Source organism: Micromonospora sp. NPDC023644, from assembly GCF_040640115.1.
GTDB lineage: Bacteria > Actinomycetota > Actinomycetes > Mycobacteriales > Micromonosporaceae > Micromonospora.
On the sequence record NZ_JBFABA010000035.1, the window covers coordinates 1 to 54,609 of the forward strand.

Below are 54,609 nucleotides of genomic sequence, written 5' to 3' on the forward strand. Positions count from 1 at the left end.
CGGCATCGCACACCTCCACAACATCATCCTCGCCGGGTGACACCAGCACCGTTGCCGGGCAACACCTTCACCGAGTTACGAGACGTCCTTTAGGCGAAGGGTCAGGATGCCATCATCGAGCAAATCGGTTCGACCACCGCTCACCGCTTCAATGCCGCCTCGATCCGCTCGTTCATCCGGCTGCGATCCCCGTCGAGGCACTTCGATCAAGGGGCCTCGCAAGCGCGGCCCGCCCGCCGCGCTCGGCCTGCTGGCGGCCTCCGGCCGGCGCGGTGAACTGCATCTCCTGGTTGGACTGGCAGGGTGAAACCGGTCGCGCTTCGTGGGTGACGAGGTGTCGGGACATGCCGTCCGTAGCATCGACCCGGTGGTTTCCCAGATGGATGCAAACGACGGTGATATCGGCTCGGCCCTGCCGGTGCCGGCTGCGGGTTCCCGCGATGCGTTTCGCGTGGAGTTCGTCCCGACTAGCCAGGACGGTCGGTTCGGTGAGTTCCAGCTCTACGTGGGTGGCGTCCCGATCGGGGATGGCAGCACAACTGCCTGGTACCCGCACTACATGGATTTCTGCCGCCTGTGCAGCTTGGCGGAGCAGCCTGGCATACGGGAACGGGGGCCGTTGCACCTTGGCGACACCTTCGATCACCTGAACATGTACGTGGAGATGACCGAGATCGACGTGGTGTTCACTTTCACCACCCGCCCCGGCTTGGAGTGGGGTGAGCCACCGCCGTGGGCGCCACCGGTGGGCGTATGGATGCGGCTGAGCGTTGCCCGCTTGGAGTTCATCCGCATCTGGCGTCAGGCCGAGCCGCAGTTCCGCTCTCTCACGGCAGGACGGTAGCCGGGACTTCGTCAGTACGTCGGGCTTCCCTCAGAGCGCAGCGAATAATGATCACCGGGCGAGTCGTCCTCATCCGGGCACCGAGACGGTTATCAGCGTGGCGGTCCTTCTTGCCGTGACGATCGCGGGGTGGTCGGCCACCGTCGTGGCCGGGGCGGTCGGCTGCCGCGCCGCTTCGCGGCTTGCCACCGAGTACCTGGGACCAGGCGCACGGCAAGCCGCCGACACGGCAAGCCGCCCCCGGCCTCCGGGCCGGGGGCGGTAAGCCGTACGCCGCCGGGCAGCCGCGCGCCCACTGCGCAGCCGTGCCTTGGTGCGGGTGGCCCATGACGACGTTGGTCGGCAGCCACTGCTACTCCGCAAGCTCCGGGTGGTGCCCGTGGTCGAAGGCTCTTCGCTCGGCTTCGGAGAGGAGTCCGTCTACCTCTGCTTCGTTCCGCTCCACGAAGTCGGCAAAGGCCCCAAGGGTCAAGATCATGGCGTAAGTCTTGGTCCGAACCGAGAGGTCTCCGATCGCAACGTCCTCACCCATCTCGGAGCGGATGAGGGCCTCGGTCTCCGGCCAAGGCAGTTCCGGGCCGAATGCGCGCCGCATGGCAGATACGAGGAGTTCAAGGTCTTTGAGCCCGTGGTTGGGCTCGAAGAGTCGGGCCACCGCGATTTGGAAGGCGGCGATCATGACATGGGCGGAGCCGAGCGAGCTGAACTCTGGGAACCTTGCCGTGAGTGGTTCGCTCTCCGATGACTGGCGCAGCATGCTCTCCCGTAGGAACCTGCCCATGAGCGTGCGGGGCATCTGGGGCGAGATTGGTGAATCCACCGGCTGGGACTTGCGGTACCTACGCCTGGCCACGGCTAGTGTCTCCCTCCTCATTCCGTCGATCAGTCTGGCAGCAGAGGGCAGGCATGGCGTGAGCCATCATCCCGAGGCCGTCATGGCCATCCATGGCCAGTGACTGTGGCGGGCAGCGGTCATGTGCGGGCACGAGGGGCAGCTGTCCCGGCCGCAGGCGTCGCGGGATCAGGGCTTGGTTGAGCGCGCTCTTCCAAACTGCGGGTTGCCGAAAGACGACCGCACGCACGCCGTCCGGTCGGCCGCCGGGAGAGACTTGTCCGGTGACGACCGCCGAGCCGCCGGACGTAGTGACAGAGAAGGCCGTCTTGCAGCTCCTGCACCTGGCCTTCCTGGAGATTAGGTTCCACACGGCTCCGGTGGACGACGAGTCGCTGGAGACCTTGCTGAAGCGGCGTGATCAAGCGCGCATCGATGCGGCTGGCCCACCGTGGGCGGCCTCTTGTATCGCGGGGACACGCGCCTGAACGGCCAGGCTGGGACGTTCGTGTCCGGCGCCAGCGAAGCGATCCGCGATCAACAGCTTGCTCGCCGGTCGGCTGCCTGCGGGGCTTACGCCGTCCGGGAGGTCGCCGGTGGGGCGGGGACAGCCGCTACCGGATGTGGCACCGGGAGGGCGAGCAGCACGACCACCCCGGCGAGGCAGTAGGCCGCGCCTTGAGCGGCCAGGACCGGCAGGATGCCGATTCGTCCACCGAGGGTGCCCGCCGCGATCGTGCCGAGCAGCATCGCCGCACCGTTCGCGGCGGCCATCGCCCCGAAGATCCGCCCGCGGTGGCTGTCGGTCGTCGCGTTCTGGAAGACGGTCATGCCGCCGGCGGTCAGGAACGCGGCCGGCAGCCCCACGAGCGCGATGAGCACCGGTGCGGGCCAGAGCGCGAGTGTGGTCAGCGGGTACAGGAACAGCACCAGGTCCAGCACGCCGAAGGCGAGCGCGCCCCAGCCGAACATCGCACGGGGCGCGAAGTGGTGCCCGACCAGCGTCGCGGTGAGGCCTCCCACGATGCCGCCGACCGCCTGGGCCGCCATGATGATGCCGAAGGCGCGGGCGTCGCCGTCCAGCACGTCGCGGACGAACGGCGCCATCAGCGTACCCATGATCGCTTCGCCTACGCCGGTGATGACGGTGAACGCCAGGAAGACCCGCAGGGTCCGGCTGGCAAGCCCGATGCGCATGCCTTCAGCCCATTCCCGCAGCACGTGGGAACGCCTCGCCGTCGAGCCGGATCGGCGCCGGGTGGGAATCAGCCGCAGCAGCCCGGCCGCCAGCGCGAAGGTCGCCATGTCCACGAGGCCCAGCAGGGTGATGCCGCCGACCGCCGCGATCAACCCGCCGAGCGCGGCGCCGATGAGACGGGCGACGTCGCGGGCCTGGCCGTTGAGCGAGTTGACCGTGACGAGGTGTTCGGGCGCCACCAGGGACGGCACGAGCGCGGCCTCGGCGGAGGTGAAGAACAGCGCGAGACAGCCTTGCGCCGCGATCACCAGATAGACCAGCCACACCTGGCCCGCATGCTGCACGGCGAGCAGCGGCAGCAGGGCCACGACCATCAGCAGGTTGGTGCCGACCATCGTGAGGCGTCGGTCCCACCGGTCGGCGTAGACGCCCGCGACGGATCCGAGCGCGATCCGCGGAAGCAGCGAGGCCAGGACCGAGCCTGCCGATGCGAGGGTGGAGCCGGTCAGGACGTAGACCTGGTAGGCGAGCCCGGTCCGCAGGATCCAGTCACCGGTGAGTGAGATCAGGTTCGCGGCGAGGAGCAGCCGCAGGTCCCGGTTGCCGGCGAGGATCCTCCAGAGCCGGCGCACGTCATCCGCCCGACGGCGTCGGACGCAGCGGCGCGGCCACGAGGGTCAGATTCACCGGTACGGCGTCGGCAGGCCGTCTGCCCGGGTCGCCAGCCGGCCGCCGGGCGGCCAGCGGCGCCACGAGTTCGTCCCACCGCTGTTTGAGTTCGGCGAACTCCTCGACCGTGAGGTAGAGCAGGCTCTGCGAGACTCCCGCGTGGTCGCCCCAACGGGGATCCTCGTCGGCGCGGCGCTGCTGCCACTCCTCGAGTTGGGCGGTGGCCTGTTCGACGAGGTGGCGCTCGAGCAACTCGACCGGTTCCCAGGCCTCGGCCGAACCGTCCGCCGCCTCGAACCGGTGCGAGACGGCGGTGATCCGCCAGGGCCGCTCCCGGTTGTCGCCGGCGTCGGCGTGTTCCACGAAGCCGTACTTGGCGAGATGCCGCAGGTGGTGCGAGGCGAGCGCCTGGCTGACGCCGAGTTGCCGGGCCGCCTCCGCAGCGGTCAGCGATCCCTCGCGACCGACGAGAGCGCAGAGCTTGAGGCGTAGGGGATGGGCCAGTGCCCGCAGCGCGAGCGGATCACTGACGACCCGCCGGCTTCCGTCGGATTCCAAGGACATGCTTGGGATGTTGGCGCAGCCGTGGGCGTACGTCAAGCAGATGCTTGGAATATCGACCGCGCGGGCCGGCGAGCGCAGAACGGCGGCCGGGAGCAGACACGCCCGACCGGCGTGCCGAGCGATGCGGGCCGCGGGGGACGAGGTCGTGGAGGGTGAGGGCCGCCAGCGTGAGCGACGGCGGTCCGGCCACCAGAGCCGTCAAGGTGGCGGCGGCGCCTGGCCGGGTGGGATGCGCGGAGGACGCCGGCTTCCCGGTGCCGACCGGGTGGTCGCCCGGTCGGACCGGCGGTACGGCGAGCCGCCCGGCCTGGTCCTGGCCGCCCGGCGGTACGGGATGGGCGGCACCGACCGGGCCGGTCGTGGCGTCAGTCCTGGCCCCAAACCAGGCAGAACGGGTGCCCCACCGGGTCGGCATAGACGCGGAAACCGCTGCTGCGGCCCCCGCCGCCCCGCAACAGGGTGGCGCCCAGCCGGAGCACCGCCTGCTCGGCCTCCTGGATGTCGTCCACCTCCACGTCGAGGTGGGCCTGCTGCGGCCGGGTCGGATCCGGCCACTGTGGCGGCCGGTAGTCGTCGACGCCCTGGAAGCAGAGGCGGGGGTGCCCGTCCGGGCCCTTCAACGTCACCCAGTGTCCGTCGCTGTCGGCCCACTCCAGGCCGGTGAGTTCGACGTAGAACTCCGCCAGCTTCTCGGCGTCCGGGCAGTCCAGCACCACCGAGTGCAGTCGACCGATCATCCGACCTCTCCCGTCATCGTGATGGCGCGACGACCGGTGCCCCCGGTCACCGTGCCAGTGAAGGTACCCGCCGACGGTCGTGGCGTGGCTGAGGGCGCGCAAGGGCGGCCGGGTCCCGACGGGCCACCCGGAGCGGCAGCGCCACCAGACGCTCCGGCGCCACGGGTGGCGCCTACCGACCGACCCGGGGCGCCGGTATTGACCTCAAGCTCGGTTGAGGATGTCGGATGGTGGCATGCGTGCGATCCGACTTCACGAGTTCGGTCCCCCCGGCAACCTGGTGCTCGGCGACCTGCCGGACCTGACACCCGACCCGGGCCAGGTCCGGATCGCCGTGTCGGCCAGCGGCGTGCACCTGCTCGACACGATCCTGCGGCGGGGCGAGGCGGGCGGCCCGTTCGCGCTGCCCGACCTGCCCACCATCCCCGGCCGGGAGGTCGCCGGCGTCGTCGACGAGCTGGGCGAGGGCGTGGACGAGTCGTGGCGCGGCAAGCGGGTCGTCGCGCACCTGGGCATGGTGCCGGGCGGGTACGCCGAGCAGGCGGTCACCGCCGTCGGGTCGCTGTACGTCGTACCGCCGGAGCTGACCGACGCCGAGGCGGTGGCCGCGGTCGGCACGGGCCGGACGGCCCTCGGGATCCTCGACCTGGAACCGCCGGCGGCGGACGACGTCGTCTTCGTGCCGTCGGCGGCCGGCGGGGTCGGCTGGCTGCTGGCGCAGGCCGCGCGGACGACCGGCGCCACCGTGGTGGCGGCGGCGCGCGGCGTCGACCGGACGGCGAAGCTGCGCGAGCTGGGCGCGGACCTGGTGGTGGACTACGGCCGCCCGGACTGGGCCGACCGGGTGCGGGAGCGGGTCGGCGGCCTGAGCCTGGTGTACGACGGGGTGGGCGGCGCGGTGGGCCGGGCCGCCCTGGAGCTGACGGGGCCGGGCGGCCGGTTCATGATGTTCGGCTGGTCGGCGGGGGAGGCGACCCGGATCGACACCGGCGACGTCATCGACCGGGGGCTGACCGTGGGCTGGCTGGGGCAGCGGATGCGGGCCCTGCCCGGCGGCATCCCGGCGCTGGCCGGCCGGTCGTTGGAGCTGGCCGGGCGGGGCTGGTGGCGGCCGCTGGTCTCGACCTACCCGCTGGCCGACGCCGCGACCGCGCACGCCGACCTGGAGGGACGCCGGGCGCTGGGCAAGGTCGTGCTGACCGTCGCGCGTTGACGCGGGCGGCGGTACGGGGCCTCAGTCGACCGGCCGTCCCGGAACCGCTCGGCGTGGGCGGCGGCGATGACGTCGTAGGACGCCCGGGTGTCACGCGGATGGTCCGGTCCACTCACGACCCGGCACGTTACCGGCCCTCGGCGCCTGCCAGGGGCGGAGCCGGTCCGTCGTCGGATGTAACGAGATTCGTGTGCAATACGCTGCGCCCTGCGCTCCGCGCAGGATCCCGTCGGCGGGAATAGGCTCGTGCTCATCGACGGCCGGCACCAGCGGCGGCCATCGCGTACCTGGGGTCGGACGCGGATCGAGGGGGCGCGTCCGGCGCCCGGTTCCACGTCTCGCCCCGCGCGGGAGGCCGCCGCCGTCGCGCGTCACCGGTCCGGGCCGCCCCCGTCGCGGCCCGGACCCGTCAGCTCCCCGGAAGCTGCTCGGCCTTCGTGACCACCCGGTCGATCAGGCCGTACTCGCGGGCCTCCTCGGCGGTGAACCACCGGTCGCGGTCCCAGTCCCGCTGGATCTCCTCCAGGGTGCGCCCGCTGTGCCGGGCGATCAGCTCCTGCATGGTCCGCTTCACGTGCAGCATGTTCTCCGCCTGGATGGTGATGTCCGCGGCGGTGCCGCCCATCCCGCCGGACGGCTGGTGCATCATGATCCGCGAGTGGGGCAGCGCGTAACGCTTGCCGGCCGTGCCCGCGCAGAGCAGGAACTGCCCCATCGAGCCGGCGAAGCCGAGCGCCACCGTGGCCACGTCGTTGCGGACGAAGCGCATCGTGTCGTAGACGGCCATGCCCGCGCTCACCGAGCCGCCCGGCGAGTTGATGTAGAGCACGATGTCCCGCTCCGGGTCCTCGGCGGCGAGCAGCAGCATCTGGGCGCAGATCTGGTTCGCCGAGGCGTCGGTCACCTCCGTGCCGAGGAAGATGATCCGCTCCCTCAGCAGCCGATCGAACACCTGGTCGCCGAAGGAGGGCTGCCCACCGTCCAACATCCGCACGTCGAGACCGATCATCGAGTCCGCCCTTTCGGCAGTGCCGGCGGGCGACCGGAGGACGCCCGGGGGACCGGCGCCTCCAGCCTGCGCGGAACAGGGCGCGTGGAGCCAACGATTCTGCCGGCGGCAGATCAGCCGACGGCAGAACCGGCCGGCCTAGACGAGGGTCGATGTGCGCGCGCCCGCCCGGGCCCGCCCGCAGGCCAGCGCGACGCGGGTACGCGGGCCGGGGCGACCGCCCCCTGCGGAGGCGGACCGCCCGACCCGGAGGGTCGGACCGCCCGTGCGCGGCCCCAGGTGGAGCAGCGGGCCGCCGGTCCGGGGACCGACCCGCACTGCCGGGGCGGCGGCGTCGGGGCGGCCGACCTCCGCCCGCTCCAGCCGGGCCAGGCCGGCCCGGGGCGCGGCCGGGATGCGCGGCTCGACCCGGCGCAGGTCGTCGCGCGCCTCCTCCAACAGGTCGGACAGGTGGATGCCGAGCGCCCGGCAGATCGCCGCGAGCACCTCCGAGGAGGCCTCCTTGCGGCCGCGTTCGACCTCGGACAGGTAGGGCACCGACACTCCGGCGGCCTCGGCCACCTCGCGCAGCGTGCGGCCCTGCCGCAGCCGCAGGCGGCGCAGCACCCCGCCGATCACTCGTCGCAGCAACGACATGCGGGCCTCGCTCTCGGGCTCGTCGTCCGGGGGACACCCCCATCATGCCCGCTGTCGGCCGCGCCGGGTGGCCCGTCCGGCCGCGCGTCGTCGTACCCCCGGGTCGACGACCCCGCCGTGCGAGATCCGCGCAGGCCGCTATGTTGTGGTCGTGCAGGCGACGACAGGGCCGGGGCGGGCCCTCACGTGATCCACTTTCCCGCGCAGCGACGGGGCCCCCTGAGCGCGCTGAGTCTCCGGCTGGCCGCCGCCCTCGGGCTGGTCTTCGCCACCGTCGCCGTGGTCTACCTCGACCGGGACGGCTACCGCGACGTCAACGAGGACGCCCTGACCCTCCTCGACTGCTTCTACTACGCGGTGGTCACCCTCTCGACCACCGGCTACGGGGACATCACCCCGGTCAGCCAGACCGCCCGGCTGATCAACGTCGTCTACATCACGCCGGCCCGGGTGATCTTCCTTATCATCCTGGTCGGCACCACCCTGGAAGTGCTGACCGAGCAGTACCGCACCGGGCGTCGCCTGTCGCGGTGGAGGAGAGCCGTGAAGGACCACGTCATCATCTGCGGCTACGGCACGAAGGGCCGCAGCGCGGTCTCCGCCCTGCTGGAGAACGGGCTGGACAAGTCCCGGATCGTGGTGGTGGAGCGCAGCGGTCCGGCGCTGCGGCAGGCCACCTCGGCCGGCCTGGTGGCGATCGAGGGCTCGGCGACCCGCTCGTCGGTGCTCAACGAGGCGCACGTACGCAACGCCAAGGCGGTGATCATCGCGACCGACAGCGACGACGCCTCGGTCCTGGTGGCGTTGACCGTCCGGCAGCTCACCGCCGGGCAGGTGCGGATCATCGCCGCCGCCCGGGAGGCGGAGAACGCCCCGCTGCTCAAGCAGAGCGGCGCCCACCACGTGATCGTCTCCTCGGCCACCGCCGGCCGGCTGCTGGGCCTGTCCACCTCGGCCCCGCCGCTGATCGACGTGGTGGAGGACCTGCTCACCCCCGGCCAGGGCATGGCGCTGGCGATGCGCTCCGCCGAGCGGTCCGAGGTGGGCCGCTCCCCCCGGGAGCTGGAGTCGCTGGTCATCGCGCTGGTCCGGCGGGGCAAGGTGGTCACCCTGGCCGACAAGGCCGGCGCGGTCATCGAGACCGGCGACATGCTGGTGCACGTGCGCGACGACCGGCCCCAGGCGACCGCCACGCACTGACCCACGCCTGCGACGCAGGGCCCGTCACCGGTCGGTGACGGGCCCTGCCGCGTACTCGAATCGTTGCGGGTGCCGTGCGGACGTCCCGCCGCCGGGCGGGTCGCGTCGGCGCCGGTCGGTCAGAGGATGGTCCAGGTGTCCCCACTGGCGAGGAGGCCGGCGAGCTGCTGCTCCGGGGTCTCGGTGACCTTGGCCTTCGCCTCGGCGAGCTGCCCCTGCACCACGCTGTCGTACGACGGCCGGTCCACCGAGCGGAACACGCCGATCGGGGTGTTCCGCAGGTCCAGGCCGGGCAGCCGGGACAGCGCGAAGGCGTACGCCGGGTCGGTGACCGTCGCGTCGTGCACGACGATCTCCCCCGGGCTGACCGACGCGGTCTCCCGGACCTCCAGGCCGAACCCGCCGGGCGGGTGCACGACGCAGAACTGCCCGTCCTTGCCGAACGTGATCGGCTGCCCGTGCTCCAGCCGGATCAGGAAGTCGTCTCGGGTGGCCGGCTCCTTGAGCTGGTCGAACGCGCCGTCGTTGAAGATGTTGCAGTTCTGGTAGATCTCCACGAACGCCGAGCCCTGGTGCTCCGCCGCGGCCCGCAGCACCGACTGGAGGTGCTTGCGGTCGGAGTCGATGGTGCGGCCCACGAAGGTGGCCTCGGCCCCGAGGGCGAGCGACAGCGGGTTGAACGGCGCGTCGGCCGAGCCGGCCGGCGTCGACTTCGTGACCTTCCCGACCTCGGAGGTCGGCGAGTACTGCCCCTTGGTCAGGCCGTAGATCCGGTTGTTGAACAGCAGGATCTTCAGGTTGACGTTGCGGCGCAGCGCGTGGATCAGGTGGTTGCCGCCGATGGAGAGCGCGTCGCCGTCACCGGTGACCACCCAGACCGACAGGTCGGGCCGGGAGGCCGACAGGCCGGTGGCGATCGCCGGGGCGCGGCCGTGGATCGAGTGCATCCCGTAGGTGTTCATGTAGTACGGGAAGCGGGAGGAGCAGCCGATGCCGGAGACGAAGACGATCCGCTCGCGCGGGATGTTCAGCTCCGGCATGAACTGCTGGATCGCGGCGAGGATCGCGTAGTCGCCGCAGCCGGGGCACCAGCGCACCTCCTGGTCGGACTTGAAGTCCTTGGCGGTGAGCTTGAGGGCGATGGGCTCAGACATTCTTCAGGACCTCTTCCAGCATCGTCTCCAGCTCGGCGGCGGTGAACGGCAGGCCGCGGACCTGGTTGTAGCCGATCGCGTCGACCAGGTACTTCCCCCGGATCACGTGGGCGAGCTGGCCGAGGTTCATCTCGGGGATGACCACGCGGTCGTAGGAGCGCAGCACCGCGCCGAGGTTGGCCGGCATCGGGGCGAGGTGCCGCAGGTGCGCCTGCGCGATGGCGTGGCCGCGCTGGCGCAGGCCCCGGCACGCCGCGCCGATCGGCCCGTACGTGGAGCCCCAGCCGAGCACCAGCACCCGGGCGTCGCCCTCGGGGTCCTCGACCTCGACGTCCGGCACCGGGATCGTCTCGATCCGGGCCGCCCGGGTGCGCACCATGAAGTCGTGGTTCGCCGGGTCGTACGAGATGTCGCCCGTCTTGTCGGCCTTCTCCAGGCCGCCGATGCGGTGCTCCAGTCCGGCGGTGCCCGGGACGGCCCACGGCCGGGCCAGGGTCTCCGGGTCGCGCAGGTAGGGCAGGAACGTGGTGCCGTCGTCGCCGTTGGGCTTCGTGGCGAACTCGACCCGCAGGTCGGGCAGCGACTCGACGTCGGGCAGCAGCCACGGCTCGGAGCCGTTGGCGACGTAGTTGTCGGAGAGCAGGATGACCGGCGTGCGGTAGGTCAGCGCGATCCGGGCCGCCTCGATGGCCGCGTGGAAGCAGTCCGCCGGCGACTTCGGCGCGATCACCGCGACCGGGGCCTCGCCGTGGCGGCCGTAGAGCGCCATGTTGAGGTCGGCCTGCTCGGTCTTGGTGGGCATGCCCGTGGAGGGACCGGCCCGCTGCACGTCGACGATGACCAGCGGCAGCTCCAGCGCCACCGCGAGGGAGATCGTCTCGCTCTTGAGCGCCACGCCCGGGCCGCTGGTGGTGGTGACGCCGAGCGAGCCGCCGTACGACGCGCCCAGCGCCGCGCCGACCGCGGCGATCTCGTCCTCGGCCTGCATGGTGAGCACGCCGAAGCGCTTGTGCTTGCTCAGCTCGTGCAGGATGTCCGAGGCCGGGGTGATCGGGTAGGCGCCCAGGAAGACCGGCAGCCCGGAGCGGACGCCGGCGGCCACCAGGCCGAGCGAGAGGGCCGCGTTGCCGGTGATGTTGCGGTAGGTGCCCGGCCGCATCTTCGCCGGCTTGACCTCGTAGCGGACCGCGAAGTCCTCGGTGGTCTCGCCGAAGTTCCAGCCGGCCCGGAACGCCGCGACGTTGGCCGCGACCAGCTCGGGGCGGGCCGCGAACTTGCGCTCCAGGAAGCGCAACGTCGACTCGTACGGCCGGTTGTACATCCAGGAGAGCAGGCCGAGGGCGAACATGTTCTTGGCCCGCTCGGCGTCCTTCTTGGACACCGCCTGCTCGGCGAGCGCGCCGACCGTCATCGAGGTCAGCGCCACCGGGTGCACCACGTAGCCGGCGAGCGAGTCGTCCTCGAGCGGGTTCGACTGGTAGCCGACCTTGGCCAGGTTGCGCTTGGTGAACTCGTCGGTGTTGACGATGATGTCCGCGCCCCGCGGCAGGTCGGCGAGGTTCGCCTTGAGCGCCGCCGGGTTCATCGCCACCAGCACGTTCGGCGAGTCGCCGGGGGTCAGGATGTCGTAGTCGGCGAAGTGCACCTGGAAGCTCGACACGCCCGGCAGGGTGCCGGCGGGAGCCCGGATCTCCGCCGGGAAGTTCGGCAACGTGGAGATGTCGTTGCCCAGCTGCGCGGTCTCCGAGGTGAACCGGTCGCCGGTGAGCTGCATGCCGTCGCCGGAGTCACCGGCGAACCGGATGACCACCCGGTCCAGTTGACGGATCTGCTTGGTCACGCCTGCACCTCGCTTCGCTGGGCGCGGTCGCGCGGGCGGCTGAACGTGATGGTGACCTCGCCTTGCCCGGCCACGTGACCTCCTTGACGCACCGCTGCACCAGACCCGCCGAGGCGGGCCCGGTCCGCTGTAGTTACCTCACCTGAGAGCCTACGTCGAATCGCCGCCCCAACCTTCTCGGAGGCCGCCCTGTGGGATGCGATACAGCGAGATTCCACCCCGATTTGAGGTGTTTCCATCCGGCCGCCGTAATCCAGATCACCGGTCGCGGGGGTGGGCGGGCCGCCGGTTGGGGCGGACCGGCGGCGCGGGGCCGCCCGGGTCACTCCGTCGGCGCCGCGGACGGCCCGGTCACCGGGGCGGTCATCCGTCGCCGCAGCGAGGTGGTCGCCAGCGCGAGGGCGAACACCACCAGCAACGTGGAGATCACGATCAGGAGGATCGCCGTCCGCCGGACCGAGCCGTCTCCGCCGCCGTCGCTGACGGCGGGGGCCCCGGCGGCCAGTACGCCCTGCGACCCGGTCGGCGCGGGCGGCGAGGCCACCGGCGTCGCCAGCGCGGCGGCCGAGGTGATCCGGAAGCTCATCTGCACCTGCCGGGTCGGGCCGCTGCGCGGGTCGAGCTGCCCGAGCACCGCGCCGGCCAGCGGGGCCTGCCGCTGGGCCTCGGGCGTCGCGGACACCGGCAGCCGCAGCTGCGCGGTCCGGCCGGCGGCGAGGGTGCCCAACGCGCAGCGCGTACGGGCGGGACTGACGGTGGTGCAGCCGGACGGGGGCGTCGGCACGGTCACCCCGGCGGGCAGGACCACCTCGATGCGGCCCTCCGCGTCCACCCGGCCGGTGTTGCCCAGGCGCACCTCGAGCCCGCTCGAGCCGCCGCTGATGTCGAAGGAGACCGCGTCGGCGGCCAGCCTGATCCCCGGCACCGGCGGACCGGGCGGGAAGAGCACCGCGAACCCCTCGTCGTCGCCCACCACGCCGGGCACGCCGGGCGCGGTCGCGGTGACCCGGACGGAGCCGCTGAGCGGCATCCGCTTCCAGGCGTCGCCGTCGACGCGTACGCGGAGCAGGGTGCTGAACCGGGCGCCGGGCGCGCTCGCCCACTCGCCGCAGCGGTGCTCCCCGCCGCCGGCCGGGGCGCAGCCCCCGGTGCCGGCGTCGCTCAGCCCGGCCGGGAGCGTGTAGGCCAGCCGGATCCGGGCGGGCGTGGCGCCGGTGTTCGTGACGGTCACCCGCAGCGTGGTCACCGTGCTCGGCGCGTTCCAGTAGGCGGCGGTCAGGGTGACGTCGTCGGTCGTGACGCTGACCCCGGCCGCTGGCGCCGGCGGGGTGGAGGCGGGCGCGGAGGGCCGCACGGGCGGCACCGACGGCGCCGGGGGCGGTGCGGCGGTGGTCGGCGCGGCGGTGGTCGGCGCCGGCTGCTCCGGGGCCGTCGTCGTCGGGGCCGGCTCGGTCGTCGCGACCGGTGGCGTGGTCTCCGGCGGCGGGGCCGTGGTCGAGGGCGCCTCGGTGGGCACCGGTTCCGTCTCCGTCGGATCCGCCGTCGGCGTGTCCCCGCCCGGCTCCCCGGCCGGCTCGGTCGCGGGGGAGCCGACGCGGGCGGCGGTCGGGGCGGCGGTGGCCCAGCCCGGCCCCGCGGTGACGGTCAGCCCGACCGCGAGGCCGATCGCCAGCAGGGGCAGGGCGCGTCGGTCACGCGCCCGCCGGCCGGGCCGTACGTCCACGCGAGCCATCTGTCCTCCGGTGACGATGAGTGAGGTACCCATATTCGACAAATGTTGCTAGAGGGCACTAGTCCCGCCGGGAAACAAATCCGTAACGGGTTCGACCCGGGCGGCGACGAGGAGCGGTAGGCTCGGCGACCGTGACCGGTTACCTGGGCTCGTACGCGACGCTCGGGCTGCTGCTGCTCGCCAGCGTCCTCTTCTTCGTTACGGCGTTCTCGGCCAACCGGGTGTTACGTCCTGCCCGTCCGGCCGATCCCTTCGGCAAACGCACCAGCTACGAGTGCGGCCTCGACCCCGTCGGCGCCGACTGGGCGCAGATGCAGATCCGTTACTACGTGTACGCGTATCTCTACGTGCTGTTCGCCGTCGAGTCGGTGTTCCTCTTCCCGTGGGCGGTCGTCTTCGACCGGCCGGGATTCGGGATGGTCACGGTCGTGGAGATGGCCGTCTTCGTCGCGGTGCTGGCGCTCGGCATCCTCTACGCCTGGCGGAAGAACATCCTGCGCTGGTCCTGACCCCCACGGGCGGCCGACGGTCGCCCCACCGTCTTCGCCCGGCGGTCAGGCGAGGCCGCGCCGGGCCAGCGTCGGCGGGCGGTCGCCCCGGATCGAGGCGACCATGTCGAGCACCCGCCGGGTGGGCCGGACCTGGTGCGCGCGGAACACCCGGGCGCCCAGCCAGGCCGAGACGGCGGTGGCCGCCAGCGTCCCCTCCAGCCGCTCGGCCACCGGCAGGTCCAGCGTCTCGCCGATGAAGTCCTTGTTCGACAGGGCCACCAGCAGCGGCCAGCCGGTGCCGGAGAGCTCACCGAGCCGACGGGTGATCTCCAACGAGTGGCGGGTGTTCTTGCCGAAGTCGTGCGCCGGGTCGATCAGGATCCCGTCGGCGCGTACGCCCAGCGCGACCGCGCGGTCGGCGAGCCCGGTCACCGTCGTGAGCACGTCGGCGACCACATCGGCGAAGGCCGCGCGGTGCGGGCGGGTCCGGGGCGCCAGGCCGCCGGCGTGCGAGCAGACCAGGCCGGCCCCGGTGCGTGCCGCCACCTGGGCCAGTGCCGGGTCGGCGCCGGACCAGGTGTCGTTGAGCAGGTCGGCGCCCGCCGCCACCGCCTCCACCGCCACCTCGGCCCGCCAGGTGTCGATCGAGATCACCACGTCGGGGAAGGCGGCCCGGACGGCGGCGATGGTCGCCACCGTGCGGCGGATCTCCTCGGCCACGTCGACCTCGGCGCCCGGACCGGCCTTGACCCCGCCGATGTCGATGATCTCGGCGCCCTCCTCGACCGCCCGCTCCACGGCGCGCAGCGCGCTGTCCTGGGCGAAGGTCGCGCCCCGGTCGTAGAACGAGTCCGGCGTGCGGTTGACGATCGCCATCACCACCAGCTCGTCCGGGCCGAACGTGCGCCCACCGAGCCGAAGCGCCCCGGCCATGCCGCCTCCTGAAGGTCCGCCGCCGACCCGTGCCCGCCGTCGGCCGGTCACGACGCTAGCCGGTCCGCCCGGGTCGGGCCCGGCCGGTCCGCCGTCACCGCCTCCCGGCCCGGCGCGTCGGGCGGAGGTACTTCGACGCGGATCCGGGACGCGGCGGGTCGTGGGGTCGCTCCGGGCGGTTCGACATGCCACGATCTGTGCATGGGTCAGGTTCTGCTCCTGCTGGTCGTGGCGTTGACCGTCGCGGCGGTCGTGTTCGGGGTGACGGTGCTGGTCTCCGGCCGGGATCCCGGCCTGGCGCCGGCCGAGCCGGACGGACGGGCCGTGCCGTTGCCGGCGGCCCGCCCGCTGCGCGAGTCCGACGTGGGCGAGGTCCGGTTCGACACCGCGCTGCGGGGCTACCGCATGGCCCAGGTCGACCACGCGATGCGCCGGGCGGCCTACGACATCGGCTACAAGTCCGAGCTGATCGGCGTGCTGGAGGCGGAGGTCGCCGCGCTGCGCGAGGGGCGCACGGCGGACGCCGACGCCCTGCGCCGGGCCCGGGAGCGGGCCGCCGCCGAGCCGTCGCCGGAGGCCCGGGGGACGGTGCCGGTCGGGGCCGACCGGCCAGGCGCGCCGGGGGAGCCCGACGTGGTCGTCGAGCCGATCCCCGCGTTCGCCGGACCGACCGCCGGGTCGGCGGCGCAGGACGCGACGCCGGCCGGCTCCGGAGCCACCGGGCAGCACGCCGGCGCGGCCGTCACCCGGGCCGGCGCCGACCGTGCCGCGGCCCGGCCCGCCGACGAGGACGCCGCCGTCGTGGACGAAACCGACGCGGGCGACGCCGCTTCGGGTCGGACCGACGGCAGCGACGCCGGCGTGGGCCGGACGGGTGCAGGCGACGCCGCCTCGGGCCGGACGGGTGCGGGCGACGCCGCCCCGGGCCGGACGGGTGCGGGCGACGCCGGCGTGGGTCGGACCGACGGGGGCGACGCCGTCGCGGACCGGACTGCGGCGGACGACGACGGCACGACGCGGCCGGCGGGCGACGTGACCAGTCCCGGCCCGGTGGTCGGGTCGGAGTCGAAGTGACCGGGCCGGAACCCGGCGACGACCTGCGCGACGTGGCGCAGCCCGGCGCGGGCGAGGTCACCGCCACGGTGATCGTCGACGCGCCGGCCGAGCGGGTCTTCGCGGCGCTGACCGCCTGGGAGCGGCAGTCGGACTGGATCCCCTTCACCACCGTCCGGGTGGTCGAGGGCGACGGCGGCGAGGGCAGCCTGGTCGAGGCGGTCACGGCGCTCGGCCCCGCCGTGCTGCGCGACGAGATGCGGGTGGTCCGGGTGGACGCGCCCTACGAGGTGGGCGTCGTGCACTGCGGGAAGCTGCTGCGCGGCCCCGGGGTGCTCCGCTGTACGCCGCTGGAGCGGAACCGCACCCAGGTGGTCTGGCACGAGTGGTTCCACCTGCCGGTGGGCCCGGCCGGTCGGGTGGCCTGGCCGGTGCTCTGGCCCGGGTCGAAGTTCAGCCTGACCCAGGCGCTGAAGCGGTTCGGCCGGCTGGTGGAGCAGGGCCGGCTGCCCTGACCCGGGCTTCGCTTGATCGACTCGACGTCCCTGACATCGGGCGGTCGGCGCGGCCGGGACGCCCCGATGTCGTCGACTCCGGTCGGACCAGGCCGGGCCGCCCGGGCGCGATGCGGGACCGGAGGCCGCGGGCCTGTCGGGGCGGTGCCCTAGCGTGGACGCGTGACTGACCTGGTGATCGGCGCCGACGGGCTGCCACGATGCGGCTGGGGGCACAGCACCCCCGACTACGCCGCCTACCACGACACCGAGTGGGGCCGGCCCCTGCGCGGCGACGACGCGCTCTACGAGCGGCTCACGCTGGAGGCGTTCCAGTCGGGGCTGTCCTGGCTGACCATCCTCCGCAAGCGGCCGGCGTTCCGGCTGGCCTTCGACGAGTTCCGGATCGACGCCGTGGCCGGCTACGGCGACGCCGATGTCGCCCGGCTGCTCGGCGACGCCGGCATCGTCCGCAACCGCGCCAAGATCGAGGCGGCCATCGCCAACGCCCGGGCGGCGCTGGAGCTTCCGGAGGGGCTCTCCGCGCTGCTCTGGTCCTTCGCCCCGCCGCCCCGGCCGGCCCGGCCCACGTCGTTCGCGGAGGTGCCGGCGCTGACCGCCGAGTCCACCGCGATGGCCAAGGCGCTGAAGAAGCGGGGCTTCCGCTTCGTCGGCCCGACCACGGCCTACGCGCTGATGCAGGCCACGGGGATGGTCGACGACCACCTTGCGGGCTGCCACGTCGTGGCGGCGCACGCGGCGTGATGGGATGGATGCCATGACGACCGACACCGCGCACCGGGTGGACGCGGCGCGCCCCGCCGACGGCACGGGCGCCTGGGCGGTGCTGCTGCCGACCGGGCGCTACGAGGCCGAGCGGCTCGTCCACCACGACACGCTCGAGCTGACCGGTCTGGCCGACGCCGCCCGGCCCCGCCCCGGCGACCGGGTGGCCGTGCTGGCCGACGCGCCGCCCCGGCTGGTGGCGCTGGGCCGGGTCGCCGCGGCCAGCGGCCAGCAGCGGGAGGACCCGGACGACCCGCAGTCAGAGCGGGCCGAGGCGCCGCTGGTGGTGGCGTACACCCGGCGGGCCTTCGACGAGCCGGTGCCGGCCGACGCGCTGGCGCTCGACGGGCCGCTGACCGCACTGGACCCGACGGCCTTCCGGGAGCTGGCCGACCGGCTCGGCCCGCCGCCGCGGCGGCGCTCCTGGCTGGTCAGCCTGGACCTGCCGATCGAGGCCGCGTCGCCCGCCGAGGCGGTCCGCCTCTTCTGGGCCTACGTGCAGGAGCTGGGTCCCCGCGAGCTGCCCGCCTTCGTCTCGCCCTCCGGCGACGAGCTGGCCATGCAGGCGTTCGTGCTCGGCGCGGAGGCGAACCAGGATCCGGAGGAGGACGACTGACCCGACCCCGGGCGACGTCTCCGCGACGACGCTCGGGTCACCGCTGCAGGCGCGGCCTACCGCCTGGTCTGGCCGGCGTCCCGCCGCAGGTGCGCCCCACCGCCCGCGAATTGCCGGGGCGGGCCGGCCCGGGGAGGCGTCAGCGGCCCTCGAAGACCGGCTTCTGCTTGTTGACGAAGGCCAGGGTGCCGGCGCGGTGGTCGGCGGTGCCCCCGCAGATCGCCTGCGCCTGCGCCTCGGCGGCCAGAGCGTCGGCCAGCGTGCCCGCGTCGGCGATGGAGAGCTGCCGCTTGATCGCCCCGTACGCGACGGTCGGGCCGGCCGCCAGCCGGGCGGCCAGCTCCTGCGCGGTCGGCAGCACCTGCTCGTCGTCCTCCACCAGGCGGTTCAGCAGCCCGAGCTGGCAGGCGTCCGCCGCACGCACCGGCTCGGCCAGCATCAGCAGCTCGATGGCCTTGGCGTGCCCGACCAGCCGGGGCAGCGTCCAGGAGGCGCCGGTGTCGGCGGCGAGCCCGACCTTGGCGAACGCCATCAGGAAGCTGGTCGACGGCCCGCCGATGCGGATGTCGGCCAGGAAGGCCAGCGAGGCGCCCGCCCCGGCGGCCATCCCCCGCACGGCCGCGACCACCGGCTTGGGCAGGTTCGCCAGCCGGGCGGCGATCGGGTTGTAGTGCGCCCGGACGGTGTCCAGCGGGTTGCCGTCGGTGGACTCCAGGGTCTGCACGTGCTCGCGCAGGTCCTGCCCGGCGCTGAACGACCGACCCGCGCCCGCGAGCACCACCGCGCGGCAGGACCGGTCGGTCTCCAACTCGGCCAGCGTCTCGCGCAGCGCCTCCTTGAGCGCCACGTCGAGCGCGTTCATCGCCGTGGGGCGGTTCAGCGTCAGGGTGACGACGGCGTCGGTGCGGTCGACGAGCAGCGGCTCGGTCACTTCTAACGACCCTTCTGTCGGGCGATGCGGTTGCCGGAGTCGAGGCACTGCTCGACGTACCGGTCGGCGGCCGGCCGCAGCCGGGCCGCGTGCCGGTCGAAGAAACTGGCCGCGGCGGTGCCGGGCCAGCGCTCGGGGAGCAGCGCCGGGGGCAGCTGCGGGTCCCGGAACAGGAAGGTACGCCACGCGTGCACGAGCCGGAACCGGGCGGCGTACGCCTCCTCGTCCAGGCTGCGCACGGTGACGCCGGCCAGCAGCGGCCGCTGCTCGGCGACGAACTGCTCGTACGCCTGGCCGATCTCCGCCAGGTCCCAGGCCCGGCGCACCACGCCCATCGCGCCGGGGGTGCCGGCGGTGTGCGCGGCGGTGAACCGCTCGTAGCGCACGCCCGCCTCGTCGAGCAGCACGTCCACGTCCTCGCCCGGTCGGGTCGCCACCCAGGTGCACTCGTCCAGGGCGCCGTAGCCGAGGAAGGTCAGGTTGGCGGCGAGCCGCTGCCGGTCCCGCCGGGACAGGGGGGCCTCCAGCACCAGCAGGTCGAACCGCCCGTCCCAGGTGATCCGGCCGGTCCGGTAGATCCGTGCCGCCGCCTCGTCCAGCCGGCGGGCGGCTTTCGGTGTGATCGAATATCCCGGCCCGGAGATCAGCCGGCACGGGTCGAGCCACCCCTGGCGGACCATCCGGGAGACCGCCGTGCGCACGGCGGGCGGGGCGATCCCGAGCGGCGCCAGCAGCCTGACCAGGGCGGCGACGGGTGCCCGGCCGCCCCTCGCCCGGAGGTGGTCGCCGTACAGGTCGAAGAGTGCCGACCGTGCCTGCATGACCGCACATTGTGACAGGCCTTCTCAGGATAAGCTAGATGCTGTTACATCAATGCTGCTTCGGTTTGGGTCCGGCGGTGTTCATCAGGGAAAATCGTCAGTCGACACCCCCGCGTAGGTTGCGGGTGGTCAAGACGAAGTGGCTGTGGGGCAACCCACCGACCCTGGTGTAGGTCTGAGGGGAGACAACATGGCGGCGATGAAGCCGCGGACGGGCGACGGTCCGCTGGAAGTCACCAAGGAGGGCCGGGGCATCGTCATGCGCGTCCCGCTGGAGGGCGGTGGCCGGCTCGTCGTCGAGATGACTCCCGACGAGGCCAACGCGCTCGGTGACGCACTGAAGGCAGCCGCCGGCTGACCGAGGAACGGCCCGCGCCCGCGCGGGCCTTTCGTCAACCCCTGAGCCACCGGCCCCGCCGGTGGCTCAGGGTCTTCATTCCCCGCGGAGTCACGCTCCGCGAGCTTCCTGGAGGTACGGCTCCGCGTGCTCGCCATCCGTCTGCTCGCCGAGCCGGACCGGCTCGACATCCTCGTTCTGCCCGTCCGGCCCGGTCCGGGCGACGACGACCCGGCCCGACCGGCCCCGACCGGCGCGGCGCTGCCCGACGACGTGGTCGAGGAGGCCGCCGCCCTGGTGCCGGCGGCACGGCTGACCGGGCGCCCCGGCGAGGTCCAGGCGCAGCTGCGGCCCGGGCGGGACCCCGGCCGGCTGCTGCTGCTCGGCATCGGCGAGGGCGACGAGGCGGCTTGGCGGAAGGCCGGCGCGGCCCTGACCCGCGCCGCGAAGGATGAGACACGCGTCACGTTGGCCATGCCGGCGGAGGTCACCCCGGCGGCCGTACGCGGACTGGTCGAGGGGCTCCTGCTGGCCTCGTACCGGTTCCGGCTGACCGACGCCGGCGCCGCTCCCGCCCTGGCGGAGGTCGACGTCGTGGTGGCCGACCCGGACGCGCACACCGCGACCGTGGAGGTGGCCCGGACGACGGCCCGGATGACCCGGTTCGCCCGCGACCTCACCAACACCCCCTCGTCGATCAAGAACCCGCAGTGGTTCGCCGACCAGGTCGCCGCCCTCGCCGCCGACGTGCCGGACCTGCACCTGCGGGTACGCGGCCCGGAGGAGTTGGCGGCGGAGGGCTTCGGCGGGATCCTCGCCGTCGGGGGCGGCTCGGCCAGCGGCCCGCGCCTGGTCGAGCTGGACTGGCGGCCGGCCGACGCGCGTACCCACGTGGTGCTGGTCGGCAAGGGGATCACGTTCGACACCGGCGGCATCTCGATCAAGCCGGTGGCGTCGATGAAGCTGATGCGCAAGGACATGGCCGGGGCGGCGGCGGTGGTCGCGGCGACCCTCGGCGCGGCGGCCCTGCGCCTGCCGGTCCGGGTCACCACGCTCACGCCGCTGGCGGAGAACATGCTCAGCGGCTCGGCGTTCCGCCCCGGCGACGTCATCCGCCACTACGGCGGCACGACCAGCGAGACCACCAACTCCGACGCCGAGGGGCGGCTCGTCCTGGCCGACGCGCTCGCGTACGCCGTCGCCGAGCTGCGGCCCGACCTGCTGGTCGACCTCGCCACGCTGACCGGGGCGAACGCGGTCGCGCTGGGCAAGCGCCACGGCGCCCTCTACAGCGACAACGACACCCTCGCCGCGGACGTGCTGGCCGCGATCGCCGCCGCCGGCGAGGCCGCCTGGCGGATGCCGCTGCCCAGCGACTACGTCGAGCACCTCGGCAGCGAGCTGGCCGACCTGCACAGCTCGCCGGATCGGGGCGCCGGGTCCGTGATGGCCACGCTCTACCTGCGGGAGTTCACCGGCGAGCTGCGCGACCGGTGGCTGCACGTGGACATGTCCGCGCCGTCGTGGGCCGACGGCGACGACGCCGAGCTCACCCGGGGCGCGACCGGCTGGGGCGTACGCTCGCTGCTGCGCTGGCTGGGCTCGCTGGGTTGACCGCCCGGCGGCGCCCGCCCCCGGCGGGCCCCCGGTCAGCGGCGACGGGTCAGCACTTGACGGCGGCGAGCAGCCCGTGGCCGACCGGCAGCAGCGCCGGGATCCAGTGCTCCGACTCCCGGATCGCCTTGATCGCCTCGCGGACGGTCACCGTCTCGACGTCCCGGGCGGCGGGGTCGCCGACCCGGCCGCCGGCCAGCGTGCCGTTGAGCGCGAGCACGCCGCCCTGCCGCAGCAGCCGCAGCGCGGCGTCCACGCAGGCGGCGAACCCGGTCGCCTCCGCGTCCACGAAGACCAGGTCGTACGCGCCGTCGGCGAGCCGGGGGAGCACGTCCAGCGCCCGGCCGGTGATGATCCGGGTCCGACCGGCGGCGAAGCCCGCCTCGGTGAAGATCCGCCGGGCGATCCGCTGGTGCTCGACCTCGACGTCGATGGTGGTGAGCACGCCGTCGGCGCGCATCCCGCGCAGCAGCCATACCCCGCTGACTCCCGTGCCGGTGCCGATCTCCACCACCGCCCGGGCGCTGCCGGCGGCGGCGAGCAGCCGCAGCGCCGCGCCGGCGCCGGGGGTCACCGCCTCGAGGCCGACCTCGTGGGCCAGGCTGCGGGCGGTGCGCAGGACGAGATCCTCGGTCACGTACGACTCGGCGAAGTGCAGGGCCTGGGCCGTCGACGTGCCGGAACCGGCGACCGTGGCGATGGGACACCTCCGGGCGGCTCGTGTGGTGCGGGGGCGGATGGGCACTGTGAGCCTAGAGGCGACGCCGAACGGGCGCAGCCGCGCGTCCGCCACCCGACGATCACGGTCGGCAACCGGTGACTCCATCCGCGGCATCCGTGTAATCCTGGAAGCGGTGTTCCGGCGAGCGCGACCGGGCGACGCTGTCGCCGGGTCCGTGGAGCGCGGGATCCGGGGATGGACTGGGAGGGCACCGACGTGACCGACGGCTGGGACTGGCGCCAGCCCGGGGGAACTCCGGCGCCGGCGCGACCGCCGGTGCCCGGGTTCCCGCCGGTGGCCTCGCCGCCGACGCCTCAGGGCGCCGGGGGTGGCACGACTTCGCCCTGGTGGTCCGACGCGCTGGCCGACCCGTGGCGCGACCCGGGCGCGCCGGCCGCCGTGGTGCTGCCGGCCGCGCCGAGCCCCGGCACCGAGCCGGAGCCGGTCAGCGACCCGGACGCCCCGGGCCGGCCGACGCTGCGGCAGCTGCTGCTCATTCCGTTGATCACCGCACTGCTCGCGGGCAGCCTGGGCGGGGCGCTCGGGTACGCCTTCGCGGTGCGCGGCGGTGCCGTGGCCGGCACGGTGCTCGGCGCGGACCCGCAGGCGCCCGGCCTGGCCCAGCGCAGGCCCGAGTCGCTGGCCGGGGTCGCCGAGCGGGTGCTGCCCAGCGTGGTGACCGTCCGGGTGGCGGGCCTCGGCGGCACGAGCGAGGGCTCCGGCTTCATCGCCAGCGCCGACGGGCACGTGATCACCAACGACCACGTGGTGGCGGGGGCGACCGGCAAGGCGTCGGTGGTCTTCAACGACGGCAGCTCGGCCCCGGCGACCGTCGTCGGGCAGGACCCGGAGTCCGACATCGCAGTGATCAAGGTCTCCCGCACGGGCCTACGGCCGGTCGAGTTCGGCGACTCCGACGCGCTGGCCGTGGGCGACCCGGTGCTCGCCATGGGCTCGCCGCTCTCGCTGGCCAACACGGTCACGGCCGGCATCGTCAGCGCCCTGGACCGGACGATGCGGGCCGGCGAGCCCGGCGGTCCCACGCGCTACTACGCGGCCATCCAGACCGACGCGGCCGTCAACCACGGCAACTCGGGCGGCCCGCTGGTCGACGGCGCGGGCCGGGTGATCGGGGTCAACTCGACCATCAAGTCGCTGGTCTCCGACGGGCAGGAGGCGGGCAACATCGGCCTCGCCTTCGCCATCCCGATCAACCAGGCCAAGCGGATCACCCAGGACATCATCGGCACCGGCAAGGCCCGGCGCACGGTCATCGGCGCCCAGGTCGGCGGGGCCGGCGCGGGCACCGGCGGGGCCGGCGTACGCCTGGCGGCGGTGGAGCCGTCCGGGCCGGCGGCCGGCGCGGGGCTGAAGGCCGGTGACGTGATCCTGAAGCTCGACGGGCGGCCGATGACCGAGCCGACCGACCTGATCGCCCTGGTGCGGAAGTTCGCGCCCGGCGCGGTGGTGACCGTGGAGTACCGCCGGGGCGCCAACCGGCAGAACGCCTCCGTCACCCTGGCCGCGGACGCCAAGTAGGGGCCGGTCACCCCCTCCCCGGTTGGCACCCGACGTGCGTAGTCTTGCTGCTGACCGAAGGAGGCCCGCGCAGTGTTCGAGAACCTGAACTGGTGGGAGATCGGTGCGCTGCTGCTCCTGGCGCTGCTAATCTTCGGTGACCGGCTGCCCACGGTGATCAGCGACGGCCTGCGCATGGTGCGCAACCTGCGCACCATGGCCAGCAACGCCACCACCGACCTCAGTCGCGAGCTGGGCACCGACATCCAGCTGGAGGATCTGCACCCGAAGGCGTTCATCCGCAAGCACCTCCTCAGCGAGGAGGACGAGCAGGCGATCCGCAAGCCCCTCCAGGGCGTCTACGACAACCTGCGGGCGGACGTGACCGGCGTGCACAACGAGCTGAAGGACGTCGCCTCCGCCGCCGATCTGCGCGCGAGCGGCAGCCGGCCGGCCACCGCCACTGGCGGCGCCCCCGCCCCCGCCCCCCGCGTCAGCTACGACGACGCGACCTGACCCCGCCGCCGCAGGACGGCGACGGGGGCGGCGCTCCGAAAGGGGAACGCCGCCCCCGTGCGGGTGGCGACAGCGCCGGCCGTGGCCGGCGTACGGTCAGCGGCCGGCGGGCTTGAGGCCCAGCGGCTTGCCGAGCAGCGACTCCCGCCGCACGGCGAGCCGGTCGGCGACCTGGCCCAGCGCCTTCGCGGCCGGCGACTCCGGCGCGGCCAGCACGATCGGGGTGCCCTCGTCGCCGGCCTCGCGGACCCGGGTGTCGAGCGGGACCTGCCCCAGCAGCGGCACCTGCGCGCCGATGGTCCTGGAGAGCGACTCGGCGACCGTCTGGCCGCCGCCCGCGCCGAAGACCTCCATCCGGGAGCCGTCGGGCAGCTCCAGCCAGGACATGTTCTCGATGACGCCGACCACCCGCTGGTGGGTCTGCAGCGCGATGGCGCCCGCCCGCTCCGCCACCTCGGCGGCGGCGGCCTGCGGGGTCGTCACGATCAGGATCTCGGAGTTGGGCAGCAGCTGGGCCAGGGAGATGGCCACGTCGCCGGTGCCCGGGGGCAGGTCGAGCAGGAGCACGTCCAGCTCACCCCAGTAGACGTCGGCGAGGAACTGCTGCAACGCCCGGTGCAGCATCGGGCCGCGCCACACCACGGCGGCGTTGCCGGCGGTGAACATGCCGATCGAGATGACCTTCACGCCGTGCGACTGCGGCGGCATGATCATGTCCTCGACGCGGGTCGGGCGCCCGTCCGCGCCGAGCATCCGGGGCACCGAGTGGCCGTAGATGTCCGCGTCGACAACGCCGACGGAGAGCCCGCGGGCGGCCAGCGCGGCGGCCAGGTTGACCGTCACGCTGGACTTGCCGACGCCGCCCTTGCCGCTGGCGACCGCGTACACGCGGGTGCGGGAACCCGGCTGGGCGAAGGGGATGACCGGCTCCTGGGAAGCGCCGCCACCGCGCAGCTTCGACTGGAGCTCCTGGCGCTGCTCGGGGCTCATCACGCCGAACTCGATCGTCACGCCGGTCACCCCGGGCACCGCGCCGACCGCGGCCGTGATGTCCGAGCGCAGCTTGTCCTTCAGCGGGCAGCCGGCGACGGTGAGCAGCAGTTCGACCCGTACGACGCCGTCGTCGCCGACCTCGGCGGAGCGGACCATGCCCAGCTCGGTGATGGGCCGGCGGATCTCCGGGTCGTTGACGGTGGCCAGCGCGGCCTGGATCGCGTCGGAGACGGTGCTGACGGGTGCTGACATGCCCGCAATGCTACGTCGGCGGCGATGCCCCACCGCGTCAGCGGGGGGCGGTGTGAGCGAATCGATGGCGGCGGCTGGGGTGGCCGGCATACCGCGCGAAGCGGGACGATCGGGGCGGGCACCCCTCGCCCGACCGCTCAGCCTTGGGGCTCCCGGCCCTCGGGCTCCCGACCCTCGGCCTCCCGACCTTCGGCCTCCCGACCTTCGGCCTCCCGACCTTCGGGCTCCCGACCCTCGGGCTGCCGGCCCTCCGGCCGGGCCTCGGGCTGCCGGCCCTCCGGCCGGGCGTCGCGGGCCCAGTCGCCGTCCAGGTCGTCGCGCGGCTCCTCCAGTCCGTCGCCGTGCTGCGGGATCCTGTCCTGCTGCCGGCGCTCCAGCCGCTGCCGGCGCCGGCCCGCCTCGTCCAGCTCCTCGGCCAGCCTGGCCAGCTCCGAGCGGAGGAAGTCCCGGGTCGCCACCTCGCCCATCGCGTTGCGCAGCGCGGCGATCTCCCGGGCGAGGTACTCCGTGTCGGCCTTCTGCATGGTCGCCCGCCGGCGGTCCTCCTCCAGGGAGACCCGGTCCCGGTCGGCCTGCCGGTTCTGCGCCAGCAGGATCAGCGGGGCCGCGTAGCTGGCCTGCAGGGACAGCACCAGGGTCAGGAACGTGAAGGTGTACGGGTCGAAGCGCAGGTGCGCCGGGGCCAGCGTGTTCCAGCCGAACCACAGCGCGATCACGATCGTCATGTAGACGATGAAGTTCGCGGTGCCCATCCCCCGGGCGATCCCCTCGGACCACCGTCCGAAGGCCTCCGGGTCGAACCGGGGCAGCTTGACGCCCCGGGGCTCGCGCGGCTGGTCGAGCCGCTGCGCCCGTCGCCGCTCAGCCATCCGCGCCGTCCAGCGTCGGCTCGGCGGTCCTCGGGTGCCCGGCGGCGTCCCGGTCCCGCCAGTCCCGGGGCAGGAGGTGGTCCAGCACGTCGTCGACCGTGACCGCGCCGACCAGCCGGTTGTTGCGGTCGATCACGGGCATGGCGACGAGGTCGTACGTGGCCATCCGGCGGGTGATCTCCGGCAGCGGGGTGGTCGGCCGCAGCGGGTCGATGTCGTTGACCACGATGCCGCCGAGCAGGTCGGCCGGCGGCTCGCGGAGCAGCCGCTGGAAGTGCACCATGCCGAGGTAGCGGCCGGTCGGCGTGGTCATCGGGGCCCGGGACACGAAGACCTGCGCGGCGATCGCGGGGGAGAGCTGCGGCTCCCGGATCCGGGCCAGGGCCTCGGCGACGGTGGCGTCCGGCGGCAGGATGACCGGCTCGGAGGTCATCACGCTGCCCGCCGTTCCCGGCGTGTACTTGAGCAGCTGACGCACCGGGTCGGCCTCGTCCGGCTGCATCAGGTCGAGCAGCACGTCCTGCTCGGGCGGCGGCAGCTCACTGAGCAGGTCGGCGGCGTCGTCCGGGTCCATCTCCTCCAGCACGTCGGCGGCCCGCTCCCGGTCCAGCGCGGCCAGGATCTCCACCTGGTCGTGCTCCGGCAGCTCGCTCAGCACGTCCGCGAGGCGCTCGTCGTCCAGCGCGGCGGCGATCTCGTTGCGCCGGGCGTCGGGGAGGTCCTGGAGGGCGTTGGCGAGGTCGGCGGGGCGCATGTCCTCCAGCACCGAGAGCAGGTTGGCCGTGCCCCGGCTGTCGGCGATGCCGCTGAGCCCGCGTACCCGCTCCCACTCGACCTGGTGCAGGTGGCCCCGGCGGGTCAGCCGGCCGGTCTGCTCGCGTACGGCGACCCGGGCCAGCGACCACTCGCCGCCCCGGCTGCACTCCATCGCCACGTCGACCACGGAGCCCGCCTGCCCGCCGGGGTCGACCTGCACCCGGCGGTCCAGCAGCTCCTGGAGCACGAGCAGCTCGTTCGGGCGCTTCTCGAAGCGGCGCAGGTTGAGCGTGCCGCTGCCGAGCACGACCGCGTCGGCGTCGATGGAGGTGATCCGGTTCAGCGAGAGGAAGATCCGCCGCCGCATCGGCATCTCGGCGACCAGCCCGACCACCTCGGGCGGGCGTTGCGTCGGCCGCAGCCTGGCCACCGCGTCGCGGACCCGGCCCACCTGGTCGCCGTTGGGATCGAAGACGGCGACTCCGGCGAGCCGGGCGAGGTAGACCCGGGTCGGCGTGCTCACGGGCACCAGCCTAAGCGCCTAGTGTCTATCAACATGTCGACCTTGGCCTACGAGATCGTGGACGTCTTCACCGACCGCCCGTTCGCCGGCAACCCGCTGGCGGTGGTGTTCGGCGCCGAAGGACTGGCCACCGAGCAGATGCAGGCGCTCGCGCTGGAGTTCAACCTCTCCGAGACGGTGTTCGTCCTTCCGCCCACCCAGGTCGGCGCCACCTACCGGGCCCGCATCTTCACTCCGGCCGAGGAGCTGCCCTTCGCCGGCCACCCGAGCGTCGGCGCGGCGGTGACCGCCAGCCGCCGCGGCATGTTCGGTGTGGGGCAGGTCACTCAGGAATGTGGGGCGGGCGTGCTGCCCGTCGAGGTGACCGCCGCCGGGGCGACGCTGACGGGCGGGGTACCCACCCTCGGCCCCGAGCTGGACCCGGAGCCGCTGCTGGAGATGGCCGGGCTCACCGCCGACGACCACGTCGGCCCGGCGCCCCGGGTGGCCGGCTGCGGGCTGGAGTTCCCGTACCTCCCGGTCCGCCCGGACGCGGTGGCCCGCGCGCGGGTCAACGCGGCGGCGGCGCAGCGGTACGGAGTGGAGCACGTCAGCGTCTTCTCCTGGGACGCCGCCGCCCAAACCGCGCACGCCCGGGTCTTCGTCCCCGGGCTCGGCGTGCCGGAGGACCCGGCCACCGGCTCGGCCGCCCTGGGGCTGGGGGTGTGGCTGGTCGCCAGCGGCCTGCTGCCCGCCGACGGGCGCGCGGAGTACACCGTCCACCAGGGCATCGAGATCAACCGTCCGTCCGTGCTGGCCTGCACGGTGACCGCCGCGGAGGGTCAGGCGGTGGGCGCGACCGTGGCCGGCCAGGTCATGCCGGTGGCCCGGGGCGAGATCATGGTCCCCCCGTTCGTCGGCTGACCTGCGGGGTCCGTGCCGCCGCGCCCCGGGGCACGCGGACGAACCCCCGGCTGGCGCCGAGGACCCGGGCACGTGGACGGACCCCGGGTGGCGTCAACGGACCCGCTGACGGGCCCGGGTGGCGCTGACGGGCCCCGGCGTGCCGATGGATTTGGGTAGCGCTGACAGGCCCCGGGCGCGCCGACGGGCCCCGGGTGGCGCTGACGGGACGGGGGCGGATGCGGGAGGATGCCGGGGTGACCGACGCGGAGCGGACCAGCACGCCGCTGGTCGACGAGGCGATGAAGAAGGCCGCTGTGGCCTGGGTGAGCGTGGCCGGCGGGCCGGCGCTCGCGCTGTGGTGCCTACCCCTGGAGGGGGCGCTCCTCGTGGTCAGCGGCCCCGGGGAGCAGTCCGCCCCGGGCCTGGCCGACGCGACCGAGGCGCAGGTCACCCTGCGCGGCGACCACGGCGGGCGGATCGTTACCTGGCCGGCCCGGGTGAGCCGCCTGGTGCCGGGCACCGAGCACTGGGAGACCGCCGCGCCGCTCGTGGCCGCGAAGCGGCTGAACGCGCCCGGGCCCACCGCGGAGCTGGTGGAGCGCTGGGCGGCCGACGGCTGCGCGGTGAACCGGCTCGCCCCGGCCGGCGAGCCGGTCGCCGGCGCCGGTCTGCCCGCGGACTCGCTGGCCGAGGTGCCGCGCGAGACGCCGGCGGTCCGGGCGGCCCGCAAGCCGTTCCGCCTGCACCGGGTCCGCCGCCGCTGAGGCGTCCCGCTCGCGCCGGGCCCGCCGCGCCGCCCGCCGGTGGTGCAGTCGCTGCCGGTCACGCCCGACGTCGGTTCCGGTGGCCCCGGGGCCCGGCGTCAGGAGAGGCCGCAACCGGCCGGTACGGCGGTGACGGTCGGCACGGCCACGGCCGGCACGGGCGTGTCCGCCCGCCCGGGGACCCGCTCGACGAGGCCGACCACCTCGTCGAGCGAGCGCAGCACCGGCCCGCTCCAGGCGGCGTCGGCGTTGAACACCATGTGGCCGGCCAGGTCGGGTGCGGCCAGCCGTACGGCGGTCATCCCGGCCCGCTCCGCCCCGGTCAGCTCCTGGCTGCCGCCGTCGCCGACGTAGAGGCAGTCCGCCGGCGCCAGGTCGAGCCGCCGGCACGCCGCCTGGTAGAGCGCCGGATCCGGCTTGCAGCGCCCCACCTGCACGGAGAAGACCCGCACGTCGAGCAGCGGGGCGACCGGCAGCTGCGGCAGGAACTCCGGCAGCTCGTGCGTGCAGTCGCTGATTACCCCGGTGCGCAGCCCGAGCCGGCGCAGCGCGGCCAGCGTCGGGACCGCCTCGTCGCGCAGCCGGGTGTCGGCGCGTACGGCCCGGTGGCGGGAGGCGACCGCCGAGCGGACCGCGTCGTCGGAGGGGTGCACCCCGGCCTGCTCGCAGACCCAGCGCAGGGTCGCCTCGGCGTTGCCGTGCCGCCCGCAGGCCCGCTCGTAGTAGGTGCGGTCGAGCACGTCGACGAGCGTGTGCGGTGGACAGCCGAGCAGCTCGGCGGTCGACCGGTGGGCCGCCCCCCGCTGGACGGAACAGGTCAGCGTGCCGAAGAAGTCGAACAGGACCGCCTGGTACGTGGGCATGGGGGAGCGCCTCCGGGCGGTAGGGGAATCGCCGGCGCGGACAGCATGATCGTAACGGAGTGCTGACGTTCCGTGGTGGCCCGCGACGTGTGAGGATTGCTCCCCGTGTCCCCCGCAGCGCACCGCCCGCCGTTCGACCCGGTGACCACCGGGGCGGTCGCCCTGGCCGTCGTCGCCGTCTCGTCGTCCGCGCCGCTGGTGGCGTTCGCGGCGGCGCCCGCGCTGGCCGTCGCGTTCTGGCGCAACCTGCTCTCGGTCGCCGTGCTCGGCCCGTTCTCGGCGACCCGGCGCCGCGCCGAGTTCCGGTCGCTGACGGTCGGCGCCGGTCGGCGCGAGGGCGTCTACTGCGTGCTGTCGGGGGTCGCGCTCGCCGCGCACTTCGCCACCTGGATGCCCAGCACCAAGCTCACCTCGGTCGCCGCGGCGACGGCGCTGTGCGCCACCCAGCCGGTCTGGCAGGGGCTGATCGCCCGCGCGCAGGGCCGTCGGCTGCCGGGCGTCGTCTGGGTCGGCATCGGGGTGGCGGTGGCGGGGGCGGGCGTGGCGACGGGGGCGGACTTCGCCGTCTCCGGCCGGGCCGTCGCCGGCGACCTGCTCGCGGTGGCCGGCGGCCTGTTCGCGGCCGTCTACACCGCGCTCGGCGAGCGCGCCCGCACGACGATCAGCACGACCACGTACACCACCATCTGCTACGGGGTCTGCGCGCTGGTCCTGCTCGTGGTCTGCCTGGTCGGCCGGGTGCCGCTGACCGGCTTCGACACCGGCACCTGGCTCGTCGTGCTGGCCCTGGTGGCCGGCGCCCAACTGCTCGGGCACTCGATGTTCAACTTCGCGCTGAAGAAGGTCTCGGCGACCACGGTCAGCGTGCTGGCCCTGCTGGAGGCCCCGGGCGCGGCCCTGATCGGCTGGGCCTGGCTGGGGCAGCTGCCCGGGGTCACGGCCCTGCTCGGGCTGGCGCTGCTCCTGGCCGGCGTCGCGGTGGTGGTGCTCGGCGGCGCCCGCGCGGCCCGCCGCGTCCGACCGGTCCCCGCCGTCGTCCCCGCCGACGCCGGCCCCGCACCCGGCTGACCCGCGAACTCGCGGGCGTCGCGCGCGACCCCGGTCCCTCCGCAGCGCCGGCATCGCAGCCCGCCACCCCGGTCCCTGCGCAGCGCAGGAGCGCCGGCGGCGGGCCCGCCACCCCGGTCCGTCCGCAGGGCCGGCAGCCGGGCCCGCCGCCCCGGTCCCTCGCCGCGCCCGGGCGCCGGCAGGGGGTCGGGTGGCGGCGGTCAGGGGCGTCGGGCGACCACGGCGACCCTGGGCAGCGCCTCCGGGTCCGGTACGGGGGTGAGCAGGTCGTCGATGGCGGCGACGTGGCTCGTCACCCAGCCGGCGTCGGCCAGCGCGGACAGCACGTCGGCCACCCGATGGGCGGTGTTGGTGATCGTCGTGGCGAAGGGGGTCGCGCGACCGTCCTCGGCGCGCAGCTCACCGGTGACGTGCAGCGGGCGGCGGTCACCGTCGAGCGGGCCCCGCGCCACCACCACCGAGACGGTCCCGTCCTGCCGCGTGACCGGTGGCACGTCGGCGAGGAGGCCCTTGACCGTGGACATGTCGAAGCCGAACCAGCCGCCCGGAGCGACCGCCCGGTGGACGCAGCGCAGGTAGGCGCGGACCCGGTCGATCCCGCCGACGTGGTTGACGATGTCGTAGGTGGAGACCGCGAACGCGCAGGGTCGCGGCACCTCGAAGTCCGCGGCGTCCGCGGCCAGCAGCACCGCGTCGGTGCCGGCCAGCCGTTCCCGGGCGCGGGCGATCATCGCCGGGGAGACGTCCACCCCCACGACCCGGTAGCCGGCGGCGGCGAACCGGGCGGCCACGATGCCCGTACCGCAGCCGACGTCGAGCAGGCTCCGCTCCGATCCGGGCGCGACGTGCGCGTGCAGCCGCAGCCACGCGTCGCCCATCCGCTCGGGGTACGGCGCCCAGAAGCGGTCATACGCCGTGACGAAGGCGTCAACGTACTCGGCCATCGAGTTGCCTTTCGTAGTGCCGGACGGGGGAGCTGGCCAACGGGACGAGCGCGGCGATGAAGATCACCGTGGCCAGACCGAGCAGGGTCGTCCGCACGCCGATCGCGGGTACGACGAAACCGGCGGCGATCATGACCGGCGGTCCCAGTCCCACCGCCCCCAGCCACTCGTACGCGCTCACGCGGGACATCGCCTCGGTCGGCACCTCGGACTGGACGGTCGTCTCCCACAGCACCCCGAAGACGTCGAAGGCCACCCCGGCCAGCACGGCGGCGAGGATCACGAACGGCAGCGCGGCACCGGATCCGAGCAGCAACGCCGGCAGTCCCAGCAGCGACACGGCGAGTACGGCTGTGCGCAGGGGACGGGTCGTCCTGATCCGCATCGCGACCAGCACACCGGCGAACATGCCCACCGCGTACCCGGCCAGGACGCCGGACCACGCGCCCGCGCCGCCCAGGTGCGCCCTGGCGTGCAACGGCCCGGCGAGCCCGAAGGTGACCCCGACGGCGGCGTTGATCACGGCTGCGGCGAGCACGACCTGCCACAGCCAGCGCCGCCGGACGAACTCCCGCCAGCCGTCGCGCAGCTCGGCCGGCAGGTCCCGCCTGGCCGGCCGGGCCGCGCCGGCGAGGCGCAGCCGCGCGAGGAGCCCGGCGGCGACGGCGAACGTCGCGGCGTCGAGGGCCAGCGCCCAGCCCGGCCCGAGCCAGGTGATCAGCGCGCCGCCCGCGGTGAATCCCGCCACCGTGGCGGTGTTCGTGCCCAGCCGCAGCACGGCGTTGCCGCGTTGCCGCGCCTGCGGCGCGACGAGTTGCGCGGTCAGCCCGTTCAGCGAGGGCAGCAGCAGCGCGGAGGCGGTGCCGGCGACGGCCGCGCAGACGGCGAGGGCGACGACGCTCGCCCGCCCGGTCAGGACGAGGACGGTCATCGCGCCGTACGCCGTGCCGCACATCAGCTCCGCCGCCACCAGTACGCGGTGCCGCGGCAGCCGGTCGCCGATGACGCCGCCGAGCAGCATCAGCGCGATCCGGGGCACCGAGATCGCGGCGAGCACCAGCGACAGCGCCGGGGGCGATCCGCCGGGCAGGTCGAGCACGGCGAAGGTCAGCGCGAGCGGCCCCATCGCGTTGCCGAAGACGGAGATCGTCCGCGCGGTGGCGAACAGGACGAACCGGCGCTCGCGCAGCGGGTCCGCCGGGCGGTCCACGGACGCGACGGCGTCGGTCATGCCCGGTCCGGGCGGACCAGCGCCTGCCACCGCGCCACCGGCTCGCCGGAGTCGAGCACGTGCAGCAGCGGCCGGCGGGCCACCACGGGGCACACGTGCCCGGGCAGCACCCGCAGCTCGTCGCCCACCGACACCGCGGCCGGGGAGACCGGCGCGCCGTCTGGGGCGGTCATCACGACACCGCTCATCCAGGTCTGGTCGGCGCCCGCGAGCAGCGCGTCGGCGTCGGTGCGCAGCACCCGCCCGTCGTTGCCGGTGACGGTCGTGGTGACGGCGATCGCGACCGCCTCGGGGTCGCACTCGCCCAGCCGGGCGAACCCGCCGTCGAGCAGCGCGTGGGCGCCCGCGCACACCTCGGTCACGCCGGCCACGTCCAGCGCGCCGGACAGGGTCGGTGTGCCGCCGACGCTCACGCTCGGGCAGGGCGACCCGGCCGCCCGGATCCGCGCCGCGACCGACACCAGCAGCTTCGCCTGGCGGCGGCCCAGCCCGACCCGGTCGCGCGCGGCGGCGGCGTCGGTGAGCCCCACGTACCCGGTCACGCCCGCCAGGCGCACCCCGCGCGTCCGCGCGACCGTGGCGGCGAGTTCCCCGGCCGCGTCGGGGGCGACGCCGACCCGGTGCAGGCCGGTGTCGACCTCGATCCGTACGCCGAGTTCGACGCCGTGGGCCTCGGCCGCCGCGCCGAGCCCGGCCACCGCGTCCGGGTGGTCCACGTGCACCGTCACCGCGCAGTGCCGCGCGAGCTGGGCGAACCTGGTCCACCGCCACGGATCGCGCCACGGCCACGCCACTGCCACGTCCGTCACGCCCACCTCCAGGTAGGCCATGGCCTCGGCCGCGGAGTGGACCGCGACGCCCACGGCGCCCGCGGCCACCTGCCGCGCGGCGATCTCGGGGGTCCGGTGTCCCTTGACGTGTGCGCGCAGGGCGACGCCGGCCTCGGCCACGCGCCTGCCGTAGCGCGAGATGTTCGCGTCCAGCCGGGCCAGGTCGACGGTCACCGTCGGCGTCATTCGCCGCGTCCGTGCCAGGCGTCCGGGGGGAAGGAGAATGCCGCGTCGCCGCCGGCGAGCATCGCCGCCTGGCGTTCCCGCTCGGCGGGGTGCGGCACGCCGACGCCGGACACGCCGAGGAAGATCTCGTCCGGCCAGGACAGGCCGAGGGCGTCCTCGACGGGCGCGTCGCGGGTGGCGGCGGTGAAGAACGTCCCGAGGCCGAGCGCGGTCGCGGTGAGGTACACGGTCTGACTCAGGTGACCGACGTCGAGCAGGAGCGCACGGTAGGCGCGTGCGGCCGGGTACTTCCACACGGTCCGGTCGAGCACCGCCGCGTACATCAGCAGGAAGCCGGCCTGGGCGGCGTGCGGCTGCCCACCGCACCACTCGCGCAGCTCGTCCTCGCCACCCGCGGCGGCGAGCCGCACCAGCTCGTGGCGGCGCACCGCGTAGTGGTAGACGCCGGGCTCCAGCCCCTCGACGTCGCGGACCACCGGATAGACCTCGACCGGATGACGGGCTCCGCCGGACGGAACGGTCTTGAGCAGCGCCGTCCCGACCCCCGAGACGTCCACCTCGCGGCGGACGCCGGCCGTCCAGCGCAGCAGGGCGGCGAAGGACGACAGCGGCACCGGGCGATTCGGGTCGAACCAGCGCGTCGAGCGCCGGGCGTCGAGGACCCTGGTGAAGTCGACCGCGGGCGGGTCGGCGCGGGGCAGGGCGATCCGCGGCCCGTCGTACTCCTTGACCGGGTCCGGCTGGCCGGTCTTGGCGCGCAGCACCGCGGCGTCCTCGGCCGCCGAGCGGAAGACGTCGCTGCCGAGCGTACGGCTGGCCAGGTGGTAGTAGGTGGCGGCCGGTCCCAGGTCGCGCCAGGCGCCGAGGCGTTCCTCCCGGGCGTGTTCCGGCGAACCCTCGGCGACGAGGACGTGGGCGTCGAGAAGCTGCTGCGCGAGCCGGCCGTCGAGCTCGGCCCAGTCGGCGTAGTCGCGCAGCAGCCTCTCCGCCTCAACAGTCAACGCGAACTGCCGGTGCCTCAGCGGATCGTCGCAGACCAGTTGACCGTCTCGCCACAGGAAGACGACCAGCCGCGACACACGGACTCGCACGACTGGTCAGGCTTCGACCGGCGGCTCCAGGCACGTCAGTTCCTGGTCGTAGTCGTCGGACGCCACCGGCTCGAAGGCCTCAACCTGCTCGGTCATGTGCGCTCTCCCCTCACTGATCGGCGATGATCACTGCAACGCACCGTATCAGCAAGTCCACTGTGAACACAGCCCCGCGCCGGATCGGCGGGGACCGCCTCAGACCTCGTGGACCTCCAGCACCCGGGTGGTCGGGGCGGCGTCGCCCAGCTCGCCGCGCAGCGCCACCCGCTCCGGGTCGGCCAGGAAGCCGGCGTAGCCGTCGCGGCTGTCGAACCGGATCAGGTGCACCTCCGTACGCCCGTCGCCGGTGCGCTGCCGGCGCTCCAGTCGCCCGCCGTGCCTCCCGAGCAGGCCGAGCACCGCGTCCTCGTACCGCCGGCCGGCCTCGACCGCGTCGGGGGCCAGCTCGACCAGCGCCACCAGGCGCACGGCGGCGGCCGGGTCGGTGACCAGCGACTTGACGAAGTGGTGGTCGACGTGGCCGCCCGGGATGCCCTCCCGGCGACCCGTGTCGAGGTAGCCGTGCCGCCGGTAGAACTCCGGGGCCTGGAACGAGAACGAGGAGACCGAGATCTCCGTACAGCCGCGCCGGCGGGCCTCGTCCTCGGCGGCGCGCAGCAGCCGGCCGCCCCAGCCCTCGGCGCGGCGGTCCTCGCGCACCCACATCATGTCGATCCCGGCGCAGCCGCCCCAGGTCCACCCGGTGAGGCCGGCCACCAGCTCGCTGTCGGCGTCGTCGACCCGGACGACGAGGCCGGCCTCGTCGTCCGCGCCGGTCGCCCGGTTGTTGAAGGTGGTCAGCTCGGCGTCGAGCCGTGCCTGGAGCTCCTTGTCCCGGTCCAGCACCCGCAGGGTGCCGTCGCCGCCCGTCCCCGCGGGCCCGTCGTGCGTGTCGGTGCCGTTCCCCGTCGTCATGCGGCGGAGTATGGCAGCGCCCCGGCCGACACCGTCACGCCGCGACGCCGACCGCCTCGGCGCTGGCCGTCCAGAGCCGGGCGGCGAGCTGCGGGTCGGCCGCCTTGGGCAGCGGCCGGCGCAGCCGCCGGTCGGCGTAGTAGCCGCCCGTGATCAGCCGCGCCGGGTCCTGCCTGGCCAGCCAGACGAGCGTCTCGGCGCCCTTCTCCGGGCTGCGGAACGGCAGGAACCGCATGCCGAGGGCGACCAGCCGGCTGTCGTTGCCGAACCGGCTGCGCACCACCCCAGGGTGGTAGGAGTACGCAGGGATCTCCGGCCAGCGCCGGGCCGCCTCGGCCGCGAAGAGGATGTTCGCCTGCTTGCTCGTGCCGTACGCCTGCATCGGCCGGTAGCGGCGCAGCGGGGCGTTCAGGTCGGCCGGGTCGAGCACGCCGCTGCGGTGCGCGCCGGAGGCGGTGACCACCATCCGGCCGATCCGGTCCCGCAGCAGGGTGCTGAGCAGGAAAGGGGCCAGGTGGTTGGCCTGGATCGACAGCTCGAAGCCGTCGACCGTGGTGAGGGGCTGGAGCACGATCGCCCCGGCGTTGTTGGCGAGCACGTCGATCCGGTCGTACGCCTCCCGCAGCTTCCCGGCCAGCCGGCGGACGTCGTCGAGCACCGCGAAGTCGGCCCGGAACAGCTCCGGTCGCTCGCCGGCCGCCTCCCGGACCTGTTCCGCCGCGGCCTGGAGCCGGGCCGGGTCCCGACCGACCAGTACCACCTGGTCACCGCGGCGCGCCAGGTCGACGGCAGCCGCCAGGCCGATGCCCGAACTGGCCCCCGTCACCACCACGAGTCGACGCCCAGTGAGATCTTCCACAGGTCCATTCACCCCGGTCACGGCACGAGGTTACCGTGGCGTCACAAAGACCCTTGGGGGGATCGTCAAGCCCTCGCAATCTCGTCAGGTGACGTCGGCGTGCCCTCCGCACGCTGGAAGGAGCGCATCCATGGCCGCAGTCGGTCGCCCCCGCCGGTCCTGCCTCGCGGTACCCGGCTCCAGCGTCAAGATGCTCGGCAAGGCCCAGGGGCTCCCGGCCGACCAGGTCTTCCTCGACCTGGAGGACGCGGTCGCCCCGCTGGCCAAGCCCGACGCCCGCAAGAACATCGTCGCGGCGCTCAACGAGGGCGACTGGTCGGGCAAGACCCGCGTCGTCCGGGTCAACGACCTGACCACGCCGTGGACCTACCGGGACGTCATCGACGTGGTGGAGGGGGCCGGCGCCAACCTCGACTGCGTGATGCTGCCGAAGGTGCAGAACGCGGCCCAGGTGCAGTGGCTCGACATGACGCTGACCCAGCTGGAGAAGACGCTCGGCCTGGAGGTCGGCCGGATCGGCATCGAGGCGCAGATCGAGAACGCCGCCGGCCTGGTCAACGTGGACGCCATCGCGGCCGCCTCGCCCCGGGTCGAGACCATCATCTTCGGCCCGGCCGACTTCATGGCCTCGATCAACATGAAGTCCCTGGTGGTCGGCGCGCTCATCCCGGACTACCCGGGCGACCCCTACCACTACATCCTCATGCGCATCCTGATGGCGGCCCGGATGCACGACAAGCAGGCCATCGACGGCCCGTTCCTGCAGATCCGCGACGTGGACGCGTTCCGCGAGGTGGCCAAGCGCTCGGCGGCGCTCGGCTTCGACGGCAAGTGGGTGCTGCACCCGGGCCAGCTCGACGCCGCGAACGAGGTCTACTCGCCGGCCCAGGCCGACTACGACCACGCCGAGCTGATCCTCGACGCCTACGAGCACTACACGTCGGAGGCGGGCGGCCGGCTCGGCGCGGTGATGCTCGGCGACGAGATGATCGACGAGGCGTCGCGCAAGATGGCCCTCGTGGTCGCGGCGAAGGGCCGGGCCGCGGGCATGACCCGCACCTCGTCCTTCACCCCGCCGGGGGAGTAGGCCCGTCCTTCCGACCATCCGTGCCGCCCCGGTCCACGCCGGGGCGGCACCGTCGGGTCAGTAGCCGGTGCCGCTGGTGTCGGCCTGGGTGATCGCGAAGACGATGATCGCCACGTAGAAGAGCATCACCAGCAGGTACAGGCCGGTGATGATCCAGCCGACGATGATGCCGGCCTTCGCCATGCCCTCGCCGCCCTCACCGGTCTGCCGGATCTGCTTCTGCGCGACGTGGCCGAGGATCGCGCCGATCGGCGCGGTGACGCAGGAGCCGATGCCGACCAGAGCGAGCACCATGGCGGCGATGGCGAGGCCGTTGGTCTTCTGCGGCGGGGCGTAGCCGTAGTTCGGGTAGGCCGGCGGGTAGGCGGCGGGGGCGGGCTGCCCGGAGGCCTGCTGCATCCCGGCGTACGGGTCGCCGCCCGCGTAAGGGTCCGCCGGGGCGTACGGGTCGGCCGGCGCGTACGGATCGGCGCCGGTGGGCTGGGTGGGGATGGGCTGACCGCTCACCGGGAGGGCGGGGTCGGCGGGTGGGCTCGACTGCTGGCCCGACCACGCCGGGTCGTTCCAGCCGCCGGAGGGCGGGGGATATGTCATTCGTCTGCTCCGTAGGGTGCGGGGTGCGCCCGTCAGGGTAGTCAGCCCTGCCCAAACCCCGTGGCGTCGCCACCGGGTGTGCCGCGTTGCCCGGGCCGGAGGAAGCGGGCAGGATCCTGGCATGGTGATTGACGCGCGAGCCGCGGACCGCTCCGGCAGCCGACCGAGACGGGACGCGAGCCGCCCCGGCGTGGCCCGGCGCACCCGCGCCGCCGCCCAGGCGGGCGCCGCCGGCACCGACGAGCCCGCGCCGCTGCCGGACCCGGTGACCATGCGGCTCGACGGGAAGGTCGCCCTGGTCACCGGCGCGGGCAGCCCGGACGGCATCGGGTACGCGACGGCCCGCCGGCTGACCGACCTCGGCGCCCGGGTGGCCATCGTCTCCACCACCCGACGCATCCACGAACGGGCCGGCGAGCTGGGCGTGACCGGCTTCGTCGCCGACCTCACCGACGAGTCGGAGGTGGGCGCGCTCGCCGACGCGGTCGCCGAGCAGCTCGGGGACGTGGAGGTGCTGGTCAACAACGCCGGCCTGGCCAGCCGGGCCAGCCCCGAGGTGCTGCGCCCGGTCGCCCAGCTCAGCTACGACGAGTGGCGCGGCGAGATCGACCGCAACCTCACCACGGCGTTCCTGTGCAGCCGCGCCTTCATCGGCGGCATGGCAGAGCGGGGCTGGGGCCGGATCGTCAACCTGGCGGCCACCGCCGGGCCGGTCAACGCGCTGCCCACCGAGGCGGCCTACGCGGCGGCCAAGGCGGGCGTGGTCGGGCTGACCCGGGCGCTGGCGATGGAGATGATCGCCGACGGGGTGACCGTCAACGCGGTCGCGCCGGGCACCATCCACACCGCGGCCTCCACCGTGGCGGAGATCAGGCAGGGCCTCGGCACCCCGGTCGGGCGCCCCGGCACCCCGGACGAGGTGGCCGCGGCGATCACCTTCCTCTGCTCGCCGGCCGCCTCGTACATCACGGGGCAGATGCTGGTGGTGGACGGCGGCAACAGCGTCCGGGAGGCCGAGTTCCGCTGATCCCCGGGCTCAGTAGGTGGGGTCGCTGTTGCCGGCGACGACGAACAGCGCGATCCAACCGCAGCAGGCCAGCACGCCGAGCCCGGTGATGACGTAGCTGAGGATGAGCCCCCACGTGGCGAGCTGGTCGCCCTCCTCGCCCGTCCTGCGGATCTGCCGCTTGGCCAGGTGCCCGAGCACGATGCCGGCCGGGGAGAAGACGAACGCGAAGACCAGCGAGAGGATGGCCAGCACGTTCGTCCCGCCGGGCCGGGGACCGGACGGCGGGCCGTACTGCCCGTAGGGCACCTGCGGGGTGTACGGGGGCTGGTGCGCCCACTGCTGGCCGTGCGGCTCGCCGGGGCGCTCGTAGCTGGGCTGCCCGTACGACGGCTGCTCGTGCGACGACTGCCCGTAGCCCGGCTGCTCGTAGCTGGGCGGCTCGTAGCCCGGCTGCTCGTAGCCCGGCTGCTCGTGGCCGGCTGGGCCGTACGACGGCGGTTCGGGGGCGGGCGGCTCCGAGGGTGGCTCGTACCGCGACGGGTCGTGCCCCGCCGGCGGCTCCCAGGGCGACGGCGGCCGGTCCGGATCGGGCGGCCCCGACGACGGTGGCTGGCTCACGGTCTTCTCCTGCCGGTGGCGGATCGCGTCCTCTTGCCGGACGCTACCCGCAGCGGTGAACCTTTTCACAGCGGTTGTGTGGACTGGTCACCTTGGCCTCGACCGCCGGGCGGCCAATACTGACCAAGCGTTCAGTTACCCATGAGTAAGGCGCGACCAACCGGAGGCTGAGATGGCCCGACTCGCCCAGACGCCCGGCCTGACCGATGTGCAGCGGTCGATCCTGGAAACCGTCCGGGAGTTCGCCGACAAGGAGATCATCCCGCACGCGCAGCGGCTGGAGCACGCCGACGAGTACCCGAGCGACATCCTCGACGGGATGCGCGAGATGGGCCTCTTCGGCCTCACCATCGACGAGGAGTACGGCGGGCTCGGCGAGTCCCTGCTCACCTACGCGCTGGTGGTGGAGGAGCTGTCGCGGGGCTGGATGTCGATCTCCGGCATCGTCAACACCCACTTCATCGTCGCGTACCTGATCTCCCAGCACGGCTCCGCCGAGCAGAAGGCCCGGCTGCTGCCGAGGATGGCCACCGGCGAGGTGCGCGGCGCCTTCTCGATGTCCGAGCCCGAGTGCGGCTCCGACGTCTCCGCGATCAAGTCGAGGGCCGTGCGCGACGGCGACCGGTACGTCATCGACGGCCAGAAGATGTGGCTGACCAACGGGGCGTACTCCTCCGTGGTGGCCACCCTGGTCAAGACCGACACCGGCGCCGACTCCGTCTACGGCAACATGAGCACCTTCCTGCTGGAGAAGGAGCCCGGCTTCGGCGAGACCGCCCCCGGCCTGACCATCCCCGGCAAGATCGACAAGATGGGCTACAAGGGCGTCGAGACCACCGAGATGGTGCTCGACGGGGTGACCGTCCCCGAGTCCGCCGTCCTCGGCGGCGCGGAGAAGGTCGGCCGCGGCTTCTACCAGATGATGGACGGCATCGAGGTCGGCCGCGTCAACGTGGCCGCCCGCGCCTGCGGCATCTCGATCCGCGCCTTCGAGCTCGCCGTCGCGTACGCCCAGCAGCGCCGCACCTTCGGCCAGCCGCTCGCGAAGCACCAGGCCATCGCGTTCAAGCTCGCCGAGATGGGCACCAAGATCGAGGCCGCCCACGCCCTCATGGTCAACGCCGCCCGCCTCAAGGACGCCGGCCAGCGCAACGACGTCGAGGCCGGCATGGCCAAGCTGCTCGCCTCGGAGTACTGCGCCGAGGTCGTCCAGGAGGCGTTCCGCATCCACGGCGGCTACGGCTACTCCAAGGAGTACGAGATCGAGCGGCTGATGCGCGAGGCCCCGTTCCTGCTCATCGGCGAGGGCACCTCGGAGATCCAGAAGACCATCATCTCCCGGGGCCTGCTCAAGGAGTACAAGCTCTGACGTCCCCGGCGGCACCGCCGTCCCCGTCCCCGCCGCCCGGGCGGCACCGGCACGTCGCCGGTGTCGCCCGCCGTACGCCCGCTCAGCCCAGTCGGGTCAGGCCGGCGGCGGCGCGCTCGACGATCAGGCAGCGGTCCTCGACGTAGTCGACGCCCGCCTCCGTGGCGATCCGCCGCGCCTCGGCCGAGACGATGCCGAGCTGCAACCAGACCGCCGGTGCGCCGATCGCCACCGCCTCGCGCACCACCTCGACCGCGTCCTCAGCCGGGCGGAAGACGTCGACCAGGTCCACCGGGTGCGGGATGTCGGCCAGGGACCGGTAGACCCGCTCGCCGAAGAGTTCGTCGGCCGTCGGGTTGACCGGGATGATCCGCCAGCCGTACCGCTGCATCTGCAACGGCACGCTGTGTGCGGCCTTGCGTGGGTCGCGGGACGCGCCCACGACGGCGATCACGGCGGAGTCGGCGAGGATCTGCTGAGCGGAGCGCACCCGCCGACTCTAACCCCGCCGCTCAGCCCCCGCCCGCGAGCGCGCGGCGCAGTCGGGCGTACTCCCGCGGCGTTTCCCGCCCGCCGGCAGCGTATCGGCGACCGTCTACAGGAGGGTGAGCTGCTCGGCGGCCGGCGGCACGGGCGCCGGGTCGGGCGGACGGCGGTCGTCGCCGCGCTCGCCCCGGTGCAGCCCGTGGCGGCGGGCCGCGATGCGTACCCGCGCCGTCAGCTCCCGCTGGTAGGACTGCGGGGCGTACGCGCCGGAGCGGTAGAGCTCGCGGTAGCGGGGAACCAGGTGCGGGAACTCGCGGCCGATCCAGCGCGCGTACCACTCCCGGGCCCCCGGCCGCAGGTGCAGCGCCAGCGGCGTCACGCTGGCCGCCCCGGCGGCGGCGATGGCCGCCACGGTCGCGTCGATCGAGGCGTCGTCGTCGCTGAGCCCGGGCAGGATCGGCGCCATCAGCACCCCCACGTCGAAGCCGGCGTCGGCCAGCGCCCGTACGGCGTCCAGCCGCCGCCTCGGGCTGGGGGTCCCGGGCTCGACGGCGCGCCAGAGCCGCTCGTCGACGAAGCCCACCGAGTACGACACGCCGACCCGGGTGACCTGGGCGGCCTGACGCAGCAGCGGCAGGTCCCGCAGGATCAGCGTGCCCTTGGTGAGGATCGAGAACGGGTTGGCGAAGTCGCGCAGCGCCGCGATGATCTGCGGCATGAGCTGGTAGCGCCCCTCGGCCCGCTGGTAGCAGTCGACGTTGGTGCCCATCGCGACGGGCGCGCCCCGCCAGCGCGGCGCGGCCAGTTCCCGCCGGACCAACTCACCGGCGTTGACCTTGACGATGATCTTCCGGTCGAAGTCCGCGCCCGTGTCGAGATCGAGGTAGGTGTGGGTGTTTCTCGCGAAACAGTTGTGGCTCACGACGCCGTCGGCGATGAAGTCGCCGGTGCCGGTCGTGATGTCCCAGAGGGGCAGTTCCAGCCCGAGGGGCTCGACACCGACCACCCGGAGCGCCGCCTGGCATTTCAGCGCCGCTCCGTCGATCGACCGCTTCCGGGTGATGGCCGGGTCGGTCAGGTGGAAGAACCGTAGCCGTTCGCGCAGTCCGCCGGTCAGCCGGATGTTCCGTACGCGGTTCGCGTGGCCTGGATCTTCGACCACGCTCGTAAAGCCGAAGTGGCTCAGCGCCGCCGACGTCTGGTCGAGGATCTTGTCGTTGCTGTTGCTGATCCGGAGAACGCCCCGGCTGCAACTGCCCTCGGCGTCGAAGATCCCGGCGAGGAAGCCCAGCCGCCAGTCGTCGGTGGGATCGTCGGGCCACCGCACCAGCGCGGTGATGGCCTCGATCGAGCGCTGCCGGGACGTCCGGATCGCGGAGATGGCTCGTCGCGTCGCACTTGCCGGGGTGTACGCGAAGCTGGCCGTCTCCACCCCGGCACTGTCGAGGAAGCGCTTCGTGCGACCCAGTGCCTCCTCGTCGGCGAGCGCCAGGCGGAACCGGTGCACCACCCCGTAGGAATAGCGGTAGGTGCCGAGGTTCGCGTCACCACGGATCATTCCGCAGAGGTAGCCCCGCCGGTAGTCGGCCGAGTCCTTCGGGCCCGTGGCGAAGCGGCCGGTGCCGATCAGGCGGTTGTTCGTCGTCAGATGGGGGCGTTGCCCCGCGCCGTTCATCGCGCCGGTCACGTGTTTCCAACCGCGGTCGGAGAGGAACCGGTGGTCGCCGCTGGCGATCAGCGTCGTGCCGTCCTCCAGGGTGACCCGGTAGGCCGGCTTCACCGTCGACCACCTGGCCAGGACCGTGGTGACGACGTAGCGACGGTAGGCACCACGGCGCCGGGTGCCGTAGATCCGGTCACCGATCTCCAGCTCGCTGATCGGCTTCGTGCGTCCGTCGGCCATGAGGATCGGCGTCTCGCCCGAGAGGCAGTAGACGCACGCATGCGAGCAGCCCCGGTAGGGGTTGATCGTCCACTCGAACGGGACGCGGGAGGCGCTGGGCACCCTGTTGATGATCGACTTGGCCTGCACCTCGTAGAACGTCATGCCGGCGAAGCCCGGCGTGTCGAAGGTGCGGGCGACCGCGCCAGGCAGCGCCAGCGGCAGGGGTGGTGTCGCTGGCGCTGCCCGGTCCGGGACCCCCTCGTCCGGGGGAGCGGCGAGGTTGTCCCAGCGCATGGCCATCATTCGAACACGCGTACGAGCGGAGCGCAAGCGACCCGCCGTGTTCCCGCCCACCTGGCCGCCCCGCCCACGGTCGGCGGGTGGAGGATGGGGGCATGGAGAGGTCGACGTTCGTCTACGACGGGGACTGCGCGTTCTGCACCCGGTGCGCCGAGTTCATCGACCGGCGCATCCCGACCGGGGTCCGCGTGGTGCCGTGGCAGTTCGCCGACCTCGACGCGCTGGGCCTGAGCGAGGCCGAGTGCGAGGAGGCGGTGCAGTGGGTGGGCGCCGACGGTTCCCGCGCGGCCGGTCCGGACGCCATCGCGCGGCTGCTCGGCGACAGCGGTCCGCTCTGGCGGGTCGCGGGCGCCGGCCTCCGGTTCCCCCCGGTGCGTGCCGTCGCGTGGCCCGCGTACCGCTGGGTGGCCCGCAACCGGCACCGGCTGCCCGGCGGCACGGCCGCCTGCGCGCTGCCCCAGGAGGCGCGGGAGCGCCTCTACGGACCGTCCGGTCGCCCGGCCGCGGACGCCTGACCCGCGAGTGCCGGCGCGGCGCCGGCGGGTGACCCGGTGTCCCGCCCCCGGCGGGCGAGCAGCCGGCGGGCCCAGACCACCGGCCGGACCCGCTCCAGCGGCAGGAAGCTGGTCATCGCGGCGAGGTGCGGGGCGAACGAGATCGTGATGGTCGCGATGGTGACCAGGTGGAACGAGTAGAAGAAGCCCACGGTGGCCAGTCGCCAGCGCTCCCTGAGCAGGAAGACCACCGGGCTGAGCAGCTCGAAGGCGACGATGCCGAACTGGGCGACGATCAGCAGGTACGGCACCGAGGCGATCACGTCGGCCAGCTCGGTGCCGCGCCGGATGATGGCCCTGGCCAGCACCGAGCCGGTGAGCCAGTCCAGCCCGCCGAAGCGCAGCTTCGCCCAGGCGGCCAGGAAGTACGTGCAGATGACGGCGATCTGGGTGACCCGCAGGGCCCAGCCGCCCGCCTCGGTGCGGGTGGCGTCGCCGTGCCGGGCCCGGCCGGCGGTGGGCAGCACGGCCAGCGCGACGAGCATGCCGAACCGGTCGTGGTCGACCTTGCCGTAGCTCATCGCGACGATCATCCACTCGAAGTAGAGCGCGAAGACCGTCCAGCCGAGCAGCCGGGGCGCCCGGCCGGTCGCGGCGAGCAGGGCGAGCAGCAGCAGGGCCCAGAAGAGCACGGCGACCAGCGTCGGGGTCGGCGTGGGCAGCGGCAGCAGCCGGCCGACCAGCAGCGGCTGGTAGAGCTCGCCGGGCACCGCCACCCGGGTACGCACCCAGGGGGTGAAGACGACCAGGTCGGCGGCGACGAAGAGGTAGATCAGCGTGCGGAAGGCGGCCACCCGGCCCCGGGGCACCGCCTCGGTCAACCAGCGGCTCATCGGTCCGCCCGCCAGGCCACCACGGTCTCGTCGGTCCAGCGGCCGGTGGGCCGCCCGTCGCGGATGCCGTGCCAGCGGACGACGATGCGGACCTCGACCAGCTCCGCCGCGCCCGGGTGGCGCTCGGCGTACGCGTCGGCGACCTCGGCGAGCAGCGCGGGGTCGGCGGCGTAGCGGTCCTGCTGGCCCTCGATCTCGGCCCGGCGGATGCCCGTGGCGCTCTCGCCCAGGTCGACGACCGTCCCGCCGCTGTCGACGCCCTCGACGCGGGTGTCCGGGGCGGGGGAGTTCGGCGGGTTGGACGTGGAGTACATCCGGAACGGGCCGAACGGGAAGTGGTCGTCGGTGCCCCAGACGGTACCGACCAGCAGGACGGCCAGACCGAGGGCGGTGGCGGCGAGTCGGGCGGCGCGACCGCGGGTGGTCAAGGTTTCCATCGGGTCGTGACGATACGGGATGTACCGCCCGGCCCGGGTCCCTCCGACGGTCACTTCCCGCTGGCCGGCGGGCCAGCGGAGCGGCCCTTCGCCCCCCTTTGCCGCCGCAGGTGTACGACGACGGCCGGGCCCGTCGGGGCCCGGCCGTCGTGGAGCGCTCCGGCTCAGTGGCTGTGGCCGGCCAGCTTCTTGCGGACGTCGTCCATGTCGAGCGCCTGGACCTGCTCGATCAGGTTCTCCAGGGCGGACTCGGGGAGGGCGCCGGGCTGGGCGAAGACGATGACGCCGTCGCGGATCGCCATGATGGTCGGGATCGAGCGGATGTCGAACTTGGCGGCCAGCTCCTGCTGCGCCTCGGTGTCGACCTTGCCGAACACGATCTCGGAGTGCTTGTCGGAGGAGCGCTCGTAGACCGGGGCGAACCGCTTGCACGGGCCGCACCAGTCGGCCCAGAAGTCGACCAGCACGATGCCGTCGCTGCCGGTCACCTCGTCGAAGTTTGCCGTGGTCAGCTCTACGGTTGCCATGAAAGTCTCCGATCGGCGCGGAATAGCTACGTCTGGTGGAACCAGGGCGTACCGCGTGGAATTCCCGACCCGCCCCCGCCGAAACGTGCTCGTCACGGCGTTGCGCTGGCCGCGCTTCCATCGATGAGGATTGTTCCCACTAGCCGTTGCGGTACGCAAGTGCATGACGCATTTGCGTGACCGGACGTGATGGGAGCGTTTCCAGGGAGATCGACACGATTGACCGGCAGGAATGAGCAATCAGGCGGTTGACAAGCGGCTATCCGGCGTGCGGAGGTCGCTGCGGCCCGGACGGTCGGACACGGAGAGTAGTGTTACGAAAAGGTAAATGTGACCTCCGTCTCTGTTCGATCCGCCTCTCCGTGCGGCAGAATCGTCCGCATCAGAGCGTGGGCGGCGGGTGCCGGGGAGGGCCCCGCCGCTCATTGCGTCTCCCCCCGGTTGTGGCGGGTGTGACATTCCCGCACGCCACGCGCCCCGCGCATCGCCTTAACACTCCATAAGGCATGCTGTGCCGAACTCCATCGCCGCCCGTCGAAGGGGACAAGGATGCAGTTCGGCCGCTACTACGAGGAGTTCGAGGTCGGCGCGGTCTACCGGCACTGGCCCGGCAAGACGGTGACCGAGTACGACGACCACCTCTTCTGCCTGCTCACCATGAACCACCACCCGCTGCACATGGATGCGCACTACGCCCAGACGGCGAGCCAGTTCAAGCGCAACGTGGTGGTCGGCAACTACATCTACTCCCTGCTGCTGGGCATGTCGGTGCCCGACGTCAGCGGCAAGGCCATCGCGAACCTCGAGGTCGAGTCCCTGCGGCACGTGGCGCCCACCTTCCACGGCGACACGATCTACGGCGAGACCACGGTCCTCGACAAGCGCGAGTCGTCCTCCAAGCCCGACCGGGGCGTGGTCTCCGTGGAGACCCGGGGCTACAACCAGGACGGCACCATGGTGTGCGTCTTCCGCCGCCGGGTGATGGTCCCGAAGAAGGAGTACGCGGCGACGACGGTGCCCGAGGGCGTAGATCCGGAGCGGCCGAGCTTCCCCGAGCCGCGCTGACCGACGGGCCCCTTCTCATCCGGGTTCCGGGTGGTAGGGGCCCTTTTTCCCATCCGGGGCATATGCTGGCGCCGGAGGTCCCCATGAGCCACTCCGTCGCCGGAGAGCCGTCCTCTGCCGGCCGCCGCGCCGCACCGCTGACCACCGCCGTCTACTCCGCCGCCGAGTGGGATCTGCTGACCAGCCTGCCCGGCCGCGTGATCGTGGCCGCCGCCGCGCCCGGCCCCGGACGGCCCCGCCCCGGAGTCGCCGCCGGGCTCGCCGGCCTGGACGCGGTCGCGGCCGGCCGGGCCTTCGACAGCGATCTCGTACGCGCCGTGGTCGCCACCATCTACGCCCGGCACGACGGGGCGACCGATTCCGCCGACCGCCTCGCCGACGTGGTGGACCTGCTCGCCGCCTGCCGGGCCGCCACCCGGGTGCTGCGGCGGCGCGCCGATCCCGCCGACTCGGCCGCGTACCGGCAGTGGGTGCAGTCGGTGGCGGCCCGGGTGTGCCGGGCGGCCACGGCCGGTGCCCCGGGACTGCCGCCGGCCCCCGCCGACCGCCGCTTCCTCGACCGGCTCGGCGACGCGCTGGGGCTGCGCTGAGCCGCCCCGGCCCACCGGGGTCGCTCCGGCCCGCCCGGACCGGTGCCCGCGCCGGGGTCGCGGCCCGGGGTGTGGCCTGCGGGCCGTACCCTGCGTGACCGTGACCGGAGACCAGCTCGACGTCGGCGTGGGACCGTGGCCCGGGGATCCGCCGGACGACCCGCGGTACGACCCCGAGCTGCTCGCCGAGGGCGACCGGCGCAACGTCGTCGACCGGTACCGCTACTGGCGGCGCGAGGCCGTGGTGGAAGACCTGGACCGGCGGCGGCACGACTTCCACGTGGCGATCGAGAACTGGCAGCACGACTTCAACATCGGCACGGTCGTCCGCAACGCCAACGCCTTCCTCGCCGCCGAGGTGCACGTCGTCGGCCGTCGGCGGTGGAACCGGCGCGGCGCCATGGTGACCGACCGCTACCAGCACGTCCGGCACCACGAGACCATTGAGGAGTTCGTGGCCTGGGCGGCCGGGCGGGAGCTGCCGGTCGTCGGCATCGACAACCTGCCCGGCTCCCGGCCGCTGGAGACCGCCACCCTGCCCCGGCGCTGCGTCCTGCTGTTCGGGCAGGAGGGCCCGGGTCTCTCCGACCCGGCGCGTGCCGCCTGCGACCAGCTCTTCTCCATCGCCCAGTACGGCTCCACCCGGTCGATCAACGCCGGCGTGGCCAGCGGCATCGCCATGCACGCCTGGATCCGCGCGCACGCCGGGCCGCCGCCGGGCTGAACGGACCCGATGCGGTCCGCCCGACGCGCGCGGCGGTATGGGTGTCGCACGCCGGACCCGGTGGGTCAGGCGTGGCCGGTGGCGCGGCGGCACCGTTGAACGGGCCCGGTGCGCCGGCTGTGCGACGCCGTCCGGCGGCACCGAAACCGGCGCTCCGCTTGACGGGGCGGCGCGACGGGGCGACGGTGGGATGGTGAGTGTCGCGGTGAGTTGCCCGAAATGTGGTGGGCCGGTGCGGGCGCCGGACCTGATGCACACCGAGTCGCGCTGCCTGGACTGTGGGCCGGTGCCCCCGCTGCGGGTGCCCGAGCACATCGGGGCGGAGATCGTGGCCAGCGTCGTGGAGCGGATCTCCGCCGCGGCCGACCCGCCGGCCCGGCCGAGGACGCCGCTGTGGTGCCCCTGGCCGCTGCCGACGGGCTGGACCATGACCGGCGTGGCGTACGCGGGCGACGACCGCACCGGGGTGCGTGCCACGGCGGTCGCCTGCGCCGGACCGGAGCCGCTCGGCGGCGGTCCCGCGGACCTGGTCTTCGTGGCCGAGGAGCCGGGCGTCGGTTTGGGCACCCGGTTCGCGGGGCTGGCCGGCCCGGACCCGGGCCCGGAACTCGCGCAGGCGTTGACCGATCCCGGGCCGGGGCATCCGGAGCACGTCGGGCAGGCCAGGATCAAGGTGGCCGGTCATCCCACTCCACTGTGGCTCGTGAACTCGCCGACGGATCGAAGCGCGTACGCCGGCGAGGCTCGGGGATTGTGGCTCCATGCGATAGCCTGGCCGGCGAGTGCGGGACACCTGCTCGCGGAAGACGTCGTGCTGCACGACCTGACCGAGTGGACACCGCCCGAACTCGTGTACGGCGCACCGTCTCCGTATCTGCACGGGAAGGCTTGACGGGCCTCAGGGCTTGACAGGCGTCCCGGAATGTCGGAGAACGGACGCAGATATTCACTGTACGACACCACACTGATACTCTGGGTGCCGCTGCGGTAATGGGACCCGGCGCCGCGCGAGAGGATGGCCCGCCATGGTCAAGAAGGTCCTCACCTGGGCCGGAATCGCATTCTTGATCTTCTTCGTCGCATACCGGCCAAATTCTGCGGCGGACGTGTTCAAGTCACTGGGCGGCGGAATCATGGACATCGCCCAGGGGTTCGGCGACTTCTTCACCAGCCTCGTCGCCTAGCCGCCGATGGGAAACCCCTCCGGTCCACCCTTCGATCCCGACGATCCCGATCGGGAGCGCCGGGAGCGAGACACGGAGCCGATCCCCCGGCTCGGCCCCGACGACGGGCCGGGCTACGGCACCGGTCCGGGCCTCTCCGACGGCCCCTCCCTTTCGGACGACGCCGGCTTCGGCGACGGCCCGGCGTACGCCGGGGAGGGGCGGTCCGGTCGGGCCTGGGTCCGTGACCCGGAGGCCGGCTACCAGCCGCCGCAGATCTCCGAGGACGAGCTGGCCGGTCTGCGGGCCGACGCCGCCGGCATGGCGCCGCGCCGGGTGCTGCCGTTGGAGGACGAGCCCAGCTCCCTGGTGGCGCGCTACCTCTTCCCGACCGAGCGCTACCGGGGCGAGTGGAAGCGGCACTGGATCCACCTCTCCACCCCGCTGCTGGTCGGCATCGCCGCGACCTTCGTGCTCGGCTACCTCTCCGGCTTCCTCGCCGGGCAGGACGTGGGCGCGCTCACCACGATCGCGGTGCTGCTCTGGTTCGCCGTGATGGGGTGGGTGGCCTGGAAGGTCGCCGACTGGTGGTACGACCGCTTCATCCTGACCAACAAGCGGGTGATGGTCGTCAACGGCATCATCACCCGGCGGGTCGCGATGATGCCGCTGGTGCGGGTCACCGACATGAAGTACGAGCAGACCCCGACCGGCCGGGCGCTCAACTACGGCACGTTCGTGCTGGAGTCCGCCGGCCAGGAGCAGGCGCTGCGCGAGATCAAGAACCTGCCCAACCCGAACGAGCTCTACCTGCGCGTCGTCGAGGAGATGTACGAGCCGCAGGCGGTCGAGGCGCGGCTGGGCAAGGAGGCCGACGAGGCCAAGGCCGACGACGGGGCGTGAAACTTTTCGTCCGAACATCGGAGGAACTGCGCACCATTCGCCGTCGCTTCGACCACCCCGGGCATGGCAACCTGCCAGGGGAACGGGGTGCGGAGGTGGCTGGTGGCGAGCAGGGATCCCTTGGAGGAGGAGTTCCGCGACTTCGTCGCGGCCCGCTCCAGCGCTCTGCTGCGCACCGCCTACCTGCTCAGCGGGGACTGGGCCACCGCCGAGGACCTGTTGCAGACCGCGTTGACCAAGACGTACCTGGCCTGGAGGCGGCTCGGCGGGATCGAGGCGATCGAGCCGTACGCCCGCCGGGTCATGATCAACACATCGACCAGTTGGTGGCGTCGGCGCTGGCACGGTGAACGCCCCACCGAGGTGCTGCCGGAGCGGGCCGGGGTCGACGAGATCGAGCAGCAGCTCGACCGGGACCTGCTCTGGCGCCACCTGAGCGCGCTGCCCAGCCGGCAGCGGGCGGTGCTCGTGCTGCGCTTCTACGAGGACATGTCCGAGGCCCAGACCGCCGCCCTGCTCGGCATCTCGCCGGGCACGGTCAAGAGCCAGACCTCGCGCGCCCTGGGCACCCTGCGTCGCCGGATGGGCGCCGAGGCCGCCCTCGATCTGCCGACCGGGGCCGACCCGACCCCGGCGCCCCCGGGGGCCGACGGCACCGCCCGGTCCGCCCAGGGCGGCGCCGGTCGATCCACTCCCGCCCACGGCGACCGATCCACTCCCGCCCACGGCGACCGATCCACTCCCGCCCACGGCGACCGGCCCGCTCCCGCGCCCGGCGGCGTGCCGGTCAGCCCGTCGGCGGCCTACCGGGCGCCGACGATGGTGGTGGGCGAGGACGCGGCGGCCGTGGTCGCGGCGACGAACGCCCCGCCGCCGGTCGTCGCGCCAGCCACGGCGGGCAGGCCGGACGGCGCCACCGCCGCCGTCCCGCACCGGTCGGGCACCGCCGTCCCGCGCAGGTCGGGGAGCGCCGGCACCGCCGTCCCGGGCGGTCCCGCGGCCGAGCTGCCGGCGCAGCCAGCCCCCGTGGCGGCCACCGTGCCGGCCACGGACGCCGGGCGTGCCATCTCGGCCGCCGAGCCGGCGGACGAGTCGGCGGGCGACCCGGTGCCCGTGGCCTCGGGCGCGCGGGCCGGCGTCGGGGCGGGGCCGCGTAACGGCCGCGACGAGCGACGCGGCCGGCAGGACGCCTACCCGGCCGGCGCCGGAGAGCACCGGTGAGCCGTCCGGTGGGCCGTGGTGACAACCGGACCGACGGCCCGACGCGTCCATTCGCCGTGACCGAGGACGAGCTGGAGCAGGCGGTACGGGAGACGTTCGCCCGCCGGGTGGCCGTCGCGCGCCCGCTCGTCGCCGACCCGGCGGGACTCGCGATCCGGCGGGCCGACCGGTCCCGGCGCCGGCGGACGCTGACCGGAATCGCCCTCGCCGCGGTGGCCACCGTGACGGTCAGCGCCGGGATGGCGCAGCTGGGGCAGCAGCCCGGACGGCCCACCCATCCCACGGTGGTGCTCGGTGACCCGTACGCCTCGCCACTGCCGGACCCGGCCCCGCAGCTGTCGGCCGCCCCGCGGCCCGACCCGGGTCGGGGCGAGGTGGACCTCGTCCTCAGCGACGTGCTGGTCACCGCGAGCGGGCAGCGGATCGCCCTGCCCGACGTGGGCACGGCCGCCGAGCGCGCCCAGCGGCTCCCCGAGGGGGCCGGCTGGGCGGTGGTGGGCGCGTCGACGGCGGCCGGCCGCTCGCTGTGGATCGTGTTGCCGAACGGCGCGGCACACCTGCTGCTGGCCGGGGCCCGGGAGATCGTCCTCAGCCCGGACGGGCGGCAGGTCGCCTGGCGGGAGGGGGCGGACCTGGTCGTCGCTGGCATCGTCGGCGGCCAGGTCGTGGCCGTGGCTCGCACGCCGTCGCCGCCCGGCGCGGTGCCGGTCGGTTTCGCCGGGGACACCGTCGTGGTCCGCCTGGACCCGGGCCGGCCCGGGCACGCCCTGTGGCGCCCGGCGGCGGGCCCGCCGCGCGGCGCGGGTGACAAGGCCCTGCACGTCTACGGCACCCGCCCCGACGGGCTGGCGGTCGCGCTGGTGTCCGCCGGCACCCCCCGCCGGCCCTGCGTCGCCCTGCTCGACCCGGCCCGGGACCTCGCGCCCGTGCGGACGGGCTGCGGGCCCGCGCTGGCCGGCGACGGGGCCGGCGGGGTCTCCGCCGACGGGCGGTGGCTGCTGGCCAACGGGAAGGCGGGCCCGCAGGACCGCGCGGTGCTGGTCGACCTGGACCGGCTCGCCCCCGCACCGGCGACCCACCCGGCCGGTCCGCCCGTGGCCGGGCCGGTGGCCTGGACGCCGCAGGGGACGGTCCACTACTCCGACGCGGCCGGCGCCCTGGTGCGGATCGAGGTGAGCCGGGCGCTCGACGGCGAGGCGGCCCGCTCCGCGCCCGTGGACGGCCTGCCCGCCGGGGCACGCCCGGTGCCGGTGGGCGGCGACCGCCGTTCCTGACCGCGCCCGCGTGTCCGGGGCGGGCCGCCGGCCGGTAGCGTCGGGCCGATGAGCGCGGCACCCCGGATCGACCTGCACACCCACTCCACGGCCAGCGACGGCACGCTCAGCCCGGCCGAGCTGGTGCGGGCGGCGGCGGAGTCGGGGCTGGACGTCGTGGCGATCACCGACCACGACACCACGGCCGGCTGGGCGCCCGCCCTGGAGGCGCTGCCGGCCGGGCTCAGCCTGGTGCGGGGCGCGGAGCTCTCCTGCCGGTGGTACGGCGAGGAGCCGGCGCTGCCGCTGCACCTGCTGGCGTACCTGTTCGATCCGGACGCCCCGGAACTCGTCGCGGAACTGGCCCGGGTGCGGGCCGCCCGGGAGGAGCGGGGCGAGCGGATCGTGGCGCTGCTGCGGGCCGACGGGATCGACGTGAGCTGGCCGGAGATCCTGACCGGCGC

At 74.0% G+C, this 54,609-nt stretch carries 57 protein-coding genes and 2 pseudogenes (1 of these 59 only partly in view); 29 read left to right on the top strand and 30 right to left on the bottom strand.

The genetic code is table 11. The annotated features are described in order from the left end of the window. Nucleotides 1-367: 367 nt before the first annotated feature. Nucleotides 368-844, top strand: a complete 477-nt coding sequence (locus AB0G08_RS21675) for a hypothetical protein (RefSeq protein WP_358090790.1) — start codon at nucleotides 368-370, stop codon at nucleotides 842-844. Nucleotides 845-1,196: 352 nt separating this feature from the next. Here the strand turns inward: AB0G08_RS21675 and AB0G08_RS21680 are convergent, their stop codons facing one another. Further along, nucleotides 1,197-1,718 (bottom strand): hypothetical protein, encoded by a 522-nt coding sequence (locus AB0G08_RS21680; RefSeq protein WP_358090793.1) that lies wholly within the window; start codon nucleotides 1,716-1,718, stop codon nucleotides 1,197-1,199. Nucleotides 1,719-1,960: 242 nt separating this feature from the next. On the opposite strand from AB0G08_RS21680, the gene AB0G08_RS21685 reads away from it, so the two are divergent. Beyond that, the gene (locus AB0G08_RS21685) at nucleotides 1,961-2,164 is read left to right on the top strand and encodes a hypothetical protein (protein WP_358090797.1); all 204 of its coding nucleotides are present in this window, start codon (nucleotides 1,961-1,963) and stop codon (nucleotides 2,162-2,164) included. Nucleotides 2,165-2,249: 85 nt separating this feature from the next. Here AB0G08_RS21685 and AB0G08_RS21690 read toward each other — a convergent pair whose 3' ends face one another. From AB0G08_RS21690 to AB0G08_RS21700, 3 genes are all read right to left on the bottom strand, one after another. Then, complete coding sequence (locus tag AB0G08_RS21690) at nucleotides 2,250-3,506, bottom strand: MFS transporter (protein ID WP_358090800.1); 1,257 nt, start codon at nucleotides 3,504-3,506, stop codon at nucleotides 2,250-2,252. Between the two features lies 1 nt (nucleotide 3,507). After that, nucleotides 3,508-4,107, bottom strand: coding sequence for a helix-turn-helix domain-containing protein (locus tag AB0G08_RS21695; protein ID WP_358090803.1), 600 nt, complete (start codon nucleotides 4,105-4,107; stop codon nucleotides 3,508-3,510). A 365-nt stretch (nucleotides 4,108-4,472) separates the two neighbouring features. Beyond that, nucleotides 4,473-4,844, bottom strand: coding sequence for a VOC family protein (locus AB0G08_RS21700; protein WP_358090806.1), 372 nt, complete (start codon nucleotides 4,842-4,844; stop codon nucleotides 4,473-4,475). A 235-nt stretch (nucleotides 4,845-5,079) separates the two neighbouring features. Between AB0G08_RS21700 and AB0G08_RS21705 the strand changes: the two genes are divergently transcribed. After that, on the top strand, nucleotides 5,080-6,057 hold the full coding sequence (locus AB0G08_RS21705; RefSeq protein WP_358090809.1) for a zinc-binding dehydrogenase: 978 nt from the start codon (nucleotides 5,080-5,082) through the stop codon (nucleotides 6,055-6,057). Between the two features lie 409 nt (nucleotides 6,058-6,466). Here AB0G08_RS21705 and AB0G08_RS21710 read toward each other — a convergent pair whose 3' ends face one another. Beyond that, nucleotides 6,467-7,066, bottom strand: coding sequence for an ATP-dependent Clp protease proteolytic subunit (locus AB0G08_RS21710; RefSeq protein WP_358090812.1), 600 nt, complete (start codon nucleotides 7,064-7,066; stop codon nucleotides 6,467-6,469). 138 nt (nucleotides 7,067-7,204) lie between these two features. Continuing rightward, a complete protein-coding gene (locus tag AB0G08_RS21715) occupies nucleotides 7,205-7,702 on the bottom strand; it encodes a helix-turn-helix transcriptional regulator (RefSeq protein ID WP_358090815.1) in 498 nt (165 codons plus the stop codon). Between the two features lie 186 nt (nucleotides 7,703-7,888). Between AB0G08_RS21715 and AB0G08_RS21720 the strand changes: the two genes are divergently transcribed. Then, nucleotides 7,889-8,902, top strand: a complete 1,014-nt coding sequence (locus AB0G08_RS21720) for a potassium channel family protein (protein WP_358090818.1) — start codon at nucleotides 7,889-7,891, stop codon at nucleotides 8,900-8,902. Nucleotides 8,903-9,021: 119 nt separating this feature from the next. Here the strand turns inward: AB0G08_RS21720 and AB0G08_RS21725 are convergent, their stop codons facing one another. The 3 genes from AB0G08_RS21725 to AB0G08_RS21735 form a co-directional block, all read right to left on the bottom strand. Next, nucleotides 9,022-10,056 (bottom strand): 2-oxoacid:ferredoxin oxidoreductase subunit beta, encoded by a 1,035-nt coding sequence (locus tag AB0G08_RS21725; protein WP_358090821.1) that lies wholly within the window; start codon nucleotides 10,054-10,056, stop codon nucleotides 9,022-9,024. Next, nucleotides 10,049-11,896 carry a 2-oxoacid:acceptor oxidoreductase subunit alpha gene (locus AB0G08_RS21730; RefSeq protein ID WP_358090824.1) on the bottom strand — a complete coding sequence of 616 codons (1,848 nt, stop codon included), beginning with the start codon at nucleotides 11,894-11,896 and terminating at the stop codon, nucleotides 10,049-10,051. Before AB0G08_RS21730 ends, AB0G08_RS21725 begins: the two co-directional genes overlap by 8 nt. Nucleotides 11,897-12,218: 322 nt before the next feature. Further along, on the bottom strand, nucleotides 12,219-13,628 hold the full coding sequence (locus AB0G08_RS21735; protein WP_358090827.1) for a hypothetical protein: 1,410 nt from the start codon (nucleotides 13,626-13,628) through the stop codon (nucleotides 12,219-12,221). A gap of 131 nt (nucleotides 13,629-13,759) precedes the next feature. Here AB0G08_RS21735 and ndhC point away from each other — a divergent pair, with 131 nt between their 5' ends. Continuing rightward, a complete protein-coding gene (ndhC, locus tag AB0G08_RS21740; protein WP_121396759.1) occupies nucleotides 13,760-14,137 on the top strand; it encodes an NADH-quinone oxidoreductase subunit A in 378 nt (125 codons plus the stop codon). Between the two features lie 45 nt (nucleotides 14,138-14,182). On the opposite strand, the gene folP is transcribed toward ndhC, so the two are convergent. Further along, nucleotides 14,183-15,052 carry a dihydropteroate synthase gene (gene folP, locus AB0G08_RS21745; protein WP_358090832.1) on the bottom strand — a complete coding sequence of 290 codons (870 nt, stop codon included), beginning with the start codon at nucleotides 15,050-15,052 and terminating at the stop codon, nucleotides 14,183-14,185. A gap of 201 nt (nucleotides 15,053-15,253) precedes the next feature. Between folP and AB0G08_RS21750 the strand changes: the two are divergent. The 4 genes and pseudogenes from AB0G08_RS21750 to AB0G08_RS21765 all read left to right on the top strand — a co-directional run. After that, nucleotides 15,254-15,619 (top strand): annotated as a pseudogene (locus tag AB0G08_RS21750) (DivIVA domain-containing protein); the annotation flags it as partial. A 503-nt stretch (nucleotides 15,620-16,122) separates the two neighbouring features. Beyond that, the gene (locus tag AB0G08_RS21755; protein ID WP_357875581.1) at nucleotides 16,123-16,620 is read left to right on the top strand and encodes an SRPBCC family protein; all 498 of its coding nucleotides are present in this window, start codon (nucleotides 16,123-16,125) and stop codon (nucleotides 16,618-16,620) included. 162 nt (nucleotides 16,621-16,782) lie between these two features. Next, nucleotides 16,783-17,364 carry a DNA-3-methyladenine glycosylase I gene (locus AB0G08_RS21760; protein ID WP_358090835.1) on the top strand — a complete coding sequence of 194 codons (582 nt, stop codon included), beginning with the start codon at nucleotides 16,783-16,785 and terminating at the stop codon, nucleotides 17,362-17,364. Nucleotides 17,365-17,377: 13 nt separating this feature from the next. Continuing rightward, the gene (locus AB0G08_RS21765) at nucleotides 17,378-18,001 is read left to right on the top strand and encodes a hypothetical protein (protein WP_358090839.1); all 624 of its coding nucleotides are present in this window, start codon (nucleotides 17,378-17,380) and stop codon (nucleotides 17,999-18,001) included. Nucleotides 18,002-18,140: 139 nt separating this feature from the next. Here the strand turns inward: AB0G08_RS21765 and AB0G08_RS21770 are convergent, their stop codons facing one another. Both AB0G08_RS21770 and AB0G08_RS21775 read right to left on the bottom strand, forming a co-directional pair. Next, a complete protein-coding gene (locus tag AB0G08_RS21770) occupies nucleotides 18,141-18,932 on the bottom strand; it encodes an enoyl-CoA hydratase-related protein (protein WP_358090842.1) in 792 nt (263 codons plus the stop codon). Nucleotides 18,933-18,934: 2 nt separating this feature from the next. Next, complete coding sequence (locus tag AB0G08_RS21775) at nucleotides 18,935-19,753, bottom strand: PaaX family transcriptional regulator C-terminal domain-containing protein (RefSeq protein ID WP_358090845.1); 819 nt, start codon at nucleotides 19,751-19,753, stop codon at nucleotides 18,935-18,937. Between the two features lie 190 nt (nucleotides 19,754-19,943). Here AB0G08_RS21775 and AB0G08_RS21780 point away from each other — a divergent pair, with 190 nt between their 5' ends. Further along, entirely contained in the window at nucleotides 19,944-20,111 is a 168-nt protein-coding gene (locus tag AB0G08_RS21780; RefSeq protein ID WP_007455245.1) for a DUF3117 domain-containing protein, read from the top strand. Between the two features lie 126 nt (nucleotides 20,112-20,237). Continuing rightward, nucleotides 20,238-21,704 (top strand): leucyl aminopeptidase family protein, encoded by a 1,467-nt coding sequence (locus AB0G08_RS21785; RefSeq protein ID WP_358090849.1) that lies wholly within the window; start codon nucleotides 20,238-20,240, stop codon nucleotides 21,702-21,704. A gap of 49 nt (nucleotides 21,705-21,753) precedes the next feature. Here AB0G08_RS21785 and AB0G08_RS21790 read toward each other — a convergent pair whose 3' ends face one another. Next, a complete protein-coding gene (locus AB0G08_RS21790; protein WP_357875680.1) occupies nucleotides 21,754-22,341 on the bottom strand; it encodes an O-methyltransferase in 588 nt (195 codons plus the stop codon). A gap of 279 nt (nucleotides 22,342-22,620) precedes the next feature. On the opposite strand from AB0G08_RS21790, the gene AB0G08_RS21795 reads away from it, so the two are divergent. Together AB0G08_RS21795 and AB0G08_RS21800 are read left to right on the top strand one after the other, a co-directional pair. Then, the gene (locus tag AB0G08_RS21795; RefSeq protein ID WP_358090852.1) at nucleotides 22,621-23,964 is read left to right on the top strand and encodes a trypsin-like peptidase domain-containing protein; all 1,344 of its coding nucleotides are present in this window, start codon (nucleotides 22,621-22,623) and stop codon (nucleotides 23,962-23,964) included. A 72-nt stretch (nucleotides 23,965-24,036) separates the two neighbouring features. Then, complete coding sequence (locus AB0G08_RS21800) at nucleotides 24,037-24,459, top strand: preprotein translocase subunit TatB (RefSeq protein ID WP_358090855.1); 423 nt, start codon at nucleotides 24,037-24,039, stop codon at nucleotides 24,457-24,459. Nucleotides 24,460-24,555: 96 nt separating this feature from the next. On the opposite strand, the gene AB0G08_RS21805 is transcribed toward AB0G08_RS21800, so the two are convergent. From AB0G08_RS21805 to AB0G08_RS21815, 3 genes and pseudogenes are all read right to left on the bottom strand, one after another. Beyond that, nucleotides 24,556-25,704, bottom strand: a complete 1,149-nt coding sequence (locus tag AB0G08_RS21805; protein ID WP_358090858.1) for an Mrp/NBP35 family ATP-binding protein — start codon at nucleotides 25,702-25,704, stop codon at nucleotides 24,556-24,558. A 287-nt stretch (nucleotides 25,705-25,991) separates the two neighbouring features. Further along, a pseudogene (locus AB0G08_RS21810) lies at nucleotides 25,992-26,573 on the bottom strand (DUF1003 domain-containing protein); the annotation flags it as partial. Beyond that, a complete protein-coding gene (locus AB0G08_RS21815; protein ID WP_358090861.1) occupies nucleotides 26,566-27,852 on the bottom strand; it encodes a CBS domain-containing protein in 1,287 nt (428 codons plus the stop codon). The gene AB0G08_RS21815 and the pseudogene AB0G08_RS21810, both read right to left, overlap by 8 nt. Before the next feature lie 33 nt (nucleotides 27,853-27,885). Here AB0G08_RS21815 and AB0G08_RS21820 point away from each other — a divergent pair, with 33 nt between their 5' ends. Further along, nucleotides 27,886-28,755, top strand: a complete 870-nt coding sequence (locus AB0G08_RS21820; protein ID WP_358090864.1) for a PhzF family phenazine biosynthesis protein — start codon at nucleotides 27,886-27,888, stop codon at nucleotides 28,753-28,755. Between the two features lie 236 nt (nucleotides 28,756-28,991). After that, nucleotides 28,992-29,501 (top strand): hypothetical protein, encoded by a 510-nt coding sequence (locus AB0G08_RS21825; RefSeq protein ID WP_358090867.1) that lies wholly within the window; start codon nucleotides 28,992-28,994, stop codon nucleotides 29,499-29,501. Between the two features lie 98 nt (nucleotides 29,502-29,599). On the opposite strand, the gene AB0G08_RS21830 is transcribed toward AB0G08_RS21825, so the two are convergent. Continuing rightward, entirely contained in the window at nucleotides 29,600-30,364 is a 765-nt protein-coding gene (locus AB0G08_RS21830) for an HAD family hydrolase (RefSeq protein WP_358090870.1), read from the bottom strand. A gap of 105 nt (nucleotides 30,365-30,469) precedes the next feature. Here AB0G08_RS21830 and AB0G08_RS21835 point away from each other — a divergent pair, with 105 nt between their 5' ends. Beyond that, on the top strand, nucleotides 30,470-31,432 hold the full coding sequence (locus tag AB0G08_RS21835; RefSeq protein WP_358090873.1) for a DMT family transporter: 963 nt from the start codon (nucleotides 30,470-30,472) through the stop codon (nucleotides 31,430-31,432). A gap of 200 nt (nucleotides 31,433-31,632) precedes the next feature. On the opposite strand, the gene AB0G08_RS21840 is transcribed toward AB0G08_RS21835, so the two are convergent. The 6 genes from AB0G08_RS21840 to AB0G08_RS21865 all read right to left on the bottom strand — a co-directional run bounded on the left by AB0G08_RS21840 (nucleotide 31,633) and on the right by AB0G08_RS21865 (nucleotide 37,527). Beyond that, nucleotides 31,633-32,376: a class I SAM-dependent methyltransferase gene (locus tag AB0G08_RS21840; protein WP_358090876.1), complete on the bottom strand. Its 744-nt coding sequence runs from the start codon at nucleotides 32,374-32,376 to the stop codon at nucleotides 31,633-31,635. After that, nucleotides 32,360-33,607, bottom strand: a complete 1,248-nt coding sequence (locus AB0G08_RS21845; protein WP_358090880.1) for an MFS transporter — start codon at nucleotides 33,605-33,607, stop codon at nucleotides 32,360-32,362. Before AB0G08_RS21845 ends, AB0G08_RS21840 begins: the two co-directional genes overlap by 17 nt. Further along, entirely contained in the window at nucleotides 33,604-34,623 is a 1,020-nt protein-coding gene (locus tag AB0G08_RS21850; RefSeq protein ID WP_358090883.1) for an alanine racemase, read from the bottom strand. Before AB0G08_RS21850 ends, AB0G08_RS21845 begins: the two co-directional genes overlap by 4 nt. Next, nucleotides 34,620-35,714, bottom strand: a complete 1,095-nt coding sequence (locus AB0G08_RS21855) for a SagB family peptide dehydrogenase (RefSeq protein WP_358090886.1) — start codon at nucleotides 35,712-35,714, stop codon at nucleotides 34,620-34,622. Before AB0G08_RS21855 ends, AB0G08_RS21850 begins: the two co-directional genes overlap by 4 nt. Before the next feature lie 195 nt (nucleotides 35,715-35,909). Continuing rightward, entirely contained in the window at nucleotides 35,910-36,668 is a 759-nt protein-coding gene (locus AB0G08_RS21860) for a GNAT family N-acetyltransferase (protein WP_358090889.1), read from the bottom strand. 34 nt (nucleotides 36,669-36,702) lie between these two features. After that, the gene (locus AB0G08_RS21865) at nucleotides 36,703-37,527 is read right to left on the bottom strand and encodes an SDR family NAD(P)-dependent oxidoreductase (protein WP_358090892.1); all 825 of its coding nucleotides are present in this window, start codon (nucleotides 37,525-37,527) and stop codon (nucleotides 36,703-36,705) included. A 130-nt stretch (nucleotides 37,528-37,657) separates the two neighbouring features. Here AB0G08_RS21865 and AB0G08_RS21870 point away from each other — a divergent pair, with 130 nt between their 5' ends. Next, nucleotides 37,658-38,614 carry a CoA ester lyase gene (locus AB0G08_RS21870; RefSeq protein WP_358090895.1) on the top strand — a complete coding sequence of 319 codons (957 nt, stop codon included), beginning with the start codon at nucleotides 37,658-37,660 and terminating at the stop codon, nucleotides 38,612-38,614. A gap of 57 nt (nucleotides 38,615-38,671) precedes the next feature. Here the strand turns inward: AB0G08_RS21870 and AB0G08_RS21875 are convergent, their stop codons facing one another. Further along, a complete protein-coding gene (locus AB0G08_RS21875; protein WP_358090898.1) occupies nucleotides 38,672-39,208 on the bottom strand; it encodes a DUF4190 domain-containing protein in 537 nt (178 codons plus the stop codon). Nucleotides 39,209-39,329: 121 nt separating this feature from the next. Here AB0G08_RS21875 and AB0G08_RS21880 point away from each other — a divergent pair, with 121 nt between their 5' ends. Beyond that, a complete protein-coding gene (locus AB0G08_RS21880; RefSeq protein ID WP_357875624.1) occupies nucleotides 39,330-40,235 on the top strand; it encodes an SDR family NAD(P)-dependent oxidoreductase in 906 nt (301 codons plus the stop codon). Between the two features lie 9 nt (nucleotides 40,236-40,244). Here the strand turns inward: AB0G08_RS21880 and AB0G08_RS21885 are convergent, their stop codons facing one another. Continuing rightward, a complete protein-coding gene (locus AB0G08_RS21885) occupies nucleotides 40,245-40,835 on the bottom strand; it encodes a DUF4190 domain-containing protein (RefSeq protein WP_358090901.1) in 591 nt (196 codons plus the stop codon). Nucleotides 40,836-41,007: 172 nt separating this feature from the next. On the opposite strand from AB0G08_RS21885, the gene AB0G08_RS21890 reads away from it, so the two are divergent. Next, a complete protein-coding gene (locus AB0G08_RS21890) occupies nucleotides 41,008-42,204 on the top strand; it encodes an acyl-CoA dehydrogenase family protein (protein ID WP_358090905.1) in 1,197 nt (398 codons plus the stop codon). Between the two features lie 82 nt (nucleotides 42,205-42,286). Here the strand turns inward: AB0G08_RS21890 and AB0G08_RS21895 are convergent, their stop codons facing one another. Together AB0G08_RS21895 and AB0G08_RS21900 are read right to left on the bottom strand one after the other, a co-directional pair. Beyond that, a complete protein-coding gene (locus tag AB0G08_RS21895) occupies nucleotides 42,287-42,694 on the bottom strand; it encodes a CoA-binding protein (RefSeq protein ID WP_358090908.1) in 408 nt (135 codons plus the stop codon). Between the two features lie 105 nt (nucleotides 42,695-42,799). Beyond that, nucleotides 42,800-44,878: an intein-containing Rv2578c family radical SAM protein gene (locus tag AB0G08_RS21900; protein WP_358090911.1), complete on the bottom strand. Its 2,079-nt coding sequence runs from the start codon at nucleotides 44,876-44,878 to the stop codon at nucleotides 42,800-42,802. A 92-nt stretch (nucleotides 44,879-44,970) separates the two neighbouring features. On the opposite strand from AB0G08_RS21900, the gene AB0G08_RS21905 reads away from it, so the two are divergent. Continuing rightward, on the top strand, nucleotides 44,971-45,390 hold the full coding sequence (locus AB0G08_RS21905) for a DUF393 domain-containing protein (protein ID WP_358090914.1): 420 nt from the start codon (nucleotides 44,971-44,973) through the stop codon (nucleotides 45,388-45,390). On the opposite strand, the gene AB0G08_RS21910 is transcribed toward AB0G08_RS21905, so the two are convergent. The 3 genes from AB0G08_RS21910 to trxA form a co-directional block, all read right to left on the bottom strand. Continuing rightward, nucleotides 45,354-46,262, bottom strand: a complete 909-nt coding sequence (locus AB0G08_RS21910) for an HTTM domain-containing protein (RefSeq protein ID WP_358090917.1) — start codon at nucleotides 46,260-46,262, stop codon at nucleotides 45,354-45,356. The genes AB0G08_RS21905 and AB0G08_RS21910 overlap by 37 nt on opposite strands. After that, complete coding sequence (locus AB0G08_RS21915) at nucleotides 46,259-46,699, bottom strand: hypothetical protein (RefSeq protein WP_358090921.1); 441 nt, start codon at nucleotides 46,697-46,699, stop codon at nucleotides 46,259-46,261. The genes AB0G08_RS21910 and AB0G08_RS21915 overlap by 4 nt, the downstream gene beginning before the upstream one ends. A gap of 164 nt (nucleotides 46,700-46,863) precedes the next feature. Next, on the bottom strand, nucleotides 46,864-47,226 hold the full coding sequence (gene trxA, locus AB0G08_RS21920) for a thioredoxin (RefSeq protein ID WP_357875642.1): 363 nt from the start codon (nucleotides 47,224-47,226) through the stop codon (nucleotides 46,864-46,866). Between the two features lie 549 nt (nucleotides 47,227-47,775). On the opposite strand from trxA, the gene AB0G08_RS21925 reads away from it, so the two are divergent. From AB0G08_RS21925 to AB0G08_RS21965, 9 genes are all read left to right on the top strand, one after another. Continuing rightward, nucleotides 47,776-48,291, top strand: coding sequence for a MaoC family dehydratase (locus AB0G08_RS21925; RefSeq protein ID WP_357875644.1), 516 nt, complete (start codon nucleotides 47,776-47,778; stop codon nucleotides 48,289-48,291). A gap of 62 nt (nucleotides 48,292-48,353) precedes the next feature. Further along, entirely contained in the window at nucleotides 48,354-48,881 is a 528-nt protein-coding gene (locus tag AB0G08_RS21930) for a hypothetical protein (protein WP_358090924.1), read from the top strand. Between the two features lie 100 nt (nucleotides 48,882-48,981). Further along, nucleotides 48,982-49,605, top strand: a complete 624-nt coding sequence (locus AB0G08_RS21935) for an RNA methyltransferase (protein ID WP_358090926.1) — start codon at nucleotides 48,982-48,984, stop codon at nucleotides 49,603-49,605. A 190-nt stretch (nucleotides 49,606-49,795) separates the two neighbouring features. Continuing rightward, a complete protein-coding gene (locus AB0G08_RS21940; RefSeq protein WP_358090929.1) occupies nucleotides 49,796-50,497 on the top strand; it encodes a DUF6758 family protein in 702 nt (233 codons plus the stop codon). Between the two features lie 133 nt (nucleotides 50,498-50,630). Next, nucleotides 50,631-50,789 carry a hypothetical protein gene (locus AB0G08_RS21945; RefSeq protein ID WP_007455302.1) on the top strand — a complete coding sequence of 53 codons (159 nt, stop codon included), beginning with the start codon at nucleotides 50,631-50,633 and terminating at the stop codon, nucleotides 50,787-50,789. A gap of 6 nt (nucleotides 50,790-50,795) precedes the next feature. After that, nucleotides 50,796-51,671 (top strand): PH domain-containing protein, encoded by an 876-nt coding sequence (locus tag AB0G08_RS21950; RefSeq protein WP_357875652.1) that lies wholly within the window; start codon nucleotides 50,796-50,798, stop codon nucleotides 51,669-51,671. A 102-nt stretch (nucleotides 51,672-51,773) separates the two neighbouring features. Further along, nucleotides 51,774-52,892: a SigE family RNA polymerase sigma factor gene (locus tag AB0G08_RS21955; RefSeq protein WP_358090932.1), complete on the top strand. Its 1,119-nt coding sequence runs from the start codon at nucleotides 51,774-51,776 to the stop codon at nucleotides 52,890-52,892. Between the two features lie 56 nt (nucleotides 52,893-52,948). Continuing rightward, a complete protein-coding gene (locus AB0G08_RS21960; protein ID WP_358090935.1) occupies nucleotides 52,949-54,166 on the top strand; it encodes a hypothetical protein in 1,218 nt (405 codons plus the stop codon). Nucleotides 54,167-54,214: 48 nt separating this feature from the next. Next, nucleotides 54,215-54,609 carry the start of a PHP domain-containing protein gene (locus AB0G08_RS21965; protein WP_358090938.1) on the top strand. 472 nt of this gene lie beyond the right edge of the window, so the window shows 395 of its 867 coding nt (coding positions 1-395); it begins with the start codon at nucleotides 54,215-54,217; its stop codon lies off the right edge, out of view.

Excerpts from the sequence above, each read along its gene's own strand:
- AB0G08_RS21700 (WP_358090806.1), bottom strand. The coding sequence starts at position 4,844 with ATGATCGGTCGACTGCACTCGGTGGTGCTGGACTGCCCGGACGCCGAG.
- AB0G08_RS21830 (WP_358090870.1), bottom strand. The coding sequence starts at position 30,364 with ATGCCCACGTACCAGGCGGTCCTGTTCGACTTCTTCGGCACGCTGACC.
- trxA (WP_357875642.1), bottom strand. The coding sequence starts at position 47,226 with ATGGCAACCGTAGAGCTGACCACGGCAAACTTCGACGAGGTGACCGGC.
- AB0G08_RS21820 (WP_358090864.1), top strand. The coding sequence starts at position 27,886 with ATGTCGACCTTGGCCTACGAGATCGTGGACGTCTTCACCGACCGCCCG.
- AB0G08_RS21780 (WP_007455245.1), top strand. The coding sequence starts at position 19,944 with ATGGCGGCGATGAAGCCGCGGACGGGCGACGGTCCGCTGGAAGTCACC.
- AB0G08_RS21945 (WP_007455302.1), top strand. The coding sequence starts at position 50,631 with ATGGTCAAGAAGGTCCTCACCTGGGCCGGAATCGCATTCTTGATCTTC.
- AB0G08_RS21950 (WP_357875652.1), top strand. The coding sequence starts at position 50,796 with ATGGGAAACCCCTCCGGTCCACCCTTCGATCCCGACGATCCCGATCGG.
- AB0G08_RS21870 (WP_358090895.1), top strand. The coding sequence starts at position 37,658 with ATGGCCGCAGTCGGTCGCCCCCGCCGGTCCTGCCTCGCGGTACCCGGC.
- AB0G08_RS21880 (WP_357875624.1), top strand. The coding sequence starts at position 39,330 with ATGGTGATTGACGCGCGAGCCGCGGACCGCTCCGGCAGCCGACCGAGA.
- AB0G08_RS21925 (WP_357875644.1), top strand. The coding sequence starts at position 47,776 with ATGCAGTTCGGCCGCTACTACGAGGAGTTCGAGGTCGGCGCGGTCTAC.
- AB0G08_RS21910 (WP_358090917.1), bottom strand. The coding sequence starts at position 46,262 with ATGAGCCGCTGGTTGACCGAGGCGGTGCCCCGGGGCCGGGTGGCCGCC.
- folP (WP_358090832.1), bottom strand. The coding sequence starts at position 15,052 with ATGGCCGGGGCGCTTCGGCTCGGTGGGCGCACGTTCGGCCCGGACGAG.
- AB0G08_RS21775 (WP_358090845.1), bottom strand. The coding sequence starts at position 19,753 with ATGCAGGCACGGTCGGCACTCTTCGACCTGTACGGCGACCACCTCCGG.
- AB0G08_RS21695 (WP_358090803.1), bottom strand. The coding sequence starts at position 4,107 with ATGTCCTTGGAATCCGACGGAAGCCGGCGGGTCGTCAGTGATCCGCTC.
- AB0G08_RS21680 (WP_358090793.1), bottom strand. The coding sequence starts at position 1,718 with ATGAGGAGGGAGACACTAGCCGTGGCCAGGCGTAGGTACCGCAAGTCC.
- AB0G08_RS21915 (WP_358090921.1), bottom strand. The coding sequence starts at position 46,699 with ATGGAAACCTTGACCACCCGCGGTCGCGCCGCCCGACTCGCCGCCACC.
- AB0G08_RS21845 (WP_358090880.1), bottom strand. The coding sequence starts at position 33,607 with ATGACCGACGCCGTCGCGTCCGTGGACCGCCCGGCGGACCCGCTGCGC.
- AB0G08_RS21710 (WP_358090812.1), bottom strand. The coding sequence starts at position 7,066 with ATGATCGGTCTCGACGTGCGGATGTTGGACGGTGGGCAGCCCTCCTTC.
- AB0G08_RS21890 (WP_358090905.1), top strand. The coding sequence starts at position 41,008 with ATGGCCCGACTCGCCCAGACGCCCGGCCTGACCGATGTGCAGCGGTCG.
- AB0G08_RS21725 (WP_358090821.1), bottom strand. The coding sequence starts at position 10,056 with ATGTCTGAGCCCATCGCCCTCAAGCTCACCGCCAAGGACTTCAAGTCC.
- AB0G08_RS21840 (WP_358090876.1), bottom strand. The coding sequence starts at position 32,376 with ATGGCCGAGTACGTTGACGCCTTCGTCACGGCGTATGACCGCTTCTGG.
- AB0G08_RS21875 (WP_358090898.1), bottom strand. The coding sequence starts at position 39,208 with ATGACATATCCCCCGCCCTCCGGCGGCTGGAACGACCCGGCGTGGTCG.
- AB0G08_RS21805 (WP_358090858.1), bottom strand. The coding sequence starts at position 25,704 with ATGTCAGCACCCGTCAGCACCGTCTCCGACGCGATCCAGGCCGCGCTG.
- AB0G08_RS21905 (WP_358090914.1), top strand. The coding sequence starts at position 44,971 with ATGGAGAGGTCGACGTTCGTCTACGACGGGGACTGCGCGTTCTGCACC.
- AB0G08_RS21735 (WP_358090827.1), bottom strand. The coding sequence starts at position 13,628 with ATGGCTCGCGTGGACGTACGGCCCGGCCGGCGGGCGCGTGACCGACGC.
- AB0G08_RS21900 (WP_358090911.1), bottom strand. The coding sequence starts at position 44,878 with ATGATGGCCATGCGCTGGGACAACCTCGCCGCTCCCCCGGACGAGGGG.
- AB0G08_RS21940 (WP_358090929.1), top strand. The coding sequence starts at position 49,796 with ATGGTGAGTGTCGCGGTGAGTTGCCCGAAATGTGGTGGGCCGGTGCGG.
- AB0G08_RS21765 (WP_358090839.1), top strand. The coding sequence starts at position 17,378 with ATGACGACCGACACCGCGCACCGGGTGGACGCGGCGCGCCCCGCCGAC.
- AB0G08_RS21930 (WP_358090924.1), top strand. The coding sequence starts at position 48,354 with ATGCTGGCGCCGGAGGTCCCCATGAGCCACTCCGTCGCCGGAGAGCCG.
- AB0G08_RS21715 (WP_358090815.1), bottom strand. The coding sequence starts at position 7,702 with ATGTCGTTGCTGCGACGAGTGATCGGCGGGGTGCTGCGCCGCCTGCGG.
- AB0G08_RS21850 (WP_358090883.1), bottom strand. The coding sequence starts at position 34,623 with ATGACGCCGACGGTGACCGTCGACCTGGCCCGGCTGGACGCGAACATC.
- AB0G08_RS21860 (WP_358090889.1), bottom strand. The coding sequence starts at position 36,668 with ATGACGACGGGGAACGGCACCGACACGCACGACGGGCCCGCGGGGACG.
- AB0G08_RS21705 (WP_358090809.1), top strand. The coding sequence starts at position 5,080 with ATGCGTGCGATCCGACTTCACGAGTTCGGTCCCCCCGGCAACCTGGTG.
- AB0G08_RS21795 (WP_358090852.1), top strand. The coding sequence starts at position 22,621 with ATGGACTGGGAGGGCACCGACGTGACCGACGGCTGGGACTGGCGCCAG.